Origin of the sequence: Gemmata sp. SH-PL17, assembly GCF_001610855.1 — a bacterium.
Taxonomy (GTDB): domain Bacteria; phylum Planctomycetota; class Planctomycetia; order Gemmatales; family Gemmataceae; genus Gemmata; species Gemmata massiliana.
In genome coordinates this window covers 173,015-230,685 of sequence record NZ_CP011271.1, presented here as the reverse complement: position 1 = coordinate 230,685, position 57,671 = coordinate 173,015, and the positions used below count along the sequence as shown (strand labels likewise).

General features: G+C 63.1%; 41 protein-coding genes (1 of these 41 cut by a window edge). 22 read left to right on the top strand and 19 right to left on the bottom strand.

Annotation, left to right across the window (positions count from 1 at the left end; translation table 11 throughout):
* The 3 genes from lpdA to VT84_RS00900 all read right to left on the bottom strand — a co-directional run.
* Nucleotides 1-21, bottom strand: partial view of a dihydrolipoyl dehydrogenase gene (gene lpdA / locus VT84_RS00910; RefSeq protein ID WP_082838159.1) — the 5' end (the start) only. Its footprint begins 1,395 nt before the window's first position; 21 of the gene's 1,416 nt are visible here — the first part of the coding sequence; it begins with the start codon at nt 19-21; its stop codon lies off the left edge, out of view.
* A gap of 112 nt (nt 22-133) precedes the next feature.
* Entirely contained in the window at nt 134-1,354 is a 1,221-nt protein-coding gene (gene odhB, locus VT84_RS00905) for a 2-oxoglutarate dehydrogenase complex dihydrolipoyllysine-residue succinyltransferase (protein ID WP_082838158.1), read from the bottom strand.
* Nucleotides 1,355-1,494: 140 nt separating this feature from the next.
* Nucleotides 1,495-4,386: a 2-oxoglutarate dehydrogenase E1 component gene (locus VT84_RS00900; protein ID WP_082838157.1), complete on the bottom strand. Its 2,892-nt coding sequence runs from the start codon at nt 4,384-4,386 to the stop codon at nt 1,495-1,497.
* A 472-nt stretch (nt 4,387-4,858) separates the two neighbouring features.
* Between VT84_RS00900 and VT84_RS00895 the strand changes: the two genes are divergently transcribed.
* Both VT84_RS00895 and VT84_RS00890 read left to right on the top strand, forming a co-directional pair.
* Nucleotides 4,859-5,389: a dual specificity protein phosphatase family protein gene (locus VT84_RS00895; protein ID WP_239465636.1), complete on the top strand. Its 531-nt coding sequence runs from the start codon at nt 4,859-4,861 to the stop codon at nt 5,387-5,389.
* 110 nt (nt 5,390-5,499) lie between these two features.
* Nucleotides 5,500-7,254 carry an alkaline phosphatase family protein gene (locus VT84_RS00890; protein ID WP_082838156.1) on the top strand — a complete coding sequence of 585 codons (1,755 nt, stop codon included), beginning with the start codon at nt 5,500-5,502 and terminating at the stop codon, nt 7,252-7,254.
* A gap of 80 nt (nt 7,255-7,334) precedes the next feature.
* Here the strand turns inward: VT84_RS00890 and VT84_RS00885 are convergent, their stop codons facing one another.
* Nucleotides 7,335-7,649 carry a hypothetical protein gene (locus VT84_RS00885; RefSeq protein WP_052548992.1) on the bottom strand — a complete coding sequence of 105 codons (315 nt, stop codon included), beginning with the start codon at nt 7,647-7,649 and terminating at the stop codon, nt 7,335-7,337.
* 443 nt (nt 7,650-8,092) lie between these two features.
* Between VT84_RS00885 and VT84_RS00880 the strand changes: the two genes are divergently transcribed.
* The 4 genes from VT84_RS00880 (at nt 8,093) to VT84_RS00865 (ending at nt 14,278) form a co-directional block, all read left to right on the top strand.
* Nucleotides 8,093-10,735: a PPC domain-containing protein gene (locus VT84_RS00880; protein WP_052548994.1), complete on the top strand. Its 2,643-nt coding sequence runs from the start codon at nt 8,093-8,095 to the stop codon at nt 10,733-10,735.
* Between the two features lie 79 nt (nt 10,736-10,814).
* Entirely contained in the window at nt 10,815-12,311 is a 1,497-nt protein-coding gene (locus VT84_RS00875) for a c-type cytochrome domain-containing protein (protein ID WP_052548996.1), read from the top strand.
* A gap of 228 nt (nt 12,312-12,539) precedes the next feature.
* Nucleotides 12,540-13,469: a hypothetical protein gene (locus tag VT84_RS00870; protein WP_082838155.1), complete on the top strand. Its 930-nt coding sequence runs from the start codon at nt 12,540-12,542 to the stop codon at nt 13,467-13,469.
* Between the two features lie 101 nt (nt 13,470-13,570).
* The gene (locus VT84_RS00865; protein ID WP_052549000.1) at nt 13,571-14,278 is read left to right on the top strand and encodes an ankyrin repeat domain-containing protein; all 708 of its coding nucleotides are present in this window, start codon (nt 13,571-13,573) and stop codon (nt 14,276-14,278) included.
* A 61-nt stretch (nt 14,279-14,339) separates the two neighbouring features.
* Here VT84_RS00865 and VT84_RS00860 read toward each other — a convergent pair whose 3' ends face one another.
* From VT84_RS00860 to def, 5 genes are all read right to left on the bottom strand, one after another.
* Nucleotides 14,340-15,179, bottom strand: a complete 840-nt coding sequence (locus VT84_RS00860; protein ID WP_052549003.1) for a hypothetical protein — start codon at nt 15,177-15,179, stop codon at nt 14,340-14,342.
* 225 nt (nt 15,180-15,404) lie between these two features.
* On the bottom strand, nt 15,405-17,828 hold the full coding sequence (locus VT84_RS00855) for a tetratricopeptide repeat protein (protein WP_052549008.1): 2,424 nt from the start codon (nt 17,826-17,828) through the stop codon (nt 15,405-15,407).
* Between the two features lie 101 nt (nt 17,829-17,929).
* Nucleotides 17,930-19,489, bottom strand: coding sequence for a transcription antitermination factor NusB (locus tag VT84_RS00850; RefSeq protein WP_082838154.1), 1,560 nt, complete (start codon nt 19,487-19,489; stop codon nt 17,930-17,932).
* On the bottom strand, nt 19,486-20,490 hold the full coding sequence (gene fmt, locus VT84_RS00845; RefSeq protein WP_082838153.1) for a methionyl-tRNA formyltransferase: 1,005 nt from the start codon (nt 20,488-20,490) through the stop codon (nt 19,486-19,488). The genes VT84_RS00850 and fmt overlap by 4 nt, the downstream gene beginning before the upstream one ends.
* Before the next feature lie 78 nt (nt 20,491-20,568).
* Entirely contained in the window at nt 20,569-21,123 is a 555-nt protein-coding gene (gene def, locus VT84_RS00840) for a peptide deformylase (protein ID WP_052549012.1), read from the bottom strand.
* Between the two features lie 159 nt (nt 21,124-21,282).
* On the opposite strand from def, the gene VT84_RS00835 reads away from it, so the two are divergent.
* On the top strand, nt 21,283-23,694 hold the full coding sequence (locus VT84_RS00835) for a CehA/McbA family metallohydrolase (protein ID WP_162271549.1): 2,412 nt from the start codon (nt 21,283-21,285) through the stop codon (nt 23,692-23,694).
* 328 nt (nt 23,695-24,022) lie between these two features.
* On the opposite strand, the gene VT84_RS37905 is transcribed toward VT84_RS00835, so the two are convergent.
* The 3 genes from VT84_RS37905 to VT84_RS00825 form a co-directional block, all read right to left on the bottom strand.
* Complete coding sequence (locus VT84_RS37905; RefSeq protein ID WP_157469045.1) at nt 24,023-24,253, bottom strand: hypothetical protein; 231 nt, start codon at nt 24,251-24,253, stop codon at nt 24,023-24,025.
* Nucleotides 24,240-25,241, bottom strand: a complete 1,002-nt coding sequence (locus VT84_RS00830; RefSeq protein WP_082843196.1) for a DUF1559 domain-containing protein — start codon at nt 25,239-25,241, stop codon at nt 24,240-24,242. Before VT84_RS00830 ends, VT84_RS37905 begins: the two co-directional genes overlap by 14 nt.
* 273 nt (nt 25,242-25,514) lie before the next feature.
* Nucleotides 25,515-27,956 (bottom strand): sigma-70 family RNA polymerase sigma factor, encoded by a 2,442-nt coding sequence (locus VT84_RS00825; RefSeq protein WP_204249703.1) that lies wholly within the window; start codon nt 27,954-27,956, stop codon nt 25,515-25,517.
* Nucleotides 27,957-28,330: 374 nt separating this feature from the next.
* Here VT84_RS00825 and VT84_RS00820 point away from each other — a divergent pair, with 374 nt between their 5' ends.
* The 4 genes from VT84_RS00820 (at nt 28,331) to VT84_RS00805 (ending at nt 33,382) form a co-directional block, all read left to right on the top strand.
* A complete protein-coding gene (locus tag VT84_RS00820; protein WP_239465633.1) occupies nt 28,331-29,818 on the top strand; it encodes an efflux RND transporter periplasmic adaptor subunit in 1,488 nt (495 codons plus the stop codon).
* Nucleotides 29,815-31,401, top strand: coding sequence for a DHA2 family efflux MFS transporter permease subunit (locus tag VT84_RS00815; RefSeq protein ID WP_082838150.1), 1,587 nt, complete (start codon nt 29,815-29,817; stop codon nt 31,399-31,401). The genes VT84_RS00820 and VT84_RS00815 overlap by 4 nt, the downstream gene beginning before the upstream one ends.
* 39 nt (nt 31,402-31,440) lie before the next feature.
* Nucleotides 31,441-31,872 carry an OsmC family protein gene (locus tag VT84_RS00810; protein ID WP_082838149.1) on the top strand — a complete coding sequence of 144 codons (432 nt, stop codon included), beginning with the start codon at nt 31,441-31,443 and terminating at the stop codon, nt 31,870-31,872.
* Between the two features lie 115 nt (nt 31,873-31,987).
* The gene (locus tag VT84_RS00805) at nt 31,988-33,382 is read left to right on the top strand and encodes a dihydrolipoyl dehydrogenase family protein (RefSeq protein WP_082838148.1); all 1,395 of its coding nucleotides are present in this window, start codon (nt 31,988-31,990) and stop codon (nt 33,380-33,382) included.
* 224 nt (nt 33,383-33,606) lie between these two features.
* Here the strand turns inward: VT84_RS00805 and VT84_RS00800 are convergent, their stop codons facing one another.
* Complete coding sequence (locus VT84_RS00800; protein ID WP_162271547.1) at nt 33,607-34,371, bottom strand: DeoR/GlpR family DNA-binding transcription regulator; 765 nt, start codon at nt 34,369-34,371, stop codon at nt 33,607-33,609.
* 141 nt (nt 34,372-34,512) lie between these two features.
* On the opposite strand from VT84_RS00800, the gene VT84_RS00795 reads away from it, so the two are divergent.
* The 6 genes from VT84_RS00795 to VT84_RS00770 all read left to right on the top strand — a co-directional run bounded on the left by VT84_RS00795 (nt 34,513) and on the right by VT84_RS00770 (nt 45,857).
* Nucleotides 34,513-36,279 carry an HAD-IA family hydrolase gene (locus VT84_RS00795; RefSeq protein ID WP_082838146.1) on the top strand — a complete coding sequence of 589 codons (1,767 nt, stop codon included), beginning with the start codon at nt 34,513-34,515 and terminating at the stop codon, nt 36,277-36,279.
* A gap of 699 nt (nt 36,280-36,978) precedes the next feature.
* Nucleotides 36,979-38,106 (top strand): efflux RND transporter periplasmic adaptor subunit, encoded by a 1,128-nt coding sequence (locus VT84_RS00790; RefSeq protein WP_082838145.1) that lies wholly within the window; start codon nt 36,979-36,981, stop codon nt 38,104-38,106.
* 50 nt (nt 38,107-38,156) lie between these two features.
* Nucleotides 38,157-41,723: an efflux RND transporter permease subunit gene (locus VT84_RS00785; protein ID WP_052549042.1), complete on the top strand. Its 3,567-nt coding sequence runs from the start codon at nt 38,157-38,159 to the stop codon at nt 41,721-41,723.
* A 224-nt stretch (nt 41,724-41,947) separates the two neighbouring features.
* Complete coding sequence (locus VT84_RS00780) at nt 41,948-43,555, top strand: TolC family protein (RefSeq protein WP_082838144.1); 1,608 nt, start codon at nt 41,948-41,950, stop codon at nt 43,553-43,555.
* A gap of 227 nt (nt 43,556-43,782) precedes the next feature.
* Nucleotides 43,783-45,108 carry a DUF1501 domain-containing protein gene (locus tag VT84_RS00775; RefSeq protein ID WP_082838143.1) on the top strand — a complete coding sequence of 442 codons (1,326 nt, stop codon included), beginning with the start codon at nt 43,783-43,785 and terminating at the stop codon, nt 45,106-45,108.
* A gap of 26 nt (nt 45,109-45,134) precedes the next feature.
* On the top strand, nt 45,135-45,857 hold the full coding sequence (locus VT84_RS00770) for a hypothetical protein (protein ID WP_082838142.1): 723 nt from the start codon (nt 45,135-45,137) through the stop codon (nt 45,855-45,857).
* Nucleotides 45,858-45,870: 13 nt separating this feature from the next.
* Here VT84_RS00770 and VT84_RS00765 read toward each other — a convergent pair whose 3' ends face one another.
* From VT84_RS00765 to panB, 5 genes are all read right to left on the bottom strand, one after another.
* The gene (locus VT84_RS00765; protein WP_082838141.1) at nt 45,871-46,734 is read right to left on the bottom strand and encodes a WD40 repeat domain-containing protein; all 864 of its coding nucleotides are present in this window, start codon (nt 46,732-46,734) and stop codon (nt 45,871-45,873) included.
* 54 nt (nt 46,735-46,788) lie between these two features.
* Entirely contained in the window at nt 46,789-47,358 is a 570-nt protein-coding gene (locus VT84_RS39405; protein WP_162271546.1) for a WD40 repeat domain-containing protein, read from the bottom strand.
* Nucleotides 47,359-47,746: 388 nt separating this feature from the next.
* A complete protein-coding gene (locus VT84_RS40395) occupies nt 47,747-48,697 on the bottom strand; it encodes a WD40 repeat domain-containing protein (RefSeq protein ID WP_239465631.1) in 951 nt (316 codons plus the stop codon).
* Nucleotides 48,698-49,125: 428 nt separating this feature from the next.
* A complete protein-coding gene (locus tag VT84_RS39900; RefSeq protein ID WP_204249702.1) occupies nt 49,126-49,875 on the bottom strand; it encodes a WD40 repeat domain-containing protein in 750 nt (249 codons plus the stop codon).
* Nucleotides 49,876-50,049: 174 nt separating this feature from the next.
* Nucleotides 50,050-50,856, bottom strand: a complete 807-nt coding sequence (gene panB, locus VT84_RS00745; protein WP_082838137.1) for a 3-methyl-2-oxobutanoate hydroxymethyltransferase — start codon at nt 50,854-50,856, stop codon at nt 50,050-50,052.
* 187 nt (nt 50,857-51,043) lie between these two features.
* Here panB and VT84_RS00740 point away from each other — a divergent pair, with 187 nt between their 5' ends.
* The 5 genes from VT84_RS00740 to pyrF all read left to right on the top strand — a co-directional run bounded on the left by VT84_RS00740 (nt 51,044) and on the right by pyrF (nt 56,908).
* Nucleotides 51,044-51,526 carry a thiol-disulfide oxidoreductase DCC family protein gene (locus VT84_RS00740; RefSeq protein ID WP_052549084.1) on the top strand — a complete coding sequence of 161 codons (483 nt, stop codon included), beginning with the start codon at nt 51,044-51,046 and terminating at the stop codon, nt 51,524-51,526.
* An 84-nt stretch (nt 51,527-51,610) separates the two neighbouring features.
* Nucleotides 51,611-52,615, top strand: a complete 1,005-nt coding sequence (locus VT84_RS00735; RefSeq protein ID WP_052549087.1) for a 3'-5' exoribonuclease YhaM family protein — start codon at nt 51,611-51,613, stop codon at nt 52,613-52,615.
* Nucleotides 52,616-52,806: 191 nt separating this feature from the next.
* Entirely contained in the window at nt 52,807-55,131 is a 2,325-nt protein-coding gene (locus VT84_RS00730; protein WP_082838136.1) for a ribonuclease R family protein, read from the top strand.
* Between the two features lie 20 nt (nt 55,132-55,151).
* Nucleotides 55,152-55,949, top strand: a complete 798-nt coding sequence (locus VT84_RS00725; protein WP_052549098.1) for an alpha/beta fold hydrolase — start codon at nt 55,152-55,154, stop codon at nt 55,947-55,949.
* Nucleotides 55,950-56,011: 62 nt separating this feature from the next.
* On the top strand, nt 56,012-56,908 hold the full coding sequence (gene pyrF, locus VT84_RS00720) for an orotidine-5'-phosphate decarboxylase (protein ID WP_082838135.1): 897 nt from the start codon (nt 56,012-56,014) through the stop codon (nt 56,906-56,908).
* 44 nt (nt 56,909-56,952) lie between these two features.
* Here the strand turns inward: pyrF and VT84_RS00715 are convergent, their stop codons facing one another.
* A complete protein-coding gene (locus VT84_RS00715; protein WP_157469036.1) occupies nt 56,953-57,624 on the bottom strand; it encodes a hypothetical protein in 672 nt (223 codons plus the stop codon).
* Between the last annotated feature and the right edge of the window lie 47 nt (nt 57,625-57,671).

Sequence of the window (57,671 nt, the reverse complement as noted above, 5' to 3'; positions counted from 1 at the left end):
GAGGTCGTAACTGTCCGCCATGTTGTCTCCAAGAAGGACTCACCGCCGAGGGCACGAGAGGGCGCAGAGAGAAGACCGGGTTGGATTACGCGGTTCTTTTCTCTGCGCCCTCTCGTGCCCTCGGCGGTGAACATCAGATTTCAAACAGGATGCGTTCCGGGTTCTCCACGCACTCCTTGATGCGCACGAGAAACTGTACGGCCTCGCGGCCGTCGATCAACCGGTGGTCGTAGCTGAGCGCGAGATACATCATCGGCCGGATCACGATCTGGTCGTTGACCACGACCGGGCGCTTTTGAATGCTGTGCATGCCGAGGATCGCGCACTGCGGTGGGTTCAGGATCGGCGTGCTGAGCATCGAGCCGAAGATCCCGCCGTTGGTGATGGTGAACGTACCGCCCTCCAGTTCGGGCACCGTCACCTTCCCGTCGCGGGCACGCTTGGCGACCGCGGCGATGGCCTTCTCGATGTCGGCGAAGCCGAGCTGATCCGCACCGCGAATCACCGGCACCATCAGCCCCTTCTCCGTGCTGACCGCGACGCCGATGTCGTAGAAGTGCTGGTGGACGATGTCGTTCCCGTCGAGGCGGGCGTTCACGAGCGGGAACGCCTTCAGCGCCTCGATCGCGGCCTTCACGAACACCGACATAAAGCCGATCTTCGTTCCGTGTTTCTTCTCGAATTTCTCGTTGTACTTCGCGCGCAAGTCCTGAATCGCGGTCATGTCCGCTTCGTTGAACGTCGTCAGCGTCGCGGTGGTGTTCTGGCTGTCGAGGAGCCGCGTCGCGATCGTCTTGCGGATCTTCGACACCGGCTCGCGTGTGGTGCGTGCCCCCGACTGGCTCGGCACACGGGCGGGCGCTTCGGCCGCGGGCTTCTTCGCCTCGCCGTTCACAGCGGGCGACGCCTTGGGTGCCGACGCAGCCGCGACCGCGTCTTCCTTCAAGATGCGCCCGCCGGGACCGGTTCCGGCCACGTCGCCCGGCTTCACGCCCGCCTCAGCCAGCACGCGGGCCGCGGCCGGTGACGGAATCGCCTCTTGCTTCGGCGCGCTGGGGGCTTCTGCGATTTGTTGTTTCGGAGCACTCGCTTGAGCCGCGGGCGCCGGGGCCTTCGCGTCGGTGTCGATTTGTGCGACGGTGGCACCGATGGCGACCGTATCGCCCTCTTTGACGAGGTGCTTCACCACACCCGAAGCCGGGGCGACGACTTCTTGCGAAGCCTTATCGGTGCCCATCTCGAAGAGCGGTGCGTCCGCCTTCACGAAAGCGCCGTTCGCCACGAACCAGCGGTTCAGTGTGGCCTCGGTGATGGATTCACCGGCCTTCGGCACCGTCACTTGTTCGATCGCCATGACCATCCCCGGTACGAAAACGATACCACCTAACTCCCCCGGCCCCCTTCCCTAAGAAGGAAGGGGGAGAAAGGCACCTCGGCTCTTTCTCCCCCTTCCTTCTTAGGGAAGGGGGCCGGGGGGTTAGGTTCTTCTCTCCGTTATGCCTTGGCCGCGTCCGTGTGCGCGCCGTGTGTGCCGTTGGACTCGACCGCGTTCCAGCCGATCCACCCCGGTCCGATCGGACCCGACGGCGTCGGCGCGAACGCGCCGTCCACGAGCAACTTCTGTTCGCGCTCGTGAACGTGGTGCGACCCGGTCGCGGGGCTGGCACCGGCGTCGCGACCGACGTACTCGAAGGGGAAGTTCATGGCCCGCAGGCGCGGCTCCACGAACGTCCACCCGCCCATGTTTTGCGGCTCTTCCTGCACCCACACGAACTCGCGGGCACGGCGGTAGCGGCCGAGCGCGGCGGAAAGCTGTTGTTCGGGCCACGGGTACAGTTGCTCGATCCGCAGGATCGCAACCGCTTGCGTGCCGAGTTCCTCGCGCTTCTTCGCGAGGTCGTAGTACACCTTCCCGGAGCACACCAGCACGCGCGTCACCTGGTCCGGGTTGGATTTGTCGTCGAGCACTTCGCGGAAGTGCTGCCCGGTCACAAACTCGCTCACCGGCGACACCGCGGCCGGGAGCCGCAACAGGCTCTTCGGCGTCATCACCACGAGCGGCTTGCGGAACTTCCGCTTCATCTGCCGGCGCAGGAGGTGGAAGTATTGTGACGGCGTGGTCGGGTACGCGACCTGGATGTTATCTTCCGCGCACATCTGGAGGAACCGTTCGAGCCGCGCGGAAGAGTGCTCCGGCCCCTGGCCCTCGTAAGCGTGCGGGAGCAGGAGCACGATGCCGCTGGACCGGTTCCACTTCGATTCGCACGACGTGATGAACTGGTCGATGATGACCTGCGCGCCGTTGGCGAAGTCACCGAACTGCGCCTCCCACAAAACCAGCGATTCCGGAGCATCGAGCGAGTACCCGAAATCGAACCCCATCACGGCCGCTTCGGAGAGCGAACTGTCGATCACGTCGAACGGGGCCTGCTTCGGGTCGAGGTTCGCCAGCGGGTAGTGCTCCGCGCCGGTTTCGTAATCGACCACGACCGAGTGCCGCTGCGTAAACGTCCCGCGCCGGCTGTCCTGGCCGCTGAGTCGCACCGGGGTACCTTCGAGCACCAGTGAGCCGAACGCGAGCGCCTCGCCAGTGCCCCAATCCACGGACCCGCGCTTCTTGATGTTCTCCCCGCGCGTCTGGAGCGTCTTGAGTAGGTTCGGGTGAACCGTGAACCCCTCCGGGAACGTGCCCAGCGCGGTTCCGATGCGGTCCAGAACCGCGTCACTCAATCCGGTCGCAATGGGTTCGTGCGAGTACCGATTGGTGAAGTCCTTCCAGCGCCCGGAGAAGCCCTCCATCCCGCGCTTTTTGGTCTGGCCCTTCTTCACCATCTCCTTGACTTGCTTGTGCGCCGCTTCCAACTCGTTGCGGTACGCGGCGGCGACCGTTTCGGCCTCGCGCATCGCTTCGGCGAGCTTGTCGTCGAACTCGCGAACAAGGTCCGCGACGACGTCGGGTGTCACACTCGGGTCGTCGGGGCGCCCGGCGAGTTGGGCGGCGTAGACGGTGGAGAGCGGCGGCTTCTTGGCGATCACCTTGGCCTGGAGGGGCTGCGTGTAGCCCGGGTTGTCGCCCTCGTTGTGCCCCCACCGGCGGTAGCACACCAGGTCGATGACCACGTCTCGCTTGAACTGTTGGCGGAACTCCAGCGCGAGTTCCGCCGCCGCCACGCACGCCTCCGGGTCTTCCGCGTTGACGTGGAAGATCGGCGCCTGAACGAACTTCGCGATGTCGGTGCAGTATTGCGTGCTGCGGGAGTCGCGCGGGTTCGTGGTGAACCCGATCTGGTTGTTTACCACGATATGAATGGTCCCGCCGGTGCGATACCCCGCGAGGTTCATCAGGTTGAACGTCTCCATGATGACGCCCTGGCCCGCGAACGCCGCGTCGCCGTGGATGAGCACCGGTACGCCGGTGACGCGCTCTTTATCGCCGTGCTGTCGCTGTTTGGCACGAACCCGGCCCTCGACCACCGGCCCAACGATCTCCAGGTGGCTGGGGTTGGGCGCCACAGACATGTGAACCTTCCCACCGTCGGCGGTTTCGATGTCCGCCGAGAACCCGAGGTGGTACTTCACGTCCCCGTCGCCGTCGTGCGTGGACAGCGGGAGGTAGTTGTCCTCGAACTCGTTGAAGATTTCAGAGAAGGGCTTGTGGAGCGTGTTCGCGAGAACGTTCAGCCGGCCGCGGTGGGCCATCCCGATGACGATTTCTTTAACGCCGACCGACGGGCCTTTCTCGGTGATCGCGTCCAGAACCGGGATGAGCGTTTCGCCACCTTCGAGCGAGAACCGTTTCTGACCGACGTACTTGGTGTGCAGGAACTTCTCGAACAGCTCGGCTTCGTGCAAGGTATTGAGAATACGGTACTTCTGCCGCAATTTGAGCATCGGCCGGTTGCAGGTCGGCTCGACACGCGACGCGATCCATCGGCGCATGTCCTGCGACTCGATGTGCATGAACTCGATGCCGGTGGTGCCACAGTACGTGGCCCGCAGCGTATCAATCAGGTCGCCCAGCTTCACTGGGCCGTTCAGTCCGAAGTACATGCTCCCGTCAACGACGCGGTCGAGGTCGCTGTCCGAAAGGCCGAAGTTTTCGAGTTGGAGGAGTTGGCACGGGGGAGGTGGTTGAGTCGCGAGCGGGTCGATGTCGGCCTGAAGGTGCCCGGCTTGCCGGTACCAGAACACGAGCCGCACCACTCCGGTTTGGACGCGCAGGTCCGCGGAACTCGCTGCCCCTCCGGGACTTGCGGCGGCGCCGGGGAGTGTCCCGGCGAACCGCATCCCCGCAAAGAAACCCTGCCAGGTCGGTTCGACGGAGTTGGGATCTTGTTGCCAGCGGCGGAATTGCTCTTCGAGGTACTCGCCGTTCTCGCTGAACATCAGAAACTCCGGAGGTGCGCGCGAGGCACAGAGCGGGGCTATCGCGGGCCGGTAAAGCTACTGATAGCCCCCCCCCACGCGCCGGGCAAGACGAGCATGCCGACCTGCGCATTATAGCTCGCACGAGCACCACAAGGTGCCCATCGGGGCGCTTGCCCCGAGGCGCAAAAAAGATGCACAACTCCCGGGCGGAAAACTACTTCCCATTCTTAATACTCCGCGCCTGTAGCTTCTGCTGTGACGCCAAGACGCAGTCGTGCTCGAACCGAGTGCGCCCTTCTGCGGCACGAATCCCCCGCAATGCGCTGGACGTGAGCAGCAGAATTAACCTCGTTCGTTCATACGCGCGGTTCGCCGAATCATCTGGACGGCTCGAATCAACGGACGTGACGTTCTCCGTTCGTGTGGGGAAATCGGAATCGAGTGTGCCGATCGATCGGAGATCGTGTATCGTGTGTCAGGTCGAGTACTTGTGCGATTCCCGCTCGAGCCCGATACCCCATTCTGGTGCGCGATGCCGCCGCAGGGATTTTCCTGGGTCGAACGTCCGCGTCTTGCCGCGCTCGCGCGACCGCAATCGGCGGAAGACCTCCGCTGGCTCCGGCGCAACGGCATCGACGTGCTCGTGTCGCTCACCGAAAGCCCGCTCCCGCGGAACTGGGTGAACGACGCGGGCGTGATGGCCGTGTCCGTTCCAGTGCCGGACATGGAAGCCCCCACCGAGCGCCAGCTCGATCACGTCATCGCGACCATCCGCCGGGCGAACGGATCGGGTATGGGCGTGGCCATCCACTGTGCCGCAGGGTTGGGACGCACCGGAACTGTGCTCGCCGCGTACCTCGTCGCGTCGGGCCTCTCAGCACGCGCAGCTCTCATCAAACTGCGCGACCTCCGCCCCGGCTCCGTAGAAACGCTCGATCAGGAACGTGCCATCGAGCAGTACGCCCGCAAGCTCGCGCTCCCGGAAGGCGAACGGACCAACGATCTCACCGATCCAGAATAAATCGATTCGTGTGAAGATTCTTTCACACATCCGCAATTACATTGAGCCGACCCCGCGCGCGTTGTACAACTCCCGCACGCGCTCCCCACTTTTCACCCGGGTCGGCACCCATGCGTCCCTTTCCCGCACTCGGCTCGCTCGCCGCGCTGTTCGCCGTGGCGATCGGTGCCGGCCTGTTCGTTGCGCCGCGCCCCGTAGAGCCGGCCCCGGTTCCGGAACGCAAGGTGAAGCTCGCGGTCCTCGTCATCTTCGACCAGATGCGCGGGGACTTCCCAGAGCGCTGGCGCGCGCTGTTCGGCCCGAACGGGTTCGCGCGACTCCAGCGCGACGGCGCCTGGTTCACCCACTGCCACTACCTCTACGGGACCACCACCACCGGCCCGGGCCACGCTTCGATGCTCACGGGAGCGTGCCCGGACGCGCACGGCATTGTGAATAACAGTTGGGCCGAGGGCGGCCAAGAGGCGTACTGCGCCGGCTCACCGCGGTACAAGTTGGTCCCGCCAGCGCCCGTGTTCCCCGTCGAACCAAACCCCAAAGACGCCAAGGACAAGCCCGCGGCTAAAGTGCCGATGATCGGTTCCCCGGAGCGCCTCCAGAGTGAAACGGTGGCGGACGTGCTGAAAGAGGTCCACGGCGCGAAGTCGAAGGTGTTCGGCCTCTCTCTCAAGGACCGTTCCGCAATCCTGCCGACCGGAAAGCACCCGGACGGTGCCTACTGGTTCTACGGCACGTTCGGTACCTCGACGTACTACACCGAGCGCGTTCACCCGTGGGTCGAGACGTTCAACCAGTCGAAGTTCGCGGACCGGTGGTTCGGACGCGACTGGACCTACTTCCGCCCGGACGTGGATTACACCCGGTGGAGCGGGCAATCGGATGATGTGCGCGGCGAGGGCGTTGGGGTCGGACAGCGGGGTACGTTCCCGCACCCGACCACGGGAGGGAAGCCGGCCCTCGGGAAGAACTACTACGAGGCGCTCGCGAACTCGCCGTTCGGTAACGATTTGCTTCTGGAATTCACGAAGACGTGCATCACGGCCGAGCGCCTGGGCGCTGACGATGCGCCCGACCTCCTCGTCGTCAGCTTCTCGTCGAACGACCTGATCGGGCACACATGGGGGCCGGATTCGCACGAGGTAATGGACGTCACGCTCCGCTCGGACGCGCTCATGGCCGATCTGTTGGCCTTTCTCGACACGAACGTCGGGAAGGATCGGTACCTGCTCGGCATGACCGCGGACCACGGGGTCTGCCCGTTGCCGGAAATAACGTTCGGCTCGAACCCGCCCCGCGGTCGGGTGAATCTCGCGGACCTCAGAACGCGCCTGGAAGCGCACCTCACAACCAAATTCCCGACACCCAAGCCGGCGGACGGGAAACCCGCGCGGTGGGTCGAAGAGTTCGTCTTCCCGTGGGTGTACCTGAACCCGCGGTTGGTCACGGCGAGCGGTCAGCCACAGGCAGCAATTGCAGAAGAGGCCGCGAAGTACCTCCGCGAACTCAAGGACGGCCACGTAGCGCGGGCCTTCACGCGGACCGAACTCGCGGGGGCGTTCCCGGAATCGGACGCGATGGCGAACCGGGTGAAGCGGTCGGTTTACCCGTCCCGCAGCGGGGACGTGTTCGTGGTGCTGGACCCGCACCACTTGCCCGCCAGCAAGCCGAACGAAACGGGCACAACACACGGCGCCCCATTCAGCTACGACACACACGTGCCGCTGTTGGTGTACGGCCCCGGGATTCGCGGGGGCGTGCGCACCGAACCAACGACCCCGCAGGCGCTCGCACGCATCTTCTCGAAGTGGCTGAACGTTCGCGACCCGAAGAGCGCCGCGTTCCCGATACCGAAGACGCTCGAATAAACGTGGTGCAGACGGCAAACACAATCGGCCCGGGCACCTCATCACGCGAGGTACCCGGGCCGATCGTGTTTGATCCGTAATCAGTTGTGCGTGCTGTGTTCCGTGGTCGGCATGGTGACCGTACCGAGCGGCATGGTGAACTCGTTGATGATTGCTTCGTGCACGTTAAGCAGGAGCGCCCACAATGAGCCACGGTCATCAAGGGTGATCGGGCCGCGTTCCGGGGCGTCTTCGTTCGCACCCACGGGCTGTGACGGGAGGTAATACTCCCGCGTGACCGGGTCCAGTTCGCGCCCCTCGGAGTGGGGGTTCGGTTGCAGTCCCGGCGGGGCGGCCACGGTCGTTCCGCACACCACCAACGCGCCGATCGACCCCAGCAGCATTCGCCGCAGCATTCGCATCCGTCCGTTAAGAGCAAACAACCCGATGCGGGTCCGTCGCGCACTGGTTGTTTGGTTAGAAGGACGGCTCTATAGCTTTCTTCCTGGTTCCCGCAATGGGAAACTGACAATTGCGCTCAACTCGATCTGCCCCAGAGTCATTCAAACCTGGGACCGCGGGCATCTTGCCCGCTCTTCCGGACAACAGTATCCCAGGCACTCACCACTCGTCCGGAACCGCGGGCATCTTGCTCGCCCTTCGCTGCCAAAGTCAGAAAAGCGGGCAAGACGCCCGCGGTCCCAGGTGAAAGCCCCCCAGTTTGCCGCAAACGATTCGCTTGACCGGTCCGAGCCGCCGGCTTACGATTACTTCCATCCCGCCAGAACGCTCCTTACCAACCGCGGGGGGCCACAGCCCCTCAACTCACCAGATTAACTCACCTCGGAGAGCCCCGACCATGCGCCGGCTCGTGTTCGGCCTTGTAGGTTTTGCCGCGTCGGTCGCGATGGTCGGTTCGGCCGTGGCCCAACAACCGCCGCCCGGTCTGCCGTCCCCGCGCATTCAAAGCGTGTTCCCGAGCGGCGCGAAGGCCGGCACCAGCGTTGAAGTGACCGTGACGGGCTTCGACGTGGAGGAGCCGGAGAAGTTGCTGTTCTCGCACCCGGGCTTAAAGGGCGAGTACATCAGCCCGCCCAAAGAGACGCCGGACCCGAAAGACCCGAAGAAGACGGTCCCGGCACCGAAGGTCAATCCGGCCGGACCGCACAAATTCAAAGTGACCGTCGCGCCCGATGCGCCGCTCGGCGCGTTCGATGTGCGGTTCGTGGGGAAGTGGGGTGCGAGCAATCCGCGTGCGTTCGTCGTGGGCGACTTGGTTGATGTGAACGAGAAGGAACCGAATAACGACGTACCCGAAGCGCAACGGATCGAGATCGGGACCACGGTAAACGGCATAATCTCCAACCCCACGGACGTGGACTACACCGCGTTCACGGGGAAGAAAGGCCAGCGCGTCATCGTTTCCTGCCAAGCGTCGTCGATCGACAGTAAAGCCGAACCGATGATCGAGATCTTCAACGCGAGCGGACGTAAACTCGTAACCAACCGCAACTACCACGGCAACGACGCGGTTGCTGACATCGTGCTCCCCGCCGACGGCGACTACTTCGTTCGGCTGTTCCAGTTCACCTACACCGCGGGCGGACCGGACTACTTCTACCGGCTGAGCGTGAGCGCAGCGCCGTGGATCGACGCCGTGTTCCCGCCGGTCGTCGAAGCGGGTAAGCCCACGCAGGTCACGCTCTACGGGCGCAACCTGCCCGGCGGTCGACCCGCGGAGGGTTACACCGCGGACGGGCGCCCGCTCGAACAACTCACGGTCACTATCACCCCGCCGGCCGACGCGACCGCGAATACGAGGCTGACCAGCCTCACGCACGTCGAGCCGGTCAGCGCGCTCCAGGACGGGTTTGCGTACAGTTTGAAAGGGCCGAACGGTACGTCCAATCCTGTCACGATTTTCTTCGCGCGCAACAAGCTCGTTGTGAAAGCGAAAGCCGCCGGATCGCCGGACACCGCGGAGGTCGTTCCCACAGGCAGTGAGGTGGCCGGGTTTCTAGCAAAGAAGGGCGAGAAAGACTGGATCGCGTTCAACGCGAAGAAGGGCGAAAAAGTCACCATTGAACTTGCGGCGGAGCGGATCGGCGCGAACGGCGACTTCTACTTTTCCGTGCGCGACGGCAAAGACCCGAAGCGCGACCTCAGCGGCGAACAGGACGACGACAACGACACGCTCCACCCGTTCGGATTCTACTCGCGCAGCAGCGACCCGGGACCGTATCAGTTCACAGCGCCCGAGGACGGCAAATATCTGATCGCGGTCGCGTGCCGCGAATCGGGCTACCTGAGCGGCCCGAAGGCCATGTACCGTCTGCGGATCGGTCAACCGGTACCGGACTTCCGCGCGGTGGTGATGTCGTACAGCCGCTTCTACCAGACCGGCTCGGCCGCGTGGCAGGGCGGCTCGCAGGCGTATTACGTGTTCGCGCAGCGCCAGGACGGTTACACCGGTGCGATCGCGGTCACGGTGGACGGTCTACCAGCAGGTGTAACGGCACAGCCGCTCACCATCGGGCCGGCCGTGCGCTGGGGGCTGTTGGTGCTCGACGTCGCGCCCGGCGCCGCACCCGCGACAACGGCCTTTACCGTGAAGCTCACCGGCACGGACAACGCGGGCAAGACGCTCGTTCGGTCGGCACGCCCGGCGTCGGTGACATGGGGGTTACCACAGCCGGACCAACAGATCCCGGTGGTATCGCGGCTGGACCAGTCGCTCGTGATCGCGGTCCGGCCGGAGAAATCGCTTTTCAGCATCAAAGCCGACCTCGCGAATACGGTTGTGAAGCCGGCCACGGGCAAAGAAAATAAGGTGAAAGGCCCGGTCATCGTGATGCGCCAGGGCGACAAATCGACCGTTCCCGTGAAGATCGAATGGGGCGGCACGGAGAAGCCGAACGTTACGCTCGTTGCCGAGCCGATGGCCCAGAACCAGCAGAGCGCACCTGTGTCCGTTCAGATCACGGCCCAACCGACCAAGGACAAACCGGAAGTGATGGTGAACGTGGACGCGAAGTCCAACGCGGTGCCCGGCGCGTACACCGTCGTGCTTCGCGGGAACGCGCAAGTGCAGTTCGCCAAAGACCCGATGGCAAAATCAAAGCCAAACATCCCGGCCGAAACTTTCAGCACACCGATCCAGGTGTTCGTAATCCCCAGCGCGCTGGGCCGGTTCACGACGGGTCCGCTCCCGAACAACACGCTCAAACTCGGCAGCAGTACCGAACTGCCGATCAAAGTGGAGCGGATGCACGACTTCGCTGGCGAATACAAGGTGACGTTCGTTCCTGCGAAGGACGCGATTGGGGTAACAGCCGCCGAGGTCGCCATTCCCGCGGGCAAGGACGAAGTGAAACTCGTGCTGAAGACCGCGGCCGATGCCAAGCCCGGCGCGCTGGCCGGTACCGTTGTGGTCACGGCTCTGTTCGCGGGTAAGTACCCGGTGACTTACGAGAACAAGGTGAGTTTCAATCTGGCCAAGTGATCGGCTCCGCGGCCCAATGGGTCGCGAGGAACCACCCGACACACCTTCCGTACACCCGAGGATCTGGAGACTCAACACCATGCGCCGATTCGTTGCGCTCGTACTGGCGCTGATGGCCGCCCCGAGCTTCGCCCAAGAACCGAAAAAGGACGCCAAGAATGTGTACCCGCCGATCCCGGTGATCGATCTGAAGCGGAAAGAGCCGGTCGAGTACGGGAAGGACATCGAGCCGATCTTCGAGAAGAAGTGCCTCGTGTGCCACTCCGGGACCGAGTTGAGCGGCAAGTACGACATGGGCACTCACGAAAAGGTGCTCAAGGGCGGGAAGCGCGGGGCCGCGGTGGTACCGGGCAAATCGGCCGAGAGCAACCTCTTCCTGCTCTGCGCGCGGCAGAAGCTGCCGATGATGCCGCCGAAGGGCGATGAGCCCCTCACTTCACAAGAACTGTCGCTCATCAAGTTGTGGATCGACGAGGGCGCGAAGGCCCCCACCACGATGAAGGTGAAGGAAAAGATCGTCGTAAACCTGCCAGCGGCCCTGGTGAAGCCGGTCCGGGCGCTCGCGGTTTCCCCGGACGGGAAGGCCATCGCCGCGAGTCGCGGGAACCAGATCAACGTCTTCGCGCTAAAGATCACCCCGGCGGACAAGAAGGGCGGTCCGGAGAAGAAAGAGTGGGAATATGCGAAGTCGTTCTTCGACCCGCAACTGAAGACGCCGGACGGTAAGCCCGCGAAGGCCGCCCACATCTCACTCGTCGAGTCGATGGCCTTCTCCCCAGACGGGAAGACGCTCGCAACTGGCAGCTTTCAGGAGTTGACCTTGTGGGACGTCGAGAAGGGTGAGCCGAAGCAGCGGATCGCCGGTTTCGTGGACCGCGTGTGTGCGATCGGGTTCTCCGCGGACGGCAAGAAGTTCGTGACTGGCGGTGGCGCCCCGACCGAGGACGGCGAGATCAAGATCTTCGATACGGTAACTGGCAAACTGATCTGGGAAATCAAGGCGGGGCACAGCGATACCGTGTTCGGCGTCGCGTTCAGTCCGGACGGATTGTTGCTCGCAACTTGCGGCGCAGACAAGTTCGTAAAAGTGTTCGAGATGCCGCACGCGGGTTTGGGGTGGCCGTTCCCGCCCGGCCCCAAGGCCCCGCGGTTCGCCAAGTCGTTCGAGGGCCACACGCACCACGTGATGGGGATCGGCTGGACGCCGGACGGCAAGAAGATCGCGAGCTGCGGCGCGGACAACTTCGTAAAGGTGTGGGACTACGAGAAGGGCGAAAAGATCCGCGACATGCAGGGGCACCAGAAGCAAGTCACGTCGCTCTTCTTCGTGGGCAAGTCGACGCAGTTCGTGACGGGTAGCGGCGACGCGAGCGTCCGCATGTGGAACGCGGACAACGGCGGGAACGTGCGGTCGTTCCCCGGCGCGGCCGACTTCGTGTACGCGGTGAGCGCGAGCACCGACGGCACCGTGGTCGCGAGCGGGTGCGAGGACGGCGTCGTCCGCGTGTACAACGGTACCAACGGCACGCTGATGAAAGCGGCGCTCCCGCCCGACGCCGAACCGAAGAAGAAGTGATTACTCCCGCTCGTTGGCACTCATCGTTCGCCACAAGACTCAGGTGAACGGCGAGTCCCAACGAGCGGGGCATTTCCCGCAGCCGCTTCAGTTAGACGGGATCACCTCCCTCACTTTCAAACGCCATTCGCTTGGACTTGACCCCGACACTTCCCCTTCGCTATCCGCCTGACACACCCAGACCCAACGAATCCAACTTTTCCCGTCACCGACCCGCGGAGGTGGGCCTTGCGCACGTGGAAGAAATCACCGCTGTTCCTCTTGGGCCTGCTCTGCGGGTGTACGACCGGGTTCGACCGGGCCGCGCTCGAAGAGCGCCTGAAGGACGGGTCGGTTCAGATGCCCGATTCGAGCATCGCCGAGGCGCGCGGGCTGAAGCCGCAGCTCCGGTTCCCGTGCCGGATCGCGGTGTACCTCCAACCCGACGGCCACGACTGGCGCTGGACGCCGGAAGACAAGGCCGTGATGGAATCGTGGGCCGAGACGCTCCGGAAGGAGAAGATCGCGACCGACGTGTTCCCGCTGCCCGAAATGCTCGCGGGCAAGAGCAGCAAAAACGACTTGAAGGATCTGCGGCTCGCGGCCGCCAAGTGCGGGGCCGACGTGCTGCTCGTGATTAACGGCGCGGCCCAAACCGACAGTTACAAGAACTTCGCCGCAGTGTTCAATTTGACCCTCGTAGGCGGCTACGTGATCCCCGGGAGCCACAAGGACTCGCTGTTTATGCTCGAAGGCGTCCTCCTCGATGTGGACAACGGCTATATCTACACCGGCATGCAAGCCGAGGGCGTGGGGAAGATCGTGCGCCCGACGTTCGTGATCGAGGACAAGGACTCCATCGCACTGGCGAAGACGAAAGCTCTGGCTCAGTTCGGCGACGAAGTGCTGAAGCGGATGCGCCGACTCGCGGCCACCCCCGTACCCGCCCCGGCTATCAACATTCCCGTTGGCCCGGCGCGCACGGCGGAGCCGACTGCGGTGAACGCGGTTCGACCGGCGCCGGCTCCCGTCTCGGATGTGCCCGCAATCAAACCGACGCCGACTCTCCTGCCCGGGGGCATCTTCGCGACGGGCGCGGATATTCCTCCGCGTCGCGACCCGGTCAACAACGCGGGCGGCGTCATGACCGGTATCACCGCACCGCGCCCCAACCCGTAGCGCCGAAGAGAGCCAGGTCAGCGATAGTGGCGGACAAACGTCAGCCCACCGCCCGGATTGGTTCCCGGCGTGTCCCACCGAAAGATCGCACGGACGCTACCATGATGTTGCTCTTCATCGCGACGACACACGTGTGCCTGATGGTTCCGCCGTCACACGACGCGCCGGTCAGCGCTCCATCTGGCCCCGGCCTTCCTGGAGTGGGCACCCCTTTACCGAAACGACCTAAGCCGACACCAGAAGAGGAACGAATCACGGCGCTGCACAAAGCCGCGTTCGAGGGCGATTTGTGCACGGTGAAGGCGATTTTGACCGACCATCCCAAACTCGTGGATCGACCGCCAGTTTTCCGTTCAGGCGGCAAGGACGTTCCCGACTTGTCTACCGCGCTCCACGGAGCGGCTGTCAAAGGCGACGTCGATATCGTGCGTTTCCTGCTCAAGAAGGGCGCTAATCCGAACGCCAAAATGGATCAAGGATACACGCCGCTGCACTACGCCGTAAGTAGTGGCAGTTCTGAAGTTGTGCGCCTGCTTTTAGAAAACAAGGCAGACCCGAACGCACGCGGGTGGCAAGGGTGGAGGCCCCTGCACCGGGCGGCAGCCAACGGGCAAACCGAGATCGCGTTGTTACTCGTCAAAGCCGGAGCCTCACTTGAGGCTCGAACCGACGATATCCCCGCGAAGCCGATCCGTTTTCTCAACCCCGACACCCCACCCCAGTTCATTCCTGCGTCTCCGGGCCGTACTGCAGCCCAAATCGCCCGCGATGGCAAGCGCGAGAAATTGGCCAAGATACTTACCCGATAACGCGCGAACCTCGACCCGTTAGTGTAAGGGCCAAGCGGATCGCGCGCAGGCATTTGCCGGACTAGCGCCCCATTCGCCCACCACCGCCGCGACCGCCCCCTCCACCTCGGCGCCCACCGCCCTGTCCGCTTGGGCCGGCACGTTGGCTGCGCTCCGACTCGCCTCCTCCCAACGTGCGCCGGATCACGTCTAAATCCGCGCTCGTACCGACTACGAACGACACATCCGTGCCTTCGCGCCGGACCCAGCGCAGGGCGATTTCCTCGTTTTTCGCCTCTTTCGGCAGCGGCGTGCCGTCCGCGAACTTGGCGACGATATCCGGCCCACTGCCAAGCCCGAACACGGCCGGGCCTTCCACTCGGACGACACCGTTCTCGGGCACGGTGTAGGAGAACGAGCGCTGACCTGCGGGCCACGATCCGTCCGCGCGCACGCGGATCTCCGCTTTGACTGGCCCCCGGAATCCGACCGGTAGTACGAGCTCGGCCGTCGGCCGCGGCCCCGCGAACACGTCCACGGTCACTTCGAGCGGCGGACCCGTGTACGGGTGAAATCGCTTGGCCGACGCCAGAGCGTCCACAACGTCGCGTGGTAGTGTCGTTTGAGTTGGGAGGCGATTAGGAGCAGTTACTTCGACCATCACACCGCCCTCGTCCGGCGGGGCGAGGCGCGTGTGGGCGGTCCCGTCCGCACCGGCCGTAATGGTCTGGTCCCGCTCCTCGCTGTGCGAACCGAAGCGCCAAACGCGAACGGTTGCCGCGGGGACGGGTGTTTGAGTTTCCGCGTCGCGAACGCGAACAGTAAGCGGGGTGGACGGCTGGAACGTCTGGCACCCGGTCGCGGAAGCGGCCAGGACCAGACCCAGGTGCGCCAGGTAACTGGCACGCGAACGGGTCCGCACGATGTGTTCCTCAACTGTTGGCGCTGAGTTCGCCCCGGTAGCATGGCGGGGCGGTAGCGGACCCGAGCGTCAACGGCCTTGAATGGTTGGCGGTATGCCGCAGGTTGTGGAACCTGTCAATCCGCGGGGTGATTAAAAATGACTGCCCGAGGCGGGCGCCGATTAATTAGACGCCCGTGAGCCACACGTGACACATTTGCGACAGTGGTTGCCGCACTTCGGTCACTACTGCTCCGTAGAGAACCAGACCTTCAGCCAGTATTCGCGGCTGTATTCGCCCTTACCGTGCGTGAACGCGGTCTGCGGAAGCTTGCTGAACACGTCCTTCATCTCCTCACGCACCCGGACGAGTTCAGACGGCTTTTCGAGCTTCTCGTAGGCCTTGTACATCAGACTCAGAATGATGAGTTCTTCAACTGTCCCCTTGTGCCGGTCCCGGAGCGCGGCCCCTTCGTTGAGTAAGTTCCGTGCTTGCACGTTATCCTGCATCTGCTGATAGGACTGCAGCACGCGCAACGAAGCCTGGAGGCGCAACCAGGCTTCGCGGTCGGTGAGTTTCCCGTTGCGATCCGGTTTTTGAGCGGCTTTGTCACAGTCCATGACGATTTCTTTGAACTTGGTCAAAGCTTCGGTCCGCATATCCCGTGCGTTTTGCGCTTCTTGGGGGCTCAGCGGGTTCTGCCGACTGAGGGCCGCGGCGCGCTGGAGCAGGCACACACCGAGCAAGAGTTTGGCGAGTTGTGATTCCGGGCCGTTATCGTAGAGCTTGAGTTGAGTACGGAGCCGTGCCTCCGCGTCGGCGAAGTTCTCCTGTTGAATCAGGTCGTTCGCTAGTTCGGTCAGCGCGCGCTCGTGGTACTCGCGCTCGTTTGGCGCGATGTTCTGTTGCTTGGCGATCTGCTCGAACAGCGCGCGCCCCACAGGAACCAGCCCCGGGTGCCGCGAGTCCACGAACTGCCGCGCGAGCCGGTACCGCGTGGCGGTCGATGTCGCCCCGTTGGTAGCCAAAATCTCTCGGAAAACCTTCCACACTTCGCCGGTCTGCTTGGATTCGAGCATGGCGTCGGCCAAATCTGACAACAGCGGGCCGAGGGCCGATTCCGAAATACCGGGCAGTTTCGCGGCTTCTTTGAGGCGCGTTACGGCCAGCGCGGGCTCTTCCGCCTGACGGTACAGAGTGGCCGCTCGGCGGAGCATTTCGAGCTTGCCGTCGGTCCTGGGCTGGAACTCGGCGAGTGCGGCGAACTCGTCGGCCGCGTCCTTGAGCTTCGGTTTCGCGTTGCCGTTGGTCTTCTTGAGTGCCGCCCCCCACGTCGCCAGTACGTCGGCGCGCCGTTCGCGGTCGCGCGGCGACGGTGCGACCGCGGCATACGTTTCCGCCACCTTGAGCGCTTGCTCGAACGCGCCGTCGGCGAGGAGTGTCGTGACGCCCAACTCGAACGCGGCCTGCACCTCTGTGACCGGCACGAGTTCGCTCTTATACTCAGCCGCGGACTTCACGCCTCGCACTGCGTCCGTGAGCAGATCGACCGCGAGCTTGTGGCGGCTCGGGTCCGGAGAGTGGAGGTGCAGGTCCGCGAGTTGAACCGCGGCCGCGGTCGCCTCGGCCCCCGTTCCCCGAGCGGCTTCTTCAAAATATTTGGTCGCGGCGTCGCGGTCGTTCGCTCGAATCTTGCAAAGCGCAAGGTCGTAAGCGGCACCAGTGCGGTAGTACACGGGAATGCCGGGAATGGTGCGGAGCACCTCCAGTTCCTTCGCCGCACCGAGGAAATCGCCGTCGGCCATGAGTGCGCGGGCCAAACCCGCTTTCGCGGGCGCGAGCACCTCAGCGGGGGAGTCCCCGCCGACCTGCGCGAGCCACTTGCGCGCCTGATCGTATTCGTGAAGCTCCAGGTAGATCGCACCGAGCCGGAGGCGCGCACGGGACAGCGCTGCCTGCGGAGTGGAGGTGCCTGCGGAGTGGAGGTACTGCGTGAGCGACGTCCGCGCGAGCGCGAGGTCCTGCGGGTTCCGACGCAGCGCCAGTTCCGCGATCAAGCGCCGCGTTTCGCCGCCCTCTTCGCCCGGTGGCGGTGCAGAGAGTACCTGGATCAGCAGTGCAACGAGATCGGCGTTCGGCGCTTCGGCCGGTAGCCCGATCGCGGCGCGCACCTTGGCCGACCGGAAATCGAGTTTCGGCCGATCCGCAGAATCACGAAGTTGCTCGGGTGTTACCAGAGCGAAGTGCTGCTGCGCGAGGGTCCAGTACCCGCGGGCCTCGTCTGCCGATGCGGTGATCTCCGCGAGCCGCACGTACCCGCTCCCGAGGTGGAACCGGCCCCTCGGTGCGTGCTCGGGGAACATTTCCACACCCGCCGCGACCTTGCTCAGTTGCGATTTCAAATCAATCGGGTCCGGCGAGAGCTTCTCGTAACTGGCCTTGAGCGCGTCGATGTCTCGGGTAAACACCGACGGCGGATCGTTGCGACCGATCGGCAACCACCCCTTCCACGCGGACACGAACACTGCGATCCCGATCAGGAGAACGGGTAGTTGCCACAGGTGCCGCGTCGGGTCCGTGGAGGAGGAAGTGGTTCGACCGCCCGCTGTTGCGGGACCGCCGAAAACACCACTCTGGGTGGTCGGGAGCGGGGCCGTATCCGTGGCCATAAACGTGTCCCGTTATGGGGCGCGAAAATCCGAACCGAGAGTAGAACGGGTGAGAGTGGCGCGAGTCAAGGCCAACCGCGCCGGGGAAGGATGTTGAGTGTTCACTTCGCTTTACGGAGCCGCGCCCAGTAGCCGCCGTCGGACGGGCGCCCGGGCACAGAGGTGTGTTCCGCTTCGAGCGCCAGGCTCCGCATTCCGCGGCACACGGCCCTCACGACGCCCTCGTTCTCGTCCGGCTCGATGCTGCACGTCGAGTACACCACCGCACCGCCCGGTTTGACCCGTTCGGCCGCGAGGATGAGTAACCGTGTTTGTAGGCGGATGAGGTGCTCGAACTCGTTCGGTTTCAGGCGCCACCGCACTTCGGGGCGCCGACCCAATACCCCCGTGTTGCTACACGGCACATCGACCAGCGCGGCATCGAACGGTCCCGGGGGCAATTCACCATCCTCCTTGAGTAGAACCGTTTCTACCTCCTGAATCCCGAGCCGCTGGCACAGCGTGGTTACTGTTTGGAGGCGCTTCGCCTCAATGTCGCAGGCGGTGATGTGGCCCCGATTGTCCATCAGTTCCATCAGGTGCGTCGTCTTGCCGCCGGGAGCCGCGCACGCATCGAGAACGCGCATCCCGGACTTCACCCCGAGCGCGGACGCAACCAACATCGACGAATGGTCCTGGACCGCGAAGTCGCCCGCGGCGAACCCCGGGAGATCGCGGATCGCGTGGTGCTCGGGGAACAGCAGCGATTGCGGGTGCGCTCCTGGTGCTGCTTCGATCGTCTGCCCGGCGAGCTGAACGCGGTACGATTCGCGGCTCGCGTTCAGTTTGTTCACGCGAATCCACAACGGCGGAGGCGCGTTGAACCAGAAGCCGAGTCGCGTGCATTCGGCCGGGCCATAGCGCTCGATCCACCGGTTCGCGAGCCACTGTGGGAACGAAAACGCCGCCGCGAAGTACCCCGTCGGGTCAGCGACGGGATCGGGGAGAACGGACCGCGCGAGTCGGCGGTAAGAACCGCGCCCCGACTCCTCCCTTAAGAAGAGAGGGCGAGAACCATCGGCGGTTTTAAGCCCCTCTCCGTTTAGGGGAGGGATTGGGGAGGGGCTGGAGTCAGAACCTAACCCCCCAGCCCCCTTCCCTAAGAAGGAAGGGGGAGAAATACCTGCGTCGCGCGTTTGCTCTCCCCTCCTTGAAAAAAAGGAGGACGTGGGGAGCGATTCCCACCCGAACGCCACGGCGCCCGCGCCCGGTTTGTCCGTGAAGTCGTCCGTCACCAGCTCCGACACGCGACGCAGCACGCCGTTCACGAAACCTTTGGCTTTCAGCGCACCGACGTAGGGGGCGAGTTCGACCGTTTCGTTGACGGCCGCATGCTTGGGAACGTGCGTGAGAAACGTGAGCTGAAACGCGCCAAGCCGGAGCAAGTCCCACACGCGCGGCTGAACCGCGTGGAACGGAAGCTGAATGAACGGCTTCAGAATCGCATCAAGCGTTCCGCTGCGCCGGATCACGCCGAACACCAGTTGCGTGACGAAGCGGCGGTCCTGGGGCGTGAGTGCGGCCTTGTTGAGAACGTCGTCGATGAGTTCGGCTGCGAACCCGTCGCGCGAACGCGAGCGATTTAGCACGTCGGCCGCGACCTGTCGGGCGGTAATCGTCATGCCAGCACTTCCGGGCCGAACCGCATGCCCTCAACGATGGGATACCCGCGCAAGAACTCTTCCGCCGTCATCTTCTTCTTTCCAGCCGGCTGAAGCTCCTGGACTTCCAACACAGAACGATCCCCAGAACTCAATTGCCCTCCAACGACGAAGAGGGATTGTGGAAATTTTGCATCCGCAAATAGTTGGCCAGCGGGTACTTCCGGAGCGTGACGCACGGGAAACTCGGTTGCGGTAGTAACAATCACCCGCATTGGTTCCTTGCCGGGTCGATGCAAGAACGTGTACGCGGTGGGCCACGGCTGCATCGCGCGAATGTGGCGCTCGATGTAGTCCGCGGGCTTCGTCCAGTCGATCAACCCGAACTCCTTCTTGATCTTCGGCGCCTTCGTCACCAGCGCCGGGGCTTGCTTCACGCCCTCCACCGGCCCACCGGCCGCGTACTTGCGCGTGGCCTCGACCGCCACGTGTGCGCCGAGAACCGACAAGCGTGCTTCGAGGCTACCCGTCGTGTCGGTCGGGAGGATGTCGAGCGATTCCTGAAGGATCATGTCGCCGGAGTCGAGACCGGGCGTCACTTTGATGATGGTCACGCCGGTTTTCTGCTCGCCGCTGAGGATCGCATACGCAACCGGCGCGGCGCCGCGGTACTTCGGCAACAGCGATGCGTGAACGTTGATCGTGCCGCGTGTGGGGACCGTGAGTACGTCGCGTGAGAGGATCTGACCGTATGCCGCGACGACGAGCAGGTCGGGCTGCATTCCGCGGAGTTGTTCCAAGCCTTCGGAGGTGTTGATACTCTCGGGTTGAGTCACCGGGATGTTCGCGGCACGCGCGATGTTCGCCATGCCTTTTCCGGTCTGGCGCGTGCTCCCGCGCTTGCTACCGGCATCGCGTTCCGGCTGCGTCACCAGTCCCACAACGTCGCTACCGAACGCCGCGATCAGCGCCTCGAACGTCGGCTCCGCGAACGTCCCCGTCCCCATCATCACTATTCGCATGCAGCACTCCGACACCTCTACCCATACAGGCAGAGCGATTCACACTCGACAGCACCACCGCATGAGCGTGGTTCACCGTTACATCTTGGGTTCCAGGTCCGGCGGTAGGTCGCCCTTCTTCTTGTCCTTCTCGAAGTCCGCGACGAACTTCTCCAGGTCGCGCTGGCTGCGCGAAAGGCCGAGCGAGCCCATTTTGTCGATGAACAGCGTGCCCTGGAGGTGGTCGATCTCGTGCTGCCACACGCGGGCAGCAAGATCGTGGCACACCATCTCGAACTTCTCGCCCTTCAGGTTGTACGCTGCCACGTGTACGGTCTTCGCCCGGCGCACGTTCTGGTACAGCCCCGGGAAGCTCAAGCACCCTTCGCGGTCATTGACCGTACCGCCCTTCGATTCCAGGATCACTGGATTGATGGCGACCACTTCCTGATCGGGGCGATCGGCCTCGCCCATAAAGTTCATCACGATCATCTGGTAATCGAGCGTGACTTGCGGCGCAGCGAGGCCCAACCCCTCGCTCTTGTACATCAACTCCAGCATTTCGCCAGCGGCCTTTTGAATGTCCGCGTCGATGGCGGTTACGGGTCGCGCTTTGACACGGAGTGCCGGGTGCGGGTATCTCACAATCTTCATTTCGCGCCTGCCCAAACCTCGGTGCGTTAACGGTGATAGGTCGATTATAGCAGGCCCGACAGAATTTAGCCGCGCGCCAACGACCGGCACGGAAAACCGTGGACACCGCTTCGCCGGCGCGGTGTCATGGGCGACGTTCCGACCCCGAAGGAGCCACCCATGCCTCACCTCTTCCTCGCGCTCTTTGCGCTTTTCGCGGTCACGAGCGCCGCGGGCGCTGCGGACGTCCCCGTAATCGACGACGTCGAAGGGCAACCGCTCGCGGCGAACGCAGAGCGCCTCGTGAAGGCGCTCGACTTCCTCGGTGCTTCGCTCCCCGAAGAGGCCGGGAAGCAACTCGCGAAGGCCATCGAAAATAAGGACGCAAAGAAGGTCCAGGAGGTTCTCGATAAACGGGTACTGTTCGCGATCACGATTAACCCGGAAGCGCGCCTCAAGGTCGCAAAGGGGCCGGGGGACGCCATACTTCAGCAAGCCGGGTGGACGCCGGTGCTCGTGAAAGTCATGAACGACAGCACCGTGAAGAAGCAACTGCGCGTCATGAGCGCCCAGGCCGGGCCGGTGTACAGTGGGCCGGGCCAGGACGCCAAAGGTGCAAAGGCCGATCCGAAAATTGTCGAGCGGTTTCTCGGGGCCGAACTGTTTATCGCGCCGCCGATGACGGACACGCTCAGCGGGCTCAAAGTCGAGTACGCGATCGTGCTCCTCTATTCGTCGGAGAGCGGTCGGCGCGAAGCGACCATCGGGTTCGACATCGGGCAGGGCAACCAGGATCTCGGGTTCCGCGGGGAAACACCGGTGCTGTTCGAGGTGAAGCCGGCGGTCGCCGTGAAGGTAAAAATCACGGACTTCGACGGCAAACCCACAACCGGGCGCTTCCTCATCACGGACGCGAGCGGGCACATTTATCCCCCACAAGCGAAGCGCCTCGCACCGGACCTTTTCTTCCAGCGGCAAGTTTACCGGCACGACGGCGGAACAATTCTGCTCCCGCCGGGCAAGTTTCTCGTGCAGTACGGGCGCGGGCCAGAGTACGCACTGAAGACGACGGAACTCCTCGTTCCGGAACCCCGTGAGCGCCGAACCGTGACGCTTGAAGCGAAACTCGAGCGATGGATCAACCCGGCCGACTTCGGGTTCTTCAGCGGCGATCACCACATCCACGCGGCCGGCTGCGCGCACTACACGAACCCCACCGAGGGTGTGCTCCCCGAAGACATGTTCCTGCACGTCAAGGGCGAGGGGCTGAACGTCGGCTGCTGCCTGACCTGGGGGCCGTGCTACGACTACCAGCGCAAGTTCTTCGAGGCGAAACCGTGGCAAAAGAGCGAGCCGTTCACCATCCTCAAGTACGACGTGGAAGTGAGTGGTTTCGGCTCGCAGGCGCTCGGCCACGTCTGCTTGCTCAACTTGCGCGACCAAACGTACCCCGGTTCTGACGGGACCAAACTCAAGGGCTGGCCGACGTGGACGACCCCGCTGATGAAGTGGGGGAAAGATCAGGGTGCGGTGACCGGCTACGCGCACTCCGCGAACGGGCTGGGTGTGAACCCGAAGGAGGCCGCGAAGCGCTTATTTGACGCACTCGACGCCAATCAAGATGGGAGTATCAGCCCTGACGAAGCAAGAGCGGGGAAGTTGCCGCTCCCGGAACAGTTCGGCACCATCGACACGAACAGCGACGGCAAACTTAGCGCGGCCGAACTACTCAAGAGCACCGAGAAAACAGCCAACACGCTGCCGAACTTGAACGTCCCGGAAATGAACGGCATCGGCGCACAGGAAGTCTGCGTCACCACCGCGATGGGCGTGTGCGACTTCATCTCCGCGATGGACACCGCACGCACACCCGAATGGAACTGCTGGTACCACATCATGAATTGCGGGTTCCCGCTGAAAGCGAGCGGCGAAACCGACTTTCCGTGTATTTCCGGGAGCCGTGTCGGGCAGGGGCGCGTGTACGTGCAACTCGGCAAGAAGACAGACGTGGTCGATTACAGTGCGTGGTGCAAGGGCATCGCACAGGGGCGCTCCTACGTCTCCGACGGCTACGCTCACGCCCTCGAATTCGCGGTAAACGGCACGTCCGCCGGGTTCGGTGACGTGAAGCTCGATGCCAGCGGCATGGTGAAGGTGACTGCGAAGGTCGCGTTCGCGAAGGACGTCTCGCTCGGCACCGCGCCCGGCGCACAAGCCCCCACCGGCCCCTCGCGGACGCTCGAACTCGTGGTGAACGGGAAAGTGGTGCAGTCGAAAGAAATCGCGGCCGACGACAAGGTCCACGACGTGAGCTTCGACGTGAACATCAGCAGTAGTTCGTGGGTCGCGATCCGGCACTTCCCGCAAATGCACACGAACCCGGTGAACGTGATCGTGGCCGGTAAACCGATTCGCGCTAGCAAAGCGAGCGCGAAGTGGTGCGTCGGCGTGATCGAACAACTGTGGCGCGTGCGCGGTCCCGGGATCAAGGACACCGAGCGTGCGGAAGCCGAGAAGACATTCAAGAAGGCACTGGACATGTACAAGAAGATCGCGGACGAATCCGCGGACGACTTGAGGAAAGTGGACTGAGGATAGAGAACAAGAAACAGAGCCGCGGATAACGCAGATCACGCGGATCAAGACCACGAATAAAGATCAGAAGGCGGAGATCAAAGTGCACAGGGTTCCAGGGTGCGCCCGCATCGCGGTCGACCCTGGGCTGGGTAATCTAACCCCTTCGGGGCACCGGCATTGGTAGCCCGGGCGCGCGTGGCATGTGGGACCACCCACCGCCCTCGCGAACGGGTTCACCGGCGCCCGGTTTTGGTTTCTACCCCGAAGGGGTTGCATAACCCAGCCCAGGGTCGACCGCGATGCGGGCGCACCCTGGAACCCTGTGCTGCTTCCTAGCAGCCCTCTACCGCGGTGGCGGTTTCTTGCCCGCATCTTTCCACATGCGGTCCCAGTTCGCGCGGTCAATCTCGTCGGCCGACTTGAATGTTTCCATGAACTTCTCGGGGGGCGCGGCCGGTGGTTGCGTTTCTCCCATCACGTTGTTCACCGTCCACCAGACGGAGAGGGCGCCCGCAACAAGGATCGCCCCGACCGCACTTCGCCGCCCCCACGACCAAGGGTTAGTAGTTTCCACTGACCACCTCCCCGCCGTCGCGTGTGGCCAGCGCGCGGAACATCGCCCCGGACGCATTGACGTTCACCGGTCCCCGGCTCGGGGCCGCGGTCCCGGCCGGGTACTGGTACCCGGGGGCAGCGTCGGCGTTGATCCGGTCCGTGATGAACCGCACCGACCCGTCCGCGAGCGTGAAATTGCACCCGCCGGTGTGCCCGGAGCGGAACGCATGGAAGTAGCTCCCCCAGAACACGCCAACGTTGTTAGTGACGTGGGTGTTCATCTTGTTGCCGGCCAGGGTCGCCAGCGTCGCATAGGTGTCGGTCCACGTGGGCGGGTAAATGTGCGAGGTGGGCGCGCCCGTAGTCTCGTCGCGAACAATGCCCCACTTTTCGCCGAACGCCAGGGTGTTTGAAGTGCCGTCCGCGATACTCGACAGGCTGATTACCTGACCGCCCCCGCGGTAACTGCACGACGCCGAGAAATCGAAGATCCCGTCGAAGTACTGCCGGTCCTTCGGGTAGTACACGCAGTAGTACGCGGCCGGATCGGTCCCGGCGCAGTTCCAGGCCCACCCGTAGTTAATTGACCCCGAGTTAATGCCGTATGACAGGTATGTTGCTGCGGCCCCGGTCGGGGGAATGTCGGACGGGCAGAGGTACATTGCGATCGATTTCGAGCGGATCTCCGTGTTGGTTTCGTAGTTCGGTTGCTCGATGTACGGCAGCAGAAGCATGAACGGGTTGCGCCCGGCAGGACACCCACCGGGCGTGCTCGATGCCGGGCTGAACTTCCGGAAGTGAGGTAGCGCGCCCTGTTGATCGTGGAAATTGTGGAGCGCGACGCCGAGTTGTTTGAGGTTATTCTGACACTTCATCCTCGCGGCGGCCTCGCGGACCTTCTGGACCGCGGGCAGGAGTAATCCAATGAGGATCGCAATAATCGCGATCACGACGAGAAGTTCAATCAGTGTAAAGGCGTGACGGGGCGGGGCCGATGTTCGGCGCATAGCAACACTCTCCAGTAGGGAAGCGGGTATCGGACCAGGAGATGCGTTGCGAACGTGGCTTGCTCGGGTGAGCGTAGCTGCGGGTGCGGAGCGATCTCGTAGCGGATTATTGAGATTTAATCTCAACACTGCGGAGATGATAATATGCCTGACTCACCGCATTGCAAGGGTAAAAAGCACAAAGCGGGTGCGGATCTCCATCGATCCGCACCCGCTTTGGTAACTACCAATCCCTTCGTGTGATGCAACTCGACCACATCACAGAGTGCCAGTTCAGCGCGCGGGCGGCTTCATAACCTCAGCGAGTAAAGCCTCGGTCGCAGATGCGCTCAGTTTTGCCGCAGCGAGTTTGCGCAGCTCTTTTGGTCCCTCTTCGTTTCGGCCATGAACGTTCGGAGTTGGCCGGTACAGTCCGCGCAGTTGCAGCACGAGTGTGTTGCGCCGCTGGACCAGATCGCGGACAAATTTTGCCTCCCGGCGTGCATCCATTTGGACCGCTTGTTGAGTACGTATCCGAGCCGCTTCGACCGGGTCGTTTTCCAGTTCACGACCGATCCGGTTCACAGCGGGTAGTTCCGGGGCCTCGGCCGGCAACTCTTGAGCGAGCGCTTCGGCGAACCCGGTGAGCAACACGTCTGCCGCGAGCCGCCGGCGCTCCTCGAACGTTTTGAGTGTGCGATCGACTTCCGCGGCGCTGGCGAGGTAGCTGTACACGGTGCCGCGTGCGACGGGGTCGCGACTCTGTTCGAGTACCTTTTGGCCGTACTCACGGACCCGCGCGATTTGTGTGTCGATTCGGCTTTGCGCCGCAACGTGAACCACCTGGAAGTAGATGTGTCCGCGGTCGTCTTGTCCGGGGTACTTCTTCAGCCACTCGCCCGCGGTGCGCTCCAGTTCGGCGAATTTTTCATCGGACCCGTGGCGGAACGCTGTGTCCCACCGCGCGAGTTCGGCCTGTAAGTTGGGTTCCGGGTCGGGTACCCGGCCGAGTTTCTTCGGCGGGTCGGCAGGTTTCTTTTGCTTCTCGACCACGAGCACACGGACCTTTTGTTTTTCGAGCTTGAGCGTCAGCCCGGTCTGGTCCGCCACGTTCTTCAAGACTTGTACGGGGTCGGCGTCTTCGGCCCGCGTTTTGGGCGTAATCGGGTACCGAAGGTGGTGCCGGATCGTGACCCAAACGGTGGCCGATTTCAGATTCGACTCGTCGATGACCGGTAGCCCCAGAAATTGTGCCAGTTGCGAGGACAATTGTCTGGTATCGGTGTAGAAGCCGCCCGCGTGCTCCTCGCGGGCCTTCGCGTAGAAATGCACGATTGCAGCGTCGTCGTGAGGTCGGGTCGGGTCCGCGGCCGGGGACACCAGCGTGTGCTTCCCGCTGATTCGCACCACTTCGTTTTCGACTTCCGCGAACTCCAAACGGAGGTCGATACCGCATTTCGCTTTCAACTCGTCGCGCAGCGCCGGGATCAGTTTGTCGGGTGCCGTGTTTTTCTGCAGCACGACGTCTGCATCGAGTACCACGGACTCCAACAGGTGGTCCCGGTCCAGCACGTTCGCCATGTCGACGCGCAACGGATATTCGAGGAAAGCGGCGAGCGGCTTCCCGTTCTCGGTTGTGCCGGGCACTCGGCGGTCGGTGAATGCGTTCGCCGATACGGGCGTACCTCTGTTCGTGTAGACCGCCATCAGGCGCGTTTCGGACGGGGGAGGGGGCTGAAACGCTTTCGCGGCCTCGAACTTCGTGTACAACCGGTCGCGTTCTTCCGGGAACGGCGCGCGGACGAGCTTCAGCACAGCGCCTTCCTGGAGTGCGTACTCGGATAGATTGGCGGCTTTCTTTTGATTGTCTCCCGGCGATTCACCTTTGGACAACGCAGGGCGCTCGGAGGGAGCGCTGGGGCCACGGTCCTGGAAGGAACCGGCGGACAATCCGATCCCGCCCGCGGCCAGCGCTGCGACTACAACCAGTCCAGCCAGAATGGTGGCTTTCTTGACAGACATTGCTGTGACTCCGTTGATCAGGGCCGCGACCGCGGGTGGAATGACGTCCGTGCCGTGCCCCGTGGTCGCGAGTAAGCTGGCAATTCGTATCGTTGACGCACCCAGAACTGGGGGCACCGCTACCTCAAAGAGCGCACCGGCCGTCAGCGCAACGGCGGGCGCGATCCCGCGGCGCGTAAGTCGGTCCTGGAGCATTTGGCGCGCTCGGGCCAACCGACTGGACACCGTGCCCTCGGTGCATGACAGTTCGATCGCTGCTTCCGGCCGCGTTCGGCCTTCGAGACAGCACAACACGAAGGTTCCGCGGAACGGTTCCGGCACGCGGGCAAGTTCTTCGTCGAGCGCGACTTGAAGTTCCGTCAGAGATGCCGCGGTTGCAGGCTCGGCGGTGAACTTCGTCGGCCGATCGGACGCAGCGAATTGCTCGTGTTTAGTACGCCGCGACCGACTCTTGCGAGCGTTCAGTGCGACCCGGCGAGCGACCCCGTGAAGCCAACTCGCCACGGACCCAGTGTTACGAATCTCCCCCACTCTCAGTGCCAGAAACAGAAACGTAGCCTGAAATGCGTCTTCGGCGTCCGGTCCCACGGTCAGGATTCGGCGACACACACCGAGAACCATCGAGCCGTGCCGCCGAACGAGTTCCGCGAACGCACCTTCGTCACGAACGCGAGCGAAGTGCTGCACGAGCTGTTCATCCGGAACGGCGGACAAACCCCGGACGCCCGCTCGGGCGAGTAAATCGATAGTTGCTGCTAATCGTTGATTGCCCACGACTCGCATTCTCCCGCCGATCGCCAACTGCTCGCCCCGACATTTAGTGTCCCACGAAGCCGAAACCCGTCCCAGTATTTTGCCCTGTATGGCACCCACGCTTATAGAGGTGAGCCGAATTGGACCTGTTCGTGCCGCTGCTGGTCCGCGCGCCGGGTGTCAGATGCGTGTCGCGCTGGTAAGTTACCCGCGTCGATCCGAAAAATTTCTGATAGCGGTCGGCACACGAGTTGCGATACGCCGTCGAAACCGATCGGTCGGTGCGAACGAGTACTCTCCCTACGCTGCGAATGGCCCCGTCACACGAGGAACCCATGAGTACGAGTGCGAGTCCCGCACCGGAACAACCGGGCGCGCAGAAGACCACAAAGGCTCCCCACCCCACCGCTCCTTCAGCCCATCCTCGGCACGGGAAGCGGTGGATCATCGGGGGCGTGGTGCTGGTCGTGTTGGCAGTCGGGGTCGTGCTCGCCGTTCCCACGATCGAAACCGCTCTGAACACGGTTTCAACCGATGACGCTTACGTGAATGGGCACGTTACATTCGTGGCCCCGCGGGTGTCGGGGCAGGTGAAGCGGGTGCTCGTAGACGACAACGTCCGGGTCAAGACGGGCGACCTGTTGGTCGAACTGGACCCGGAGCCGTACCAGATTCAAGTCAACATCAAGCGGGCGGCCCTGACTGCAGCGGAAGCGGACCAGCGGGCGGCCGAGTCCGAGGTCCGCGGACTGCTCGCGCAGCTCCGGGGCCAGCGGTGGAAGCTCCAGACAACAATGGAGCAGGTTGACAACCAAATTGCCCTTCTGAACGCCCGTGTGTCAGCGCTCCGCAGCAAGGAAGCGATCCAGGTGCGCGCGAAGTCCGACTTCACGCGGGTCAAAGAAACGTTCGAGAAGGGCGTCGGAAGCAAGCAGGAGTACGACGCCGCAGTCGAGTCCTTCGGAGTCTCGGAAGCCCAAGTCAAGCAAGCGCTTCAGGAGGTGTACGAGGCCCGCGTCAGCCTCGGGTTGGAGCCACAGCCCGCCAAAGGCGCTCTCACCGACGTCCCGCCCGACCTGAATCAGACGTTCTCGACGGTTCGCCAAGCGGTTGCGGACCTGATCCGCATCGCGGCCCAGGTGGGGCTCCCGCTTTCCAAGTCCGAAGCAACTCCCAAACAGGTACTCGACGAGTTCCGCGCACGCGACGCACAGCGTGACGTGGACCGCATCTTTACGGCGCTGGTCCCGGAGGCCCCCACGGTGAAACAGTCTGAAGCAAAACTGCTCCAGGCGCGCCGGGATCTCGATCAGGCCGAACTCAATCTGCGGTACTGCCGGGTGGTGGCCGAGATCGACGGTGTGGTGACGCGACGGAACGTGAACCCCGGTAACAACGTGCAGGCCGGGCAGCAAGTATTGGCCGTCCGGTCCCTGACCGAGATCTGGATCGACGCCAACTTCAAGGAAACGCAGCTCACGCAGCTTAAGATCGGTCAGCGGGTCGAGGTCTTCGCGGACACTTATGGGAACCGCCGCGTGTTCCACGGGCGCATCACCGGGTTCACTTACGGGACCGGCTCGACGCTGGCCTTGCTCCCAGCTCAAAACGCAACCGGGAACTTTGTCAAAGTCGTTCAGCGGCTGCCGGTTCGGGTCGAACTGGAAGACTACGACCCGGAGACCGACACACTATACGCCGGGCTGTCGGTGACGCCCTACGTGTACTTCAAGGAGCCCCCAACGGGACCGAACGCCGGGCGCCGGCTCCAGGAACTCGCACGCTCAGGCGCGCCGACCGCACCGACCGGGGGTAAGCCATGAGTGGCCCCACGCGCAGCCCCAACCACTGGCTGGTCGCAGTCGCCGTGGTGATCCCGACCTTCATGGAAGTTCTCGACACCACCATCGCCAACGTCGCGCTGCGGTACATGGCCGGGAGCCTCTCGGCCGCCGAAGTCGATAGCGAGTGGGTCATTACGAGCTACTTGGCCGCAAACGCGATCGTGCTCCCGATGTCCGGGTGGCTCCTCACGCGGCTCGGGCGCCGGAACTACTTTCTGCTCTCGGTCGCGGGGTTCACCTTTAGTTCTTTGCTGTGCGGATTGGCGACCAGCCTGGATCAACTGATCCTGTTCCGCGTGCTCCAGGGGCTTTTCGGCGGTGGGCTTCAGCCGTGTACCCAAGGGATTCTGCTCGACACATTCCCGAAGGAGAAACAGGGGCAGGGGCTTACGGTGTTCGCGCTGGCCGCGCTCGTGGCCCCAGTGATTGGGCCGACGCTCGGCGGGTACATTACCGACAACTACTCCTGGCGCTGGATCTTCTTCATCAACGTTCCGATCGGGTTGCTCGCACTAGTCGCGTGCTACGTGCTGGTTGAAGACCCGCCGTATCTGGTTGCAGCTCGCGCCGCGGGTCGGAACAGCCCGGTTGGGTTCGACACGATCGGCTTGGGCCTTCTGGTGATTGTGATGGTGACCTGGGAGGTGGTGCTGAGCAAGGGGCAGGAGTGGGACTGGTTCGGTGACCCGTTCTACCGCGTGCAGACGCTGTCGGCCCTGTTCGTCGCGTGCCTCGTGGGGCTGATCGTCTGGGAACTCCGGCGCCCGTCGCCGCTCGTCGATTTTCGTCCGCTCGCCGATCGCAATTTCGCAGTCGGAGCGATCGCGATCGCGTGCGCGTTTGCCGTTCTCTACGGCCAAACAGTTTCGCTCCCTGGGATGCTCCAAACGCTGTTCGGGTACGATGCCACGCACTCGGGGTTGGTGCTGTCGCCCGCGGGGATCTGCGCGGTGCTACTCCTGCCCATTGTGGCGCTCCTCTTGGGCCGCGGTGCGGACGCGCGCTGGCTGGTGGTGGCCGGCCTAGCGCTCATGGCGATCGGGAACTACTGGCTGAGCCAGATGAACCTGGACATCGGTCCGTGGGACGTGGTGTGGCCGCGTGTGGTCACGATCGCGGGGCTTTCGCTACTGATTACCCCGTTGAACGTGGCCGTGTACCAGAACGTTCCGCTCCACATGCGCGGGGCCGCGGTCGGACTGTTCAGCTTGCTCCGCAACGAGGGCGGGAGCGTCGGCACCTCGGTCGCGCAGACAATTCGGGAGCGGCGGGAACAGTTCCACTTGCTGCGGTTGAATGAGTATTTGGACCCTCTGAACCCGACGCTACAGGAGTACCTTACCGGTATCCAGTCGGCCCTCTCCCCGCTCACCGGTGACCCGGTCACAACGAAGGCGATGAGCACTCAGATAATTGACAATTTGCGCCAACAACAGGCACTGTCGCTGGCGTACTTCGACGTCTTTTGGGTGTTCGCCGGGGTTGCCGTCGGGCTGATCTTCCTCGCGCTTCTGATGCGCAAGTCGGTCGCCGAAAAAGGCGCGCACCTCGCGGCGGAGTAAGTGGTTGTGTTGTTGAGAGAGTTTCCTGGGAGAATTCGGATGAAGATCAAGCGCAAAGGTTCGGCGGCGTGGCAGGGCGGGATCAAGGACGGCAAAGGCGCGCTCTCGACCGAAAGCGGCGCGCTGACGGCCTACCCCTACGGCTTCGCCAGCCGGTTCGAGGGGCAGCGCGGGAGCAACCCCGAAGAGCTGATTGCCGCGGCCCACGCGGGGTGCTTCACAATGGCCCTGTCGCTGATTTTGAGCGAAGCCAAGCTCACCGCCGAGCAAATGGACACGTCCGCGGAAGTCACGCTGGAGCAAGTGGAGGGCGGGTTCGCGATCACCGCAGTCCACCTGACGCTAAAGGCCAAGATTCCAGGCGCGGACCAAGCAACATTCGAGAAGCTCACCGGGATGGCAAAGGCCGGGTGCCCGGTGTCCAAGCTTCTCAAAGCCGAGATCACTCTGGACGCGACTCTCGTGAGCTGAATCGTTCGACCCCGAACGCGCCCCCGCGCACCCTCAATGCGCGGGGGCGCGTTCGGGGTGGCGGCACATAAATCGAATTGACCACATCTGCATTAACCTGAACCGCGAGGGCACCATGTCGAAGCCGGAAGAATACGACCTCGTTGTTCTCGGGAGTGGGGAACCTGGCAAGTATCTGGCCTGGACCTTCGCCGCACGTGGCCAGCGCGCGGTCGTCATCGAGCGGAAGTACATCGGTGGGTCGTGCCCGAACATCGCGTGCTTGCCGAGCAAGAACATCATTCACTCCGCAAAAGTCGCGTCCTACTTCCACCGGAGCGCAGAATTCGGAATCACGGCCGGCGAGTGGAAGCTCGACATGGCCGCGGTGCGCGAGCGCAAGCGAAAAATGGTGGAAGGGTTGGTGCAAGTCCACCTCGGTAAGTTCAAGTCGAGCGGCGCGGAATTGGTAATGGGGCACGGTCGGTTCACCGGTCCCAAGACAGTCGAGGTGGCACTCCGCGACGGCGGAACGCGGGTGTTTCGTGGTACGAACGTCATTATCAACACCGGATCGCGGGCGAAGATCGATGCAACTCCCGGCCTGAAAGACGCCAGCCCCCTCACACACATTGAGGCCCTCGAACTGGACCGCGTGCCCGAGCACCTCATCGTTCTTGGTGGCGGGTACATCGGACTGGAACTGGCCCAGGCGTTCCGCCGGTTCGGGAGCCGGGTGACGGTTGTCGAGCGGAACTCGGCGCTGGTCCACCGTGAAGACGCGGACGTGTCCGAAGAGATGGAGCAGCTCTTTCGCGACGAGGGGATTACCGTATCCACCGACACGGTCCTCGATCGCGTAACGGGAACGTCGGGGCAGGCCGTTCAGCTCCACGCCAAGCGCGCGGGGACCGAAGTGGTGACCGAGGGTACGCACCTGTTGGCCGCGGCAGGGCGCACGCCGAACACGGACGGGATCGGGCTAGAAACGGCCGGCGTGGAGTTGGACGCACGCGGATATGTGAAGGTCGATGATCACCTCCGCACTACGGCGGAAGGCGTTTGGGCGGTGGGTGATTGCGCTGGTAGCCCGCAATTCACGCACATCGGGTTCGATGACTTCCGAATTGTCCGGGACAACCTCTCGGGCGGTCACCGCGTCACGACCGGGCGCCAGGTGCCGTCGTGTATGTTCACCGACCCCGAACTGGCTCGAATTGGTCTGAGCGAGCGCGAAGCGAAAGAACGCGACATCGCCTACCGGCTCGCGAAAATCCCGATGGAACAGGTGCTGCGCACGCAAACGCTGTCCGAAACGCGGGGGTTTTTCAAAGCGCTGATCGAGAAAGACGGCGACCGAATCCTCGGGTTCACCGCGTTCGGCGTCGAGGCCGGGGAAGTGATGGCGGTTGTTCAGACCGCGATGAGCGCCGGGCTACCGTACACGGCCCTTCGCGACATGGTGCTAACGCACCCGACCATCGCCGAAGGGCTGGTCATACTATTCTCAGCAGTCCCCGTCAAAACGTGAGCGGAGTGCAGATCGTTCGCGGATGTCGAGGCGCTGTGGCCTGTCTGACCGAACACAGTCTTATCAACCCAATCGCAGAATCAGAGTGCCCCGACGACCGGCGGCTCTTGATTTTCATCACGCTCCGCCACCGATCAAGTAAGCTCACTGATTCGGCCAAGATACCAGCCAGTTTACACCGAGTGCAGTGAGCTATGCCGAGCACGTTACACAGCTGGGCCAAATCACGCGGTGGGGACACACACCACTTCGACCCCGATTTCCGTGAGCGCCGTTACTAGAGGTTCGTTCGGGTCCGCGTCCGTGACCAAAGTCCCGACAGCGGTTGCCGGAGCGACCAGGAACGGTTCGGCGGTTCCGAGCTTGGTTCGCGTCGCCACCGCAACCACGCTTGCGGATCGCTCCACCATTATTGCTTTGACGAACGCCTCATCGCGGTCTGGCACCGTTAACCCGGCTTGAGGGTCGAGGCTGCACACTCCGAGCACGCACACATCGAACCGGTACCGACGCAGCGCCTCCACCACATCCGGCCCGACCACCGTATGAGAAAAGCCACTGACCCGCCCGCCGATCTGAATCACCTCGATCTCAGCGCGGGCCGCAAGTTCAGTAGCAACCGGCAAACTCACTGTCACGACCGTTCCCCGGAACTCTGGCGGGAGCAGGCGCGCGACTTCTAGGACCGTCGTTCCGCCGTCCAGACACACCGCTCGCAGGGACGCGAGCCGGCCGGCTGTTCGTGCCGCGATCCGCTGTTTGACGGCAGGCTGCTGTTCGAGTCTCTCACCATAGGGGACCGCAGCCGGGGAGCGCGGCAACGCGCCACCATGCACCCGCCGCACGAGTCCGTGCTCCGCGAGTGCGCGGAGGTCGCGTCGGATACTGTCCTCGGATACTCCGAACCGCGCTGCGAGATCGGCGGGGGTAGACGGCTCGCCACTATCGACTAGCGCGACAATCTGCGTGCGGCGTTCTTTGGGAGTCACGATTTTGGCCCTTCGCGCACTTCTCACCGAACGCGACTTGCACTGCCCATATCGGCATAGTAAATTCCAATATAGGCAATTCAACATCCTAAATGGGACAAAATTGTGGCTGCGAAAGGGGAATCGGCGGCAAAATCCAGGATGGCAGTATCCGGTTGGTTCTTGCTGAACGGGTTCGTTGTTGCTTCCTGGGTGGCTCACATCCCGCGGCAAGCGACCGCACTGGAAATACCCCCAGACACACTTGGGCTCGTACTCCTCGGTATGGCGGTGGGATCGATACTGGGAATGACCGCCGCTCCCGCTACCATCCGCCGCATCGGGGCCGATCGCGCGGCGTGGATCACCGGAATTATCTTCGCCCTGCTGATTCCGCTCCCTATTCTGGCGGGCTCGATCACTTTTCTTGGCGTCTCGCTCGTCGTACTCGGAGCTTTTCACGGTCTGCTAGATGTCACCATGAATGCCGCAGCAGCGCAGTGCGAACGCGCCCTCGGGCGGCCGGTGATGTCCGCGTTCCACGGCTGGTTCAGTGTCGGTATGGTGGTGGGGGTAACGGGCGGCTCCGCGTTACTGGCTGTCGGCCTTACCCCAGTGGAGCACACAGTTTTAGTAGTCGGAATCGGCGTGCTCTTGGTGTCCATGTGTCGCCCGGCCGCGCTTCCTCAATCTGACGCGCCAAGCTTTGCGCATGCGACTCCTCGCGACACAATCAATCACCGTGCATACACGCTGGCGGCCATCGCGTTCGTGTGCCTGTTCCTTGAAGGGGCGATGGCGGACTGGGCCGGGCTGCTCGCGGTCGCGTTCGGGGCGGGGCCAACGGTTGCGCCACTCGCTTACGCAGCTTTCACCGCGACTTGGGCCGGCGGGCGGTTCCTCGGTGACCGGCTGACTGCGTCGGTCGGGGACGTCGTGATCGTTCGGGCCGGAGGGCTTCTGGCGGCGGTTGGCGTCGGGCTGGCTCTCCTTGCAGGTTCACCGGTTGGCGTGGCGATCGGCTGTGCGGTTGCCGGGTTCGGGCTGGCGAACGCGGTGCCGCTCCTCTTCCGCGCGGCCGCGGGAACGGACCCGGCCGGGCGCGGACTCGCCCTAGTGACCGGAATCGGGTACACCGGGTTTCTGGTCGGCCCGCCGCTCGTGGGTTTCACTGCTGCCGCGGCCGGCTTGCCTCGCGCGATGCTCTTGGTCGTTGCCGGCGGGGTGCTATTATCCCTCGGAGCGAATGCGCTCCGGCGGCGTAAAGTGATCGCGGCGCCGACGCAGATCGACTGTCGGGCGGTTCTCTTCGACATGGACGGGACGCTGGTCGATTCGACGGTCGCGTGCGAGGTACTGTGGCGCGAATGGGCGGCCCGCGTCGGGGTCGATCCCGACCCAATTCTGGCGGTTCACCACGGCCGGCGACCCGAAGAAGCTCTGCGCCTGACCTACCCGGAACACGCGACGCCCGAAACGGCCGAATGGGTACAGACCCGGCAAATCGGCGTGAAGGACGGCCTGAAACCCGTCGCCGGTGCGGAGGCGCTTCTGGACGCACTCGCCGGTCGACCGTGGGCGGTTGTCACGTCGGCGTCGCGGGCGCTGGCCGAAAGCCGGCTCCGAGCGGTTGGCCTATGGCGTGAGGGGTTGTTGATCGGGGCAGACGATGTGATCGAAGGGAAGCCGTCACCGGAAGGATACCTGGCAGCAGCCCGGGCATTGGGCGTACCGCCCGGGGAATGTGTGGTAGTAGAAGACGCGCCGGCCGGTATCGAAGCGGGCACACGAGCGGGAATGGCCGTCATCGCGGTGGCTACCACTCACGCGCCCGCTGCTCTTGAAACCCCGCACGTGGTACGCGACCTCGCGGCGGTCTCGGCCACTCTCGGGCATACGGGCGGCATTCGTCTCGTGCTGGTCGGGTGACGAACCGCAACTTACCTGATTGCGCTTATATTCGCCCAGCAGATCGCTTCTCATCAATCCGAGCAATTAAGGTTGTACAGTCGCCTGGCTCCACTCTTTCAATCAAGCCCAAAAATTGCGTTCGTTGCCTTTGTTTTCCACCTTGCTTCGCCGTCCGCAGAGCAAATCTCTCCCTACCGGCACACCCGCTCAACGATCGCAGGTGTGCCAACCTGATCGTCCAACGGCCAGCTACTTTTAGCTCGGCGCGGATCACACACAACCTAAACAATTGGCCACACCACGCCCCGTAAGCTCAGAAACTGTGCAATCGAATCGGGTCAAAACAGAAACCACAGTTTCATGCGGGTTGGAAAAGAGAAGGGCCGCGCGACACATCATCCGGGTTCCGAAGCCCTCTTTTCGTGGCGTTCGCAAATACTGTGCGCAACACACTTGCGCGAGCGGAAGGTACCGGAAATTACCAATCGCGTCTCCGTCTCAACGGGTTTCTTTATCGAATGAAATTCAAGCGAGGTGCCGGATTTAGAAGCAGGCCGCTCGGAACAGCCGGACCGACCGTAACAAATCGCATTGGTCCGAAGATTGCATTACCCAAAACGCTTGAAACCGAATCATGGATTCCCAGAGCCTCCCTTACTCGGCGCCCGAATCGGCGCACTAAATAAGTGTGGAGGCAACTAACAAGTGAAAAAATCTATGAAAGTTTCGCCGATTCTGGCCGTCGCCCTGGCGCTAACGTCCCTCTCCCTACCCGCTTGCGAGCGCACGCACGCAGAGGAGAAGGAGCACCACCACGAGCACCAAAAGATCGTGGTTACCAGCCCCAAAGCGAAAGACGTCGTCGTCACCCAACAATACGTCTGCCAGATCCGCTCCCAGCGCAACATCGAGGTCCGGGCTCTGCAGGAAGGGTACCTCGAGCCGATCCCGATCCGGGAGGGCCAGACGGTGAAAACGGGCGACGTGTTGTTCAGCGTGGTGCCCACACTGTACAAGGCGCGGTTGGAGGCGGAGCAGGCCGAGGCCCAGTTCGCGCGGGTGGAGCGCGATAACGCCAAGCGGCTGTACGAACAGAAGGTGATCTCGATTCAGGAAGTGGCGCTGTACGACGCCAAACTCGCGAAGGCCGAGGCCAAGGCCGCGCAGGCGCTGGCCGAACTGAACTTTACCGTGGTCACCGCGCGCTTCGACGGGATCATCGACCGCCTGTACCAGCAGCAGGGCAGTTTGGTGAAAAAAGAGGATCTCCTCACGACCCTGTCCGACAACAGCGTGATGTGGGTCTATTTCAACGTGCCCGAGGCCCGCTACCTCGACTACAAGCTCCACCAGGGCAAGGCCCAGGATAACGGGCAACTCAAACTCTTGGATTCGCGCATCGAACTCGTGTTGGCGGACGGCAGCAAGTTCGATCAGCCCGCCGGCGACACCGTTACCATCGAGGGGAAATTCAACAACGAGACCGGGAACATTCCCTTCCGCGCGGACGTTCCGAACCCGAACCGCCTGTTGCGCCACAATCAGACCGGTAACGTGTTAATTCACCAAACGGTTCACAACGCCATCGTCATCCCGCAGCGGGCGACGTTCGAGGTTCTCGACAAACGGTACGTGTACGTCGTCGGCGAGGACCACGTGGCGCACCAGCGCCTGATCACGATCCAGCACGAAATGGATGACATCTTTATCATCAAGAGCGGAATCGGGGTGGACGAGAAGATCGTGCTCGAAGGGGTCCGGCAGGTTCACGAGGGCGAGAAGGTGGAGTACGAGTTCCACAAGCCGGAAGACGCTCTGGCGCACCAAAAGAACCACGCGGAATAACCCGCCCCGCCGCTCCCGAATACGGAACCCAACGAGACCACCTCAGAACCATGTTCACTCAGATCCTCCACCGGCCGGCGCTGGCGATCGTCATTTCGATCCTTCTCTTGTTCCTGGGCGTGCTGGGGATCAAGACGCTCCCGGTGGCACAGTTCCCCAACGTCGCGCCGCCGACCGTTCAGGTCTCCATTGCGTACCCGGGGGCCAGCGCCAACGTGCTGGTCGATTCGGTTCTGATTCCGCTGGAGCAGTCCATCAACGGCGTCCAGAACATGCGGTACATGGTCTCCTCCGCCACCAGCGCGGGCGAGGCGGCGATCCTGATCTACTTCGAGCCGGGCACGGACCCCGACATCAACGTCGTGAACGTACAGAACCGGGTCAACATCATGCTGAGCCGGCTCCCGCCGCTGGTGGTGCGGGAGGGGATCCTCGTCAGTCAGGTCGTGCCCAGCATGCTGATGTACGTGAACATTTTCAGTACCGATCCGAACGCCGACCAGAAAGACCTCTTTAACTTCACCAACGTCAACGTCATGCCCGTGCTCAAGCGGATCCCGGGCATGGGGATCCCCAGGAACCTGGGCAACCGCACGTTCGCGATGCGCATCTGGCTGAATCCCGATCGCATGCGCGCCCGCGAGATATCCACCGAAGATGTCATGAAGGCCCTGGCGGAGCAGAGCATAATCGGCTCGCCCGGGCGAATCGGTCAGGCGACGGGCCAGACGTCGCAGTCCATCGAATACGTCCTGACCTACAAGGGGCGCTACAACAACGCGGACGATTACGGGAACATTATTTTGAGGGCGAACGCCAACGGTGAGATCCTGCGGCTCAAAGACGTCTGCGGCATCCCGGACCCGATCAAGGCCCGCCAGGCGCTGCCGGCCGTCCTCGGCGGGACCGGGGCTGCGGCACTCCCCAAGGCCCCGCCGCCCGGCATCGAACTGGGCTCCGAGTTCTTCGACATTTACTCGGACATCAACGGGCACCCCGCGGCGTCCATCATTCTCAAGCAAAGCCCCGGCTCCAACGCCGCGGTGGTCATCGAGGAAATCAAGAAGGAACTCGAGAAGATCAAGAAGGAATCATTCCCCCCCGGCATGGACTACGAACTCGCTTACGACGTTTCCCGGTTCCTCGACGCTTCTATCGAAAAGGTGCTGCACACGCTGCTCGAGGCGTTCATTTTAGTATCGCTGGTGGTCTACATGTTTCTCGGAGATTTGCGGTCCACGCTGATCCCGATCCTCGCGGTCCCGGTGTCCCTCGTCGGGACGTTCTTCGTTTTGCAGTTGATGGGCCTGTCGATCAACCTGATCACGCTCTTCGCACTGGTCCTCGCGATCGGGGTCGTGGTGGACGACGCGATCGTGGTGGTCGAAGCGGTACACGCGAAGATGGCCGACAAGCACCTGTCGCCGTACCGGGCGACGATGGAAGTGCTCCACGAGATTTCGGGCGCGATCATCGCCATCACCCTGGTGATGACGGCCGTCTTCGTTCCGGTGACGTTCATCCCCGGGCCGGTCGGCACCTTCTACCGCCAGTTCGGGATCACGATGGCCACGTCCATCGTCCTTTCCGGTCTGGTGGCCCTGACGCTGACGCCCGTACTCTGTGCGATGATCCTCAAGCCCCACGCCGGCGGCCACTCGAACCATACGAACCACGTAAAAAAGCGGCTCGGGCTGCAAGTCGTTCTGCTGTACGTTGCGGGCGGGGTGCTGGTCCTGGCGCCAATAACGTATCTCGCGTACCACCTTTGGGGAGCGGTCGGCTTCCTGTTCATTCTGCTGCCCTTTGTGCGGGGGGCGTTTGACCGCGCCGTCGAGAAGGTTACGAGCGGGTACGCCGGGTTTCTTCGGCGCATTGTGACGCGCCGCGCGTTGAGCATGGCCGTCGTCGGGGGCTTTTCCGCCGGCATTGTTGTCGTCAACACGAAGCTCCCGACCGGCTTCATCCCGGGCGAGGACCAGGGCATCATCTACGCGGTCATCCAGACCCCGCCGGGCATGACGCTCGAGTACACCAACGCCAAGTCCCACGAACTCGAGGAGATCGCCAAGGAGGTCGAAGAAGTCACCTCCGTCACCTCGTTGGCCGGGTACGAAGTTCTGACCGAGGGCCGGGGCTCGAACGCGGGAACCTGCATTATCAACCTGAAAAACTGGACCGACCGGAAGCGAACCGCGCGAGAGATTATTGAAGAGCTCGAGCACAAATGCCGCCGGATGTCCAACGTCAACCTCGAGTTCTTTGAGCCCCCCGCGGTCCCCGGCTTCGGTGCCGCCGGGGGCGTCTCCGTGGTGCTCCTCGACAAGACGAACACGTCCGATTACCAGCGGCTCGGAGAGGTGAACAACAAGTTCATGGCCGCCCTGAAGGAGCGCAAGGAGTTGACCAACCTGTTCACCTTCTTCGCTACCGACTATCCGCAATACGAACTGATCATCAACGACGACGTGCTCTACCAGAAGGGGCTGACGAAGGCTAAAGTGCTAGACAATCTTAATATCCAAATTGGTAGCACTTACGAGCAGGGGTTCATCCTGTTCAACCAGTTCTACAAGGTCTACGTCCAGGCGGCGCCGGAGTTCCGGCGGCTCCCCAAGGATTTGAAGGACATGTTCGTCAAGAGCGAGCGCGAGATCGAGGTCAAGAACGAAAAAACTGGGAAAATGGAAAAGGTCCGTGTGGAAGGGGAAATGGTTCCCTACTCCGCGTTCATGGAGCTCAAGAAAAAGCAGGGGCTGAACGAGATCACGCGCTACAACCTGTACCCCTCCGCCACCATCCAGTGTGCCCCAGCTCCCGGCTACAGCAGCGGGCAGGCCATCAAAGCGATCCAGGAGGTCGCCGCCGACCCCAAAGTCCTGCCGCGCGGGTACGGGATCGACTGGGCCGGGCTCTCTTACGACGAGTCGAAAAAGGGGAACGAGGCGATTTACATCTTCCTGGTCGTCGTCGCCTTCGTTTACCTCGTGCTCGTCGGTCAGTACGAGAGTTTTATCCTGCCGCTGGCGGTGATCCTGTCGCTGCCGATCGGGGTCTTCGGTTCCTTTTTCTGCCTTCAGGCGATGGGGCTGGCGAACGACGTGTACGCCCAGATCGGTCTGATCATGCTGGTCGGTCTGCTCGGCAAGAACGCGATCCTGATCGTCGAGTTCGCGGTCCAGCGGCGCCAGGAGGGGCTGTCGCTCAAGGAAGCGGCCATCGAAGGGGGGAAGTTGCGCTTCCGGCCGATCCAGATGACCTCCTTCGCGTTCATCGCGGGGCTCCTTCCGTTGGTCCTCGCCACCGGCGCCGGGGCGATCGGGAACCGGACCATCGGCACCACGGGGGCCGGCGGGATGCTCGTGGGCACCGTGGTCGGGGTTCTGATTATTCCCGGCCTGTACTATTTGTTTGGCAAGATGGCCGACGGGCGCAAACTCCTCAAGGACGAGTCGGCCGGACCTCTTAGTGAGATTTTTGAGCGCACTCCGTTAGAACCGCAGCACGACGAGAGCGACCACTTGCCGTTCGATGCCGGCCCCGCCAACCCGACGCACACCGAGGCTCCGCCCCACCACCCGCCGTCGGACCCGCATTCCCCGTCGGGCGGAGTTTAAAGCTGATCGGCCGGTCGGCACCCGCGCGGGAACGACCGGCTCAATGCGGACAGAGTTTCACAATGCCCCGGGCCGACCGCGGATTGATGGATCAGCCCTAACGGTCGTCCCGGGTTCCGAATATCCCAATTATAGCGCCTGGATCGCCTAATACTGTTAGGCAAGATTGCCGATTAAGTATGTGGGCTTCCGACCGGGGCGCTAACTCCTCAAGGATGAGGCGGATGAACCTCTCAGTGCGATTTCTGAGCGCAAAGCGCAAGAAGCGCGTGGTGGCGCGAGTGATCGCGTGCGGTACGCTGCTGGTTTTGCCGTCCTGTCGGATCCCCGAACTCCGTCAAGCGGACCCGGGGCCGATTCTGCCGGCGAGCTTCACTGGGGCGATCAGCGAGGCGCCCAGCGGGACGATTAGCGGGGCGATCGGTGAGGCGGCCGGCGGGACGGTCAGCGGACTGGTCGGTCCGTCGACCAGCTCGGAAAGTTCGGGCCAGCTCGGGGTCGAAGAGTTTTACAAGGACCGAGTGCTCACGCAATTGATCGACCAGGCGATGGTCAACAATCGTGAGCTGAAGGTTCTGAACGAAGAGGTCCAGGTCGCCCGGAGCGAGGTTCTGGCGCGACAAGGGGCGTACCTCCCCTTCGTCACCGCCGGGGGCGGCACGGGCCTGGATCTGTCCAGCCGCTTCACACGCGACGGGGCCGTCGACAGCCAGCTCGACATTCGCCCCAACCAGCCCATTCACAACCCGCTGCCCGATTTCCGGATGGGTCTCAACCTGTTCTGGCGGCTGGACATCTGGCGGGCACTGCGCAACGCGCGGGACGCGGCGGCCCAGCGATACATCGCCGCCAGCGAGAAGCGGAACGACTTCGTAACCCGTCTCGTCGCCGAAATCGCCGAGAACTACTACGGGCTGGTGGCGCTCGACAAGCGCCTCGAAACGCTGAACAAAACTATCGAACTCCAGCAGCAGAGCCTCGAAATCGCCATCGCCAAGAAGGACGCGGGGCGCGGCACCGAACTGGCTGTTCAGCGCTTCCAGGCTGAAGTGCGGAAGAACCAGAGCGAAAAGCTGATTACGCTACAGGACATCATCGAGACCGAGAACCGGATCAACTTCCGCCTTAACCGCGTGCCGATGCCGGTCGAGCGCACGTCCGCGGACTTCTACGATCTCAACATCAACACCCTGAGTGTAGGCGTACCCTCGCAACTGCTCCAGAACCGCCCCGACATCCGCCAAGCCGAGCGCGAACTACAGGCTGCGGGACTCGATGTGAAGGTCGCACGCGCCCACTTCTTCCCGGACCTGACTATCAGTGCCGGTGTCGGCTACCAAGCGTTCAATCCCAAGTACCTGTTCAACACCCCGGAAGCCCTGGCCGCTAACGTCGCCGGCGACCTGGTCACGCCGCTAATCAACAAGAAGGCGATCCGGGCCGAGTACCTCAGCGCGAACGCCAAGCAGTTGGAGAGCGTCTACAACTACCAGCGCATCGTCCTCAACGCCTTCACCGAGGTCGTCAACCGCGTGTCGATGGTGGAGAATTACCGCAAGAGTATCGAGATCAAGAAGCAGCAGTTGGCCGCACTCGAGGCCTCGGTCGACTCCGCCAGCAAACTGTTCCAGAACGCCCGTGCGGAGTACGTCGAAGTGCTGTTGGCGCAGCGCGACTTCATGGACGCGCGAATGGTCCTGATCGAAACGAAGAGGCAACAACTGGGCGCCGTCGTAAACGCCTACCAAGCCCTCGGTGGTGGTAACTCGTTGGCGGTTCCGCCCGGACCGCCGCTGCCGCCCCACCGGTGGAGGAAGCAACCCCAACCCTAGCGACTGGGGTCGGGTGAACTTCAACTCGACGGTACAAACCGTCTTCAAGACCGCCGGATTACCGGCGGTCTTCGCGTTGACAGGCCAGCACGGTGTGAACCCGCGCTACCGCTCCCGCGACGCTGCTTCTAATTCTGTCGCGCGTTGCACGGCGCCCCGCTCCACGCTACACTCTTCACTACCCTCCCAGCGCCCGCCCGCCTCTACTCCGTAACGGAGTTCCGTCGATGCTCACCGTTCTCGGCACCCCGGCCCGCTACTGCGACGGCCTCTCGCGCCGGTCGTTCCTCAAGGTCGGGGCACTCGGCGTCGGCGGTCTCACGCTCCCGAACCTCATGCGCGCGGAAGCCGCGGTCGGGAAGAAGAGTCACAAGTCGGTCATCATGGTGTACTTGACCGGTGGGATGGCGCACCAGGACACGTTCGACCTGAAGCCGAACGGCCCGGCCGAACTCCGGGGCGAGTTCAAGCCGATCCTCACGAACGTGGCCGGCATCCAGTTCGGCGAGCACCTGCCCAAGCTCGCGAAGTGCGCAGACAAACTGGCCGTCATCCGCTCGCTGGTCGGGCAGCGCGACGAGCACAGTTCGTGGCAGAGCTACACCGGCACCGTGATGGACGTCGCCAAGCGCGACAACAAGCCGCACTTCGGGAGCGTCGTGGCGCGAATGCAGGGCCAGACCGACCCGACCGTGCCGAGCTTCGTCGACCTCGCACCCACGATGCAGCACAAGCCCTATAACACGCCCGGCCCCGCGAACCTCGGGCGCTCGGCCGCGCCCGCGAAGGTCGATGGCGACGAACTCGCGGTGATGAAGAACCTCGCCGTGACGCCCGGCGAACTCCAGGACCGCAAGGCGCTGCTCGAACGAATGGATGCATTCCGCAAGTCCGCGGGGCAGAGCAACAGCGTGAGCGCCGATACGTTCCACGACCGCGCGTTTGATGTGCTGACGTCGAGTAAATTGGTAGAAGCGCTCGACGTGACAAAAGAACCCGAGCGCACGCGCCAACGGTACGGGAAGGGTTCCCCCAAGCACCTCGGGGACGGCGCGCCGCAGTGGAACGATCAGCTCCTGATGGCCCGCCGGCTCGTCGAAGCGGGGTGCCGCGTCGTGACGGTCGCCTACGGGTTCTGGGACACGCACGGCAACAACTTCAAGTACCTGAAGGACCAGCTCCCACTGTTCGACACCGGGATCTCGGCGCTGGTGGAAGACATTTACGCACGCGGGCTGGAGAACGACGTCACGGTGTGCGTGTGGGGCGAGTTCGGTCGCACCCCGAAAATCAACAAAGACGCGGGCCGCGATCACTGGGCCAGAGTGAACTTTGCGCTGCTTTCCGGGGGCGGCATGAAGACCGGTCAGGTGATCGGCAGCACCGACAGCGCCGCGGGCGAAGCGAAGGACGATCCGGTCCCGTATCCGAGTGTGCTCGCCTCGGTGTACAAGAACCTGGGCCTCGACCCGCACGCGATGGTTTACGACGTATCGAACCGGCCCAACCCGATCCTGCCCGGCGGCGTGCTCCCGATCGACAAACTGTACTGAGCCGTCTTCCCACCGAGACCCTACTCATGATTCGCGCTGCGGCCGTCGTCGCGTTCGTTGTTACTGCCGTCGGTGTCAGCGCGGCGCCGGTGCCGCCGCCGACCGAAAAGGAGTTGCTCGCGAAGTATTGGGGGAAGACCGAGGGTCAGGGCGAGTTTGAACTCGCGGGCAAGCAACTCACGATGCGCACGGTCGGCCAGCCGGCTCGCGGAATGCTTTACGGGAAAAATGCGAACATGCCTCGCGCCACGAAGCCCGTAACTGGTGACTTTGAAGTGACAGTAAAGCTCGGGGACGCGACCCCGCCGAACCCGAAGAACCGGCACGAGGAGTCTTGGCCGGGGTCGCGGGCCGGGTTGGTCGTTTCCGGCGACGGGTACAGTATCGAGTTCCACCTGTACCAGTATTACACGAAGCGCAACGGTGAGGTACAGGACAAGCTGAACCGGGTCGTGTGGGTCGACACGTGGTTCCCGGGAGGCGGGGCGGGTGGCTCGCGGGAGCAGGTTCCGGTGGGCAAATCCACCTACCTCCGGATCACGCGCAAGGACAAAACCGTCTCCGTGTCACACAGCTTCGACGGTAAGGAGTGGTCCGCGCCGCACGTTCCGCGCCAGGATCTGGCCTTCCCGGACGAAGTGTCGGTGGGCGCGTTCTACGCCCACTCTACGTACCAGATCGCAACGGCCACGTTCGACGAATTGACCGTCACGAAACCGAAAGCAGAGCCCAAAGACGCGGCGAAGTAACCCGCGAGTTTTCTCACGGGTCCAAGTCCCACACGACCACGCGCCCGCTATCGCCCGCGACCGCGGCGCGGGCACCGTCGGGCGCAACGGCCACCGCGCGCAGCGGACCGACGTTCCACGCGAACGACCGCTCGCACGCCCACGTCGCGGTGTCCCACACGTGCGCCGTGCCCTCCTTACCCACGGTGACCATTCGGCGCCCGTCCGGGGTGAACGCCGCGTCCGTGTAACCCTTCGTTTCAAGTTGTAGCTGCGTCATTTCGCGGGCAGAAGTAGCGTCACACACGAACAGCGTGCGCCCGGCCGAGTACACGAGCGTGCGCCCGTCCGGGGCGAAGGCCAGCGCGAACGTGCCACTGGAAAACGCCCGCTGAGCGTCCGTCGCGAGCACCTCGAAGCTGTGAGCCGCGAGTAGGTGGAACCGCTTGGAGCCGAGTACCGCCAGCCGTTTACCGTCCGGCGACACCGCACTACGAGTAATCGCGCCGGATTCGAGTTCGACCTCGGCGTGCGCGGAACCCGTTTCCAGATCGTACCGCCGAACGAGATCCTGGTACCCGCCGTCCGCCACGAACGCGGTGCGCCCGTCCGGGGCCAGCGCGAACGACTGGCACCACGCCCCGCAGCGCCGCAACTCGGCCCCCGTATTCGCCGTGCGCACCGAAACGCCGCTCTGCCGGCACAGCACCGATCCACCCGGCCCGAACGCGAGCGAGAGCCCGAACCCGCACTTGGCGCCCACGGTCCAGAGCCTGTGCCCGGTATCCGACCGGATCACTCGGCACCCGAGGTGGTACCCGCTCAGGGCCAGCGCCCGCCCGTCCGGGGCGAACGCCAGCGCATCGATCTTCCGCGAGTACGCCTCCCAGATCAGCATCCGCGCACCGTGAGATTCAGAATCAATCCGCTCATGATATGCGCGAAAGACCGATCAGACGTCTACGTCCCACACGACAACTTTGCCGTCCTCCGTTCCGGCCGCGGCGAGGGTGCCGTCCGGAGCGAATGCAACGGACACGAGCTTCCCCGCCTTCCAGTCGAAGGTGCGGAGCGGTTCGCGTTTCTCCGCGTCCCAGAACGTGACCGTGCCGTTCGTGCGCGCACACGCCACGATCCCGCGCGGGTGGACCGCGATGCACGTGACATACGGCCGCCCGGGGTGAACCAGCTCGCCCGCGGCGGCGCCGGTGGTCGCGTCGAACATTTGCACCGTGCGGCTACCAGTGGGAACAAGTAGCTTCATACCGTCAGCAGTAAACACGAACCCAGCTTTAGGGTCCGCAGGGTCGAGTGGAATGACGCCGGAGAATTTCCCTTGTGCGTCATAAAACTGGATGTGCTGGCTCGGGCGACCGCCCGGCCCGCCGTAGACCGTATCTGCGACCAGCGCCGCTCGCGTCCCATCACGGTTCAGCGCTGGAGCATAGTGCTCGCGCCAGTCCGACTGGCCTGACCAGACGAGCGAAAAATGCGCTCCCGCCCCGATAGCAAAACATTCCACGTTGTTGTTGTTTTGGTTTACAACCACAAGCCGAGTTCCGCCCGCAGAGAGAACGAAATCGGGCGAACTGCCAGCGAATCTTGATACCGCGGTTTTGCCCCCGCTGTGTAGATCGATTACCGTTATTCCTGCCGTTGCACCAACAAATAGGAACCGCCCATCTGATGTAAACGCGATACACTCGGTTTCACGATCCGGAATGTGGTGAATGCACTGGCGCGTCCCGGTTCCAGCGTCCCACACCTCCACATCGCCAGGGGCGTCGAACACGAACGTGGAGGCCGCAACCAACCCACCCGGACCAACCGCTAATAGGTCTAGCGGGCGCGGCTTCTCGCTCTGAATAATTCGCATTGCACGCTCGCCGTTCGCTCGTTCGTTTCGTGCGTCAGATGTCCACGTCCCACACGACCACTTTACCCGTGTCGCTCCCCGCGGCGGCGAGCGTGCCGTCGGGCGAGAAGGTGACGGAGCGCACCCGACCGATGTCCCACGTGTACGTGTGCTCGACCTTCCAGGTGGTGGCGTCGTACAACTTCACGGTCGTGTCGTTACTGGTCGCCGCGAGGTACTTGCCCGACGGGTGGAACGCGGCCCCTGTAAAGTGGCGCCGGGTGTCGCTCCGCACCTCGCGCGGGGCGCTCAAGGTTTCGGTCGACCAGATGTTAATGATGTGCGCACGGCACGTCACGAAGTGGTGCCCGTCCGGGGCGAACGTGAGCGCGGGGATCGTTCCAGATGGGAGCTTCGCGAACCGGAGCACCTCGCCGTTTTTTACGGACCGCAGACTCACGCGGAGCGGTTGGATCGTCCACGTAATGCGGTCGCGGACGCCGGTCAGCGTCACGAACGTTTTCCCGTCCGGGCTGGTCCGAATCAGGGCCGTGTCGAGCGCCTCGCGGGACCGGGACGAGATCCGCTCGAGCGGCGCCCCCCACACCGGGTTCAGCGGCTTTTTCGCGCGCCAGCGGTAGCGCCGCATCTGGTAGCCTTCGGCCGTTCGCGCGTGGGCAATGCACGACCCACCGTCCGGGGTCATCGCCAGCGGGTTCAGCCACTCGTGATAGGTCGGGGTGGGGTGAAGCTGGATCGTTTCCGCGTTCGTGTCGATCACCGCGAGTGAGTGGTTGGCGCAGGTGAAACACAATGGTTCGGTGGGGTGGAAGGCGCTCGGCGAATCGAGGAACTGGATCTGCCTGGTGTAGCGCCCCCACTTGCGGCCGGAGTGGACCTCCCACATCTCCAGTCCGCGGTCCCCGCCCCCGGCGGCGAGGAGCTTCCCGTTCGGAGAGAACGCGAGTTCGGTTACGTCTCCGGGTGCTCCAGTTAAAACGAGCATGGGCGGTCCTCGGTCGCAGATCCGCATTCTCAGCGACAGCGTCGCGCGTCGCGCAATCAGCGCGGCTCGCCCCCGTCAGGGAGAGGGACTGAATTGTGTGAAACTCACCCGTTTCTTCCGCAACGGGCGGGTGTGCCGGCAAAAATTTAGTTGCGTACCCGTGTGGTGCGAACCGTGCGCCGAACAAATCAGTGCGAGTATTAGCGACCACTTCAAGTGAACGGATCGTACCCCGCGCGCACGGGTCGTACTGTGACATGCGGTCCCGCAACAACAAACAGGACGTGAGTTCCGCACGAGTTTTTACTTCGCAACGGCCTTTTGAGGTGCCAGATTAATTTCGGAGAACGGATACCGCGTGCCCGTTAATCGCGCCGTCACATAATTGCATAGAATCGCTTTCTATTCACGGACGGCACCGCGTGCGCTCAAAGGTCCACGTCCCAAACGACGACTTTACCCGCGTCACCCCCCGCGGCCGCAAGTGTACCATCGGGTGAGAACGCGATGCTCCTCATGCGCCCGATGTTCCAGGTGAACGTGCGCGACAATTCCCAGGTGGTGGTGCCGTACACTTTCACGGTCGCGTCGTTGCTCGTGGCGGCGAGGTACTTGCCCGACGGGTGGAACGCGACACCAGTAAAGTGCCTTCGGCCGCTGTTTTTCAGAACCGCGACGGGTTTCGAGAGGTCTTCTACGGATAGAACAATGACCCGCGCGTTCAACAACCCCACCAGGAATTGACCATCGGGCGAAGCGACCGGCGAGAACCAATCGATTTCCGGGCCTTCGACTGCGGTCAGAACTTCACCCGTTGTGACCGAACGAACGACGTATCGGAACACGCTCCGGAGAAGGTTTTGATCCCACCAACTTTCAGTTAGCACGAAGCGCGCGTCTGCCACGCACGTCACACTTCCCCGCGTGTGCCGTTCAAGCTCCCACGACCACACAATGGGGTGCGCGGGACCGTCTAACGAACGACACCCGACCCACCCGGCGGGTGAACCGCGATTGTTTTGTGCAACGATAAGATGGTGTCCGCTGGCGGCCAAGTCGAAGCCGCAACTGAATCGCTCCCACAGTTCGATTTGCCGCGACGTGCCGTCGGCAAGCGCCGTGACGGTCACGGTACTGTGGGCCGTTAAAAGGTACCGACCGTCGGGAGTAATTCGCACTCGCTGCACACCCGAGGTGTGAGAACGTTCGACGAGAGCCGGTGCCCGGCAGGTCACGCCAAAGAAACGTCCCGTTGTAACTCGAAGTGAGTAATGACAGTCCGTCTGGTAAGAACGTTACCAAATCAATTCTTTCGCGCTCGCCCTTCTTTCGCAGCACGATCACGACTCACCTCACCGGAACGTGTGCTCCGTTGCCGGGAAGCTCCCGTCGCGCACTTCGCGGCAGTACGACTCTACAGCCGTCTTCACCGCGGTGCCGAGATCCGCGTAGCGCTTCGCGAACTTCGGCTTGAAGTCCGGGTACAGTCCGAGCATGTCGTGAAACACCAGCACCTGACCGTCGCAGTTCGGTCCCGCGCCGATGCCGATGGTCGGGATCGTTACTGCGGCTGTCAGTTTGGCCCCCAAATCGGCCGGGACGCTCTCCACCACCACCGCGAACCCGCCCGCTTCTTCCACCGCGGCGGTATCGGCCAGAAGTTGGTCCGCGTCGCGTTGCACTTTGAAGCCGCCCATCTGGTGAACGGATTGTGGCGTCATCCCGACGTGCCCCATCACCGGGATGCCCGCTTCGATGCACGCCCGGATCGCGGGGCGCATCCGCACGCCGCCCTCGAGTTTCACCGCGTGCGCGCCGGCTTCCTTCATGAGTCGCCCCGCGCTGCGAACGGCCTGACGCGGACTCACCTGATACGTCATGAACGGCAGGTCCACCACAACCAGCGCCCGCCGCGCCCCGCGCATGACACATTTGGTGTGATAAATCATCTCGTCGAGCGTGACCGGAAGCGATGTCGGGTGCCCCTGCACCACCATCCCGACCGAATCGCCGACGAGAATGCAATCGACCCCGGCTTCGTCACACAATCGCGAGGAAACGTAGTCGTAAGCCGTGACGACGGCGAGTTTTGTACCGCGTGCCTTCGCCGAACGGAATTCGGGGACGGTAATCTGCTTGGAGGGAGTTACTGCGCTCATGAGAAGCTCCAGAAGTACCCACCACCCAGTTCCCCGAAAAGGGAAGAGAGCCACTTCGGTCCGCGCCCGGGCTTGTGAAGGCGCGGGGCGGTAGGGTCTTCGCGTTCTTGCCACATTGTACTGTGTTGGATTTCCCCCGCATCGGCGGTATCTGGGGTAGAATGCTCTTGTTCACTGGGAGAACGTCATGAGCATCGCCGAAGCCCCGGTCACGCCGAAGCCTTCCACCGTTGATCCCGCGCCGGGCAAAGGCATTGTGCTTTACGACGGCATGTGTGCGTTGTGCCAGCGCGGGGTTCGCATGCTGAAGGGACTCGACTGGCTCAACCGATTGCACTTCCAGGATTGCCGCGACAAAGCGCACTGGCCGCCGTCCGCGGTACCGCTCGAAATGAAGCGGTTGCTCGAAGAAATGCACGTCGTGACGCCCGATCGTCAGCGCGCTCCGGCCGGGTACCGGGCGTTTCAGTGGATGGCGTGGCGCCTGCCGCTCACGATCCCGTTCGCGCCACTCATGTACATTCCCGGCGTAACCTGGCTCGGGAACAAGATTTACCTGTGGGTAGCCCGGAACCGTTACGACCTGGTGCCGTGTCACGACGGCGCGTGCCAGCTCGATTTGAAGAAAATGGCGGCCCAAAAGGGGGCGGAATCGGGAGACAGAAAGTAACAGGTGTGGGAAGATACGTTAGCCCGCGCCGTATGTTGACTCTTCTGGCTTTCTGTTTTCCGACTTCTGATAAGGCTCCTCCAAATGTCCCGCCGTTTTGTCGATCAGCTCCGCGACGGAGATAACCTCGAAGACGTCTATTTGGTCACGGACAAGCAACTCCGCGCGAACCGGAACGGCAATCCCTACCTCCTTTTGGAACTGCGGGACCGCACCGGGGGGATTCAGGGGCGTATGTGGAACGCGGGCGACCACATCGCCCGGGGGTTCGATCCGGGCGACTTCCTGTTCGCCACCGGCAAAGTGCAGATGTTCCAGGGCGCGCTCCAGGTGATCCTCACCTCGGTGGAGCGAGTGGAATCGCAAAAGGTCGAGTTCACTGACTTCCTGCCGCAAACCGAGCAGAGCATCCCGAAGCTCACGGAGCGGCTCCGAAATTACCTGCTGCGGCTCGGTAACCCGCACCTGCGGGCGCTCGCCGAGTGCTTCCTGATGGACGACGCTTTCATGCGTGCGTTCTCCACCTGTCCGGCCGGGGTGAAGTTGCACCACGCCTACGTAGGCGGGTTGCTCGAACACACGCTCTCCATGATGGACGCGGCCGACAAGGTGTTGCCGCTCTACCCCGTTGTGGACCGCGACCTCGTGCTGATGGGGATCTTCCTGCACGACGCCGGAAAGACTCGGGAGCTGACGTTCTCCCGCGCCTTCGGGTATTCCGATGAGGGACAGTTGGTCGGCCACATCCCCATCGCGGTGGCGATGCTGGCGGAAACCGCAACGCGGGTGCCGGACCTGACCGGAGAACCGTTCCCGCGGGAACTAATGCTCCGCATCCAGCACATGATTTTGAGCCACCACGGGGAACTGTCCTACGGCAGCCCAAAGGTGCCGATGACCCCGGAAGCGATGCTGTTGCACCTGATCGATCTCATGGACACGCGGATGCACATGGTGCTGCGCGACCTGAAGGACGACCGCAACAACCCGACCGCGTGGACGCCGTACAACCACAACCTCGGCCGCCGCATTTACAAGGGCGGCGCCCACGGCGACCTCTACGGCGAGGGCGGCGGGGGTTACGACTAAACACTGGCAAACGACCGGCGCGAGCCGACCGGTTGTACTTCTGAAGCGGTGAGATTTGACTTCGCGACACGGGTTAGAAGCCGTGTTACGATAAAAAAGACTTCCACCGTTTCGGTACACCGGCGAGCCCTTGTACTCTGCCGCAGTCGTTCGCCTTACCAGCCGGCTCACGCCGGCCGTTCGCCAAATCTATGTCTGATCTGCTCTCAAAAGTTCTGCACGCTGTCACCGCAAAGAGCTACGTCCCGCTCAAGGCCAAGCCGCTGTTCAAGCGGCTGAACCTGCCCGACGACGAGTACCCAGCGTTCCGTAAAACGGTGCGTGAACTCGTTCGCACGGGGCGACTCGCGCTCGCCCGAAACAACACGCTCCGCGCCGCGGACATCCACGGCACGGTCACCGGCGTGTACCGGCGCGCGACGTCCGGGCACGGGTTCGTCCGGCCGCACGCGGTCGACGGCATCTTTAAACCCGAAATTTTCATCCGCGAGGACAAGGGCCTCGACGCCGCGACCGGCGACGAGGTCATGGTTCGCGTCACGCGCGAGGCCACGCGCCTCAAGGACGCCGCGGGCGAAATCGTGCGCGTACTGGAGCGCGCGACCCGCACGTTCGTCGGCACCTACTTCGAGCGCGACCGGCAGGCGCTTGTCCGCGTAGACGGCAACGCCTTCACGCACAGCATCGCGGTCGGCGACGCGGGCGCGAAGGGCGCCAAACCGCAAGACAAAGTCGTCATCGAGATGCTGCGATTCCCCACGCCAGACAGTCGCGGCGAGGGCGTCGTCACGGAAGTGCTCGGCGCGCACGGTCAACCCGGGGTGGACACACTCTCGGTGATCCGTGCGTTCGGGTTACCGGAAGCGTTCCCCGAATCCGCACTGAACGAAGCGCGGCAGGTCGCGAGCCAGTTCTCCGAAACCGACCTCCACGGGCGCGACGACTTCACGAACGAACTCGTCATCACCATCGACCCGCCCGACGCGAAGGACTACGACGATGCGGTCAGCGTCACCATCGACCCGAAGACGAAGCACTGGGTACTGACCGTCCACATCGCGGACGTGGCCGCGTTCGTGAAACCGGGCGGCGCGCTCGACACGGAAGCCCGCAAGCGCGCGACGAGCGTCTATTTGCCGCAGAAGGTCATTCCGATGTTCCCGGAAGTGATCTCGAACGGCCTCGCGTCGTTGCAAGAGGGCAAAGTTCGCTACGTGAAGACCGTGCGGATGGAGTTCACGCCGGGCTTGCAGAAGGGCCACGTCACCTTCGCTAACGGCGCGATCCGCAACCGCAAGCGCTTCACCTACGACGAGGTGCAAGAACAGTTAGACGCGATGGAGGGGAAGAAGCAACCTAACCCCCTAACCCCCTTCCCTAAGAAGGAAGGGGGAACAGAGCCAAACGCAGCAGACACGAAACGATCTGCGACGGTTTTAAGCCCCTCTCCGCTTAGGGGAGGGGTTGGGGAGGGGTTGCAACCTGAGTTACTCCCCGAACTCCTGGCGATGCTCCGGCGCATGCGAGACCTCGCACTGTTGCTTCGCAAGAAGCGGTTCCGGCGCGGGGCGCTGGAACTGACGATGCCCGAGGCCGTACTCGAATACGATGCCGACGGGCGCGTCAGCGGGGCACACTTCGCCGAAAACAATCTCAGCCACCAGATCGTCGAAGAGTTCATGCTCGCGGCGAACGAGGCGGTGGCAGAACACTTCACGCGGTACGAAGTGCCGTTCCTGCGCCGCGTTCACCCCGCACCCAACGAAGAAAAACTCGAAGCCTTCGGCCAGTTCGCGGACCTGCTCGGCTACCCCATCAAGCGAGTGCAGGACCGGTTCGAGCTTCAGCGCGTGCTCACTGAAACAGCCGACAAACTGGAACGGGCTGCGGTGCACTTCGCGCTGCTCCGGAGCTTGAAGCAGGCTACGTACTCGCCCATCCAGGACGAGCACTACGCGCTCGCGAGTCAGCACTACTGCCACTTCACTTCGCCGATTCGCCGGTACCCGGACCTGCAGGTTCACCGATTGCTGGACAAGTGGATCAAAACCGGCTCCGCGAGCGCGAATACCGAGGAGCTGGTCGCACTCGGGGAGCACTGCTCGAAACTGGAGCGCCGGGCCGAAACCGCCGAACGCGAACTGGTGAAACTGCGGCTCCTGACATACCTGAGTTCGCGCATTGGCGAAGCGCTCGACGCGGTGATTACCGGCGTCGCAGATTACGGGTTCTTCGCTCAGGCCGAACGTTTCCCCGCTGAAGGATTGGTTCACATTTCGTCGCTAGTGGACGACTACTACTGGTTCGATGAGAGTTCGCACACGCTCGAAGGCCGGCGCACGAAACGCCGGTTCCGCCTGGGGGACCGCGTGCGGCTGGTCGTCGCGCGCGTCGATTTGCAGCGGCGAATGCTCGATCTGCGTCTGGCCGACACCCACCCAAAAGCAGAAGATGACCGGGGCGACGCCCTCCCCAACTACGGCCGCGTTCCGAAATCCGGGAGGCGCCGGAAGTAGTCGCCCGCGGAGCGAGTGCAATGCCTGTTTGTACGTTACCCGGTGGCCAGACGATCGGTTACGACGACGCGGGGAGCGGTCCGCCGCTCGTGCTGGTGCATGCGTTCCCGTTCGATCGGACCATGTGGGCGCCGCAACTCGCGGCCCTCGCCGCCAGCGCCCGCGTGCTCACGCTCGATGTCCCCGGCTTCGGCGAATCACCTGCTGCGCCCGAACTCACAATAGACGGTGTTGCGAAGACCGTGAGCGATTTCCTCGCGGCCCTCAACATTCCGAAGGCGATCGTCGGCGGACTGTCGATGGGCGGCTACGTCGCGCTCGCGTTCGCCCGCAACTTCGCGGACAAACTCAACGGGCTGATTCTCGCCGACACGCGCGCCGGTGTGGACGACACGAACGCGCGGGCGAACCGCACGAAGTCCATTGCGCTTGTGAACGAAAAGGGGAGCGCCGCGCTGTTCGAGTCAATGGTACCGAAGGTACTGAGCGATTCGACGCGCGAGGTGAAGCCCGAAGTGGTCGAGCGCGCGAAATCAATCGCCGCACGTCAACCGGCTTCGAGTGTGGCCGCGGCTCTCGCAGCGCTCCGTGACCGCCCGGACGCGAACCCCGGTCTGAAGGCCATCACCGTGCCGACGCTCATCCTCGTCGGTGAGTTCGACGCCGTGACGCCGCCGCTCTCGTCCGCGAACCTCGCCGCACAAATCCGCGGGAGCAAGCTCGTTCACATTCCGGGCGCGGGGCACCTCTCGAACATCGAGAACCCGGACTCCTTCAACAATGCCGTGCGTGTGTTTCTGGGTGAACGGCCGGTGTGAGCCGGTCGGTACACAGCCCTTTCCACCAGCCGGTTCACACCGGCCGTTCGCCGGGTGCTCTCATGCCTGCGTTTTCCGACCGCCTCGCCGAAGCCGTTTGTCAAAAAGGGCCGCTCTGTGTCGGTATCGACCCGCGCTGGGAATCGCTCCCGAAGGCGATTCGCGAGGGCGTGCGCGACGAAGAGGCTAACGAGCGCGCGGCCATTGCCTTCTTCGAGTTCGGGCGCAAGGTACTGGAACTGGTCCGCCCTTACGCGGGCGTTGTGAAGCCGCAGGCGGCGTTCTTTGAACTCCTCGGCCCGAACGGAATGGAGATGCTCCAACAGCTTCTCCAAGAGGCCAAACAACAAGGCTTCGTCACCATCCTCGACGCGAAACGCGGCGACATCGCGTCCACCGCGACCGCTTACGCCGACGCCGCGTTCGGTGGGTGTGCCATCGACGGCGAAACGTTCCCCGTGTGGAACGCGGACTCGCTGACGATCAACCCCTACCTCGGGCGCGACGCGGTGGAGCCGTTCCTCACTGCGGCCAAAGCGAACAAGCGCGGTACGTTCGTGCTCGTGCGAACGAGCAACCCCGGTGCGGGACTGTTTCAGGATTTGGTGTGCGACGGGAAACCGGTATACCGGCACGTGGCCGAAGAAGTAGCGAAGTGGAACGCGGCTACCATCGACTCGTGTGGCCTGGGTGATGTGGGCGCGGTTGTGGGAGCCACGCACCCGAGAGAACTGGTCGAACTGCGCGGGGTGATGCCGGACGTGTGGTTCCTGGTGCCCGGTTACGGGGCGCAGGGCGGAAACGCGGCCGATGTGAAAGCGGCTTACCGCGCGGACGAGTTGGGAGCGATCGTGAACAGCTCGCGCGGGATCACGTTCCCGTTCCACCCCGATGATGCAGATTGGGAAGCGAAGATCGTCGCCGCGGCGCAGAAAGCCCAGTCCGAATTGAAGCCGTAAACGACGTGAGCCGGGTTGTTGCCCGGCTCACGTCGTTTTTGTGCTCAGTTCTTTTTCTTCTTGTCGTCCGGTTTGGCGCCAGCGTTTGTGGCATCTTTCGGCGGAGTCGGAGCTTTGCCGAGGATGACCGCGTACTTGATTCGGAGGTCGTCTTCGGTGGCTTTTGTGGCCGAAATCGACCTGTCACGGATCAAATGCAATTCGACGATCGTACCCGCAACCAGGTCCGATTTGCTCGCGGCGTAGCCCGTAGCGCCTGCCGGCGCCCGCAGTTCGTCGATTTCCTTCTGCGTGTGGAGAACCTTCTTTCCCTTATCGTCCAACTTCGGCGGCAGCGACTTGCTGCGCACGAGCGACGGTGGGAGGTACTCCAGTTCGTAGTCGTGGTGCTGTTCTTTGAGCTGAACCTGATTTTGTCGACCCGTGTTGCGTTGGAGCGGGTTAGAAAAGTTCCGATTGTTTTGTGAGAGCCGCGGGCGACCGTTCTTGTTGCCGTTCTTTTGTTGCGGTTCGAGCCACGTGACCCGCAGGGTCACACTCTTATCGTCGGCCTTCACCACTTCGCCAATCACATCGGATACGAAGACGTAACCGGACCAGTCCGACGGGCTGGCAGAGTCTTTGGCTAGTTTTGGGTCTTCGGCCGAAAGTGAGAGTGCGCCCGCACCCAAACTGAGTGCGAACGCTAACCCCGCCCGAAATGCCACTCGCCTCATGTGCGTCTCCTGTGTGCGACAAAGCGGGATCGTCACACATTTATGAA

Excerpts from the sequence above, each read along its gene's own strand:
- VT84_RS00730 (WP_082838136.1), top strand. The coding sequence starts at position 52,807 with ATGTCTGATCTGCTCTCAAAAGTTCTGCACGCTGTCACCGCAAAGAGC.
- fmt (WP_082838153.1), bottom strand. The coding sequence starts at position 20,490 with ATGCGAATAGTGATGATGGGGACGGGGACGTTCGCGGAGCCGACGTTC.
- VT84_RS00780 (WP_082838144.1), top strand. The coding sequence starts at position 41,948 with ATGAACCTCTCAGTGCGATTTCTGAGCGCAAAGCGCAAGAAGCGCGTG.
- VT84_RS00815 (WP_082838150.1), top strand. The coding sequence starts at position 29,815 with ATGAGTGGCCCCACGCGCAGCCCCAACCACTGGCTGGTCGCAGTCGCC.
- VT84_RS00835 (WP_162271549.1), top strand. The coding sequence starts at position 21,283 with ATGCCTCACCTCTTCCTCGCGCTCTTTGCGCTTTTCGCGGTCACGAGC.
- panB (WP_082838137.1), bottom strand. The coding sequence starts at position 50,856 with ATGAGCGCAGTAACTCCCTCCAAGCAGATTACCGTCCCCGAATTCCGT.
- pyrF (WP_082838135.1), top strand. The coding sequence starts at position 56,012 with ATGCCTGCGTTTTCCGACCGCCTCGCCGAAGCCGTTTGTCAAAAAGGG.
- VT84_RS00820 (WP_239465633.1), top strand. The coding sequence starts at position 28,331 with ATGAGTACGAGTGCGAGTCCCGCACCGGAACAACCGGGCGCGCAGAAG.
- VT84_RS00795 (WP_082838146.1), top strand. The coding sequence starts at position 34,513 with ATGGCAGTATCCGGTTGGTTCTTGCTGAACGGGTTCGTTGTTGCTTCC.
- VT84_RS00880 (WP_052548994.1), top strand. The coding sequence starts at position 8,093 with ATGCGCCGGCTCGTGTTCGGCCTTGTAGGTTTTGCCGCGTCGGTCGCG.
- VT84_RS00885 (WP_052548992.1), bottom strand. The coding sequence starts at position 7,649 with ATGCTGCGGCGAATGCTGCTGGGGTCGATCGGCGCGTTGGTGGTGTGC.
- VT84_RS00790 (WP_082838145.1), top strand. The coding sequence starts at position 36,979 with ATGAAAGTTTCGCCGATTCTGGCCGTCGCCCTGGCGCTAACGTCCCTC.
- def (WP_052549012.1), bottom strand. The coding sequence starts at position 21,123 with ATGAAGATTGTGAGATACCCGCACCCGGCACTCCGTGTCAAAGCGCGA.
- VT84_RS00740 (WP_052549084.1), top strand. The coding sequence starts at position 51,044 with ATGAGCATCGCCGAAGCCCCGGTCACGCCGAAGCCTTCCACCGTTGAT.
- VT84_RS00830 (WP_082843196.1), bottom strand. The coding sequence starts at position 25,241 with ATGCGCCGAACATCGGCCCCGCCCCGTCACGCCTTTACACTGATTGAA.
- VT84_RS00735 (WP_052549087.1), top strand. The coding sequence starts at position 51,611 with ATGTCCCGCCGTTTTGTCGATCAGCTCCGCGACGGAGATAACCTCGAA.
- VT84_RS00765 (WP_082838141.1), bottom strand. The coding sequence starts at position 46,734 with ATGCTGATCTGGGAGGCGTACTCGCGGAAGATCGATGCGCTGGCGTTC.
- VT84_RS00805 (WP_082838148.1), top strand. The coding sequence starts at position 31,988 with ATGTCGAAGCCGGAAGAATACGACCTCGTTGTTCTCGGGAGTGGGGAA.
- VT84_RS00725 (WP_052549098.1), top strand. The coding sequence starts at position 55,152 with ATGCCTGTTTGTACGTTACCCGGTGGCCAGACGATCGGTTACGACGAC.
- VT84_RS00715 (WP_157469036.1), bottom strand. The coding sequence starts at position 57,624 with ATGAGGCGAGTGGCATTTCGGGCGGGGTTAGCGTTCGCACTCAGTTTG.
- VT84_RS00810 (WP_082838149.1), top strand. The coding sequence starts at position 31,441 with ATGAAGATCAAGCGCAAAGGTTCGGCGGCGTGGCAGGGCGGGATCAAG.
- VT84_RS00785 (WP_052549042.1), top strand. The coding sequence starts at position 38,157 with ATGTTCACTCAGATCCTCCACCGGCCGGCGCTGGCGATCGTCATTTCG.
- VT84_RS00855 (WP_052549008.1), bottom strand. The coding sequence starts at position 17,828 with ATGGCCACGGATACGGCCCCGCTCCCGACCACCCAGAGTGGTGTTTTC.
- VT84_RS00875 (WP_052548996.1), top strand. The coding sequence starts at position 10,815 with ATGCGCCGATTCGTTGCGCTCGTACTGGCGCTGATGGCCGCCCCGAGC.
- VT84_RS00775 (WP_082838143.1), top strand. The coding sequence starts at position 43,783 with ATGCTCACCGTTCTCGGCACCCCGGCCCGCTACTGCGACGGCCTCTCG.
- VT84_RS00890 (WP_082838156.1), top strand. The coding sequence starts at position 5,500 with ATGCGTCCCTTTCCCGCACTCGGCTCGCTCGCCGCGCTGTTCGCCGTG.
- VT84_RS40395 (WP_239465631.1), bottom strand. The coding sequence starts at position 48,697 with ATGCTCGTTTTAACTGGAGCACCCGGAGACGTAACCGAACTCGCGTTC.
- VT84_RS00900 (WP_082838157.1), bottom strand. The coding sequence starts at position 4,386 with ATGTTCAGCGAGAACGGCGAGTACCTCGAAGAGCAATTCCGCCGCTGG.
- odhB (WP_082838158.1), bottom strand. The coding sequence starts at position 1,354 with ATGGCGATCGAACAAGTGACGGTGCCGAAGGCCGGTGAATCCATCACC.
- VT84_RS00850 (WP_082838154.1), bottom strand. The coding sequence starts at position 19,489 with ATGACGATTACCGCCCGACAGGTCGCGGCCGACGTGCTAAATCGCTCG.
- VT84_RS00865 (WP_052549000.1), top strand. The coding sequence starts at position 13,571 with ATGATGTTGCTCTTCATCGCGACGACACACGTGTGCCTGATGGTTCCG.
- VT84_RS00770 (WP_082838142.1), top strand. The coding sequence starts at position 45,135 with ATGATTCGCGCTGCGGCCGTCGTCGCGTTCGTTGTTACTGCCGTCGGT.